General features: G+C 49.1%; 39 protein-coding genes and 1 tRNA gene (2 of these 40 only partly in view). 19 read left to right on the forward strand and 21 right to left on the reverse strand.

The features are described from left to right. The 5 genes from ABD852_RS10705 to ABD852_RS10725 form a co-directional block, all read right to left on the reverse strand. On the reverse strand, positions 1-1,507 hold the 5' portion of the coding sequence (locus ABD852_RS10705; protein ID WP_345028530.1) for a RagB/SusD family nutrient uptake outer membrane protein. 122 nt of this gene lie to the left of the window's left edge; only the first 1,507 of its 1,629 coding nucleotides appear in the window; the start codon lies at positions 1,505-1,507; its stop codon lies off the left edge, out of view. Between the two features lie 19 nt (positions 1,508-1,526). After that, positions 1,527-5,054, reverse strand: coding sequence for a TonB-dependent receptor (locus ABD852_RS10710; RefSeq protein WP_345028531.1), 3,528 nt, complete (start codon positions 5,052-5,054; stop codon positions 1,527-1,529). Between the two features lie 164 nt (positions 5,055-5,218). Next, complete coding sequence (locus ABD852_RS10715) at positions 5,219-6,460, reverse strand: FecR family protein (protein WP_345028532.1); 1,242 nt, start codon at positions 6,458-6,460, stop codon at positions 5,219-5,221. A gap of 94 nt (positions 6,461-6,554) precedes the next feature. Next, positions 6,555-7,136: a sigma-70 family RNA polymerase sigma factor gene (locus tag ABD852_RS10720; protein WP_345028533.1), complete on the reverse strand. Its 582-nt coding sequence runs from the start codon at positions 7,134-7,136 to the stop codon at positions 6,555-6,557. 113 nt (positions 7,137-7,249) lie between these two features. Then, a complete protein-coding gene (locus ABD852_RS10725; protein ID WP_345028535.1) occupies positions 7,250-8,242 on the reverse strand; it encodes a GlxA family transcriptional regulator in 993 nt (330 codons plus the stop codon). A 143-nt stretch (positions 8,243-8,385) separates the two neighbouring features. Between ABD852_RS10725 and ABD852_RS10730 the strand changes: the two genes are divergently transcribed. Both ABD852_RS10730 and ABD852_RS10735 read left to right on the forward strand, forming a co-directional pair. Then, a complete protein-coding gene (locus ABD852_RS10730; protein WP_345028537.1) occupies positions 8,386-9,327 on the forward strand; it encodes an SRPBCC domain-containing protein in 942 nt (313 codons plus the stop codon). Positions 9,328-9,451: 124 nt separating this feature from the next. Beyond that, on the forward strand, positions 9,452-11,644 hold the full coding sequence (locus tag ABD852_RS10735) for a heavy metal translocating P-type ATPase (RefSeq protein WP_345028538.1): 2,193 nt from the start codon (positions 9,452-9,454) through the stop codon (positions 11,642-11,644). Positions 11,645-11,709: 65 nt separating this feature from the next. Here ABD852_RS10735 and ABD852_RS10740 read toward each other — a convergent pair whose 3' ends face one another. The 3 genes from ABD852_RS10740 to ABD852_RS10750 form a co-directional block, all read right to left on the reverse strand. Continuing rightward, positions 11,710-11,862, reverse strand: a complete 153-nt coding sequence (locus ABD852_RS10740) for a hypothetical protein (protein WP_345028539.1) — start codon at positions 11,860-11,862, stop codon at positions 11,710-11,712. Between the two features lie 369 nt (positions 11,863-12,231). Continuing rightward, complete coding sequence (locus ABD852_RS10745) at positions 12,232-17,163, reverse strand: BspA family leucine-rich repeat surface protein (RefSeq protein WP_345028540.1); 4,932 nt, start codon at positions 17,161-17,163, stop codon at positions 12,232-12,234. Between the two features lie 177 nt (positions 17,164-17,340). After that, on the reverse strand, positions 17,341-17,520 hold the full coding sequence (locus ABD852_RS10750) for a hypothetical protein (protein WP_345028542.1): 180 nt from the start codon (positions 17,518-17,520) through the stop codon (positions 17,341-17,343). Positions 17,521-18,427: 907 nt separating this feature from the next. Here ABD852_RS10750 and ABD852_RS10755 point away from each other — a divergent pair. Further along, complete coding sequence (locus tag ABD852_RS10755; protein WP_345028543.1) at positions 18,428-18,724, forward strand: hypothetical protein; 297 nt, start codon at positions 18,428-18,430, stop codon at positions 18,722-18,724. A gap of 62 nt (positions 18,725-18,786) precedes the next feature. Here ABD852_RS10755 and ABD852_RS10760 read toward each other — a convergent pair whose 3' ends face one another. Further along, positions 18,787-19,923: a winged helix-turn-helix domain-containing protein gene (locus ABD852_RS10760; protein ID WP_345028547.1), complete on the reverse strand. Its 1,137-nt coding sequence runs from the start codon at positions 19,921-19,923 to the stop codon at positions 18,787-18,789. Between the two features lie 132 nt (positions 19,924-20,055). Between ABD852_RS10760 and ABD852_RS10765 the strand changes: the two genes are divergently transcribed. Then, positions 20,056-21,048: a sialidase family protein gene (locus tag ABD852_RS10765; protein WP_345028549.1), complete on the forward strand. Its 993-nt coding sequence runs from the start codon at positions 20,056-20,058 to the stop codon at positions 21,046-21,048. 333 nt (positions 21,049-21,381) lie between these two features. Here the strand turns inward: ABD852_RS10765 and ABD852_RS10770 are convergent, their stop codons facing one another. From ABD852_RS10770 to ABD852_RS10790, 5 genes are all read right to left on the reverse strand, one after another. Then, the gene (locus tag ABD852_RS10770; protein ID WP_345028553.1) at positions 21,382-22,959 is read right to left on the reverse strand and encodes a CehA/McbA family metallohydrolase; all 1,578 of its coding nucleotides are present in this window, start codon (positions 22,957-22,959) and stop codon (positions 21,382-21,384) included. Positions 22,960-23,006: 47 nt separating this feature from the next. Beyond that, on the reverse strand, positions 23,007-24,641 hold the full coding sequence (locus ABD852_RS10775; RefSeq protein WP_345028555.1) for a RagB/SusD family nutrient uptake outer membrane protein: 1,635 nt from the start codon (positions 24,639-24,641) through the stop codon (positions 23,007-23,009). A gap of 7 nt (positions 24,642-24,648) precedes the next feature. Beyond that, positions 24,649-28,014, reverse strand: a complete 3,366-nt coding sequence (locus ABD852_RS10780) for a SusC/RagA family TonB-linked outer membrane protein (RefSeq protein WP_345028556.1) — start codon at positions 28,012-28,014, stop codon at positions 24,649-24,651. A 218-nt stretch (positions 28,015-28,232) separates the two neighbouring features. After that, positions 28,233-29,249, reverse strand: coding sequence for a FecR family protein (locus ABD852_RS10785; RefSeq protein ID WP_345028561.1), 1,017 nt, complete (start codon positions 29,247-29,249; stop codon positions 28,233-28,235). Between the two features lie 182 nt (positions 29,250-29,431). Then, positions 29,432-30,028, reverse strand: a complete 597-nt coding sequence (locus ABD852_RS10790; protein ID WP_345028565.1) for an RNA polymerase sigma factor — start codon at positions 30,026-30,028, stop codon at positions 29,432-29,434. A 454-nt stretch (positions 30,029-30,482) separates the two neighbouring features. Between ABD852_RS10790 and ABD852_RS10795 the strand changes: the two genes are divergently transcribed. After that, a complete protein-coding gene (locus ABD852_RS10795; RefSeq protein WP_345028570.1) occupies positions 30,483-31,472 on the forward strand; it encodes a hypothetical protein in 990 nt (329 codons plus the stop codon). A gap of 76 nt (positions 31,473-31,548) precedes the next feature. Here ABD852_RS10795 and ABD852_RS10800 read toward each other — a convergent pair. Then, a tRNA-Leu gene (locus ABD852_RS10800) sits at positions 31,549-31,635 on the reverse strand. Between the two features lie 115 nt (positions 31,636-31,750). On the opposite strand from ABD852_RS10800, the gene ABD852_RS10805 reads away from it, so the two are divergent. Then, positions 31,751-33,166, forward strand: coding sequence for a CCA tRNA nucleotidyltransferase (locus ABD852_RS10805; protein WP_345028574.1), 1,416 nt, complete (start codon positions 31,751-31,753; stop codon positions 33,164-33,166). On the opposite strand, the gene coaE is transcribed toward ABD852_RS10805, so the two are convergent. The 6 genes from coaE to nusB all read right to left on the reverse strand — a co-directional run bounded on the left by coaE (position 33,163) and on the right by nusB (position 36,829). Further along, positions 33,163-33,777, reverse strand: a complete 615-nt coding sequence (gene coaE / locus ABD852_RS10810; protein WP_345028579.1) for a dephospho-CoA kinase — start codon at positions 33,775-33,777, stop codon at positions 33,163-33,165. The two genes, ABD852_RS10805 and coaE, sit on opposite strands and share 4 nt — an antisense overlap. 6 nt (positions 33,778-33,783) lie before the next feature. Then, positions 33,784-34,452 (reverse strand): YbbR-like domain-containing protein, encoded by a 669-nt coding sequence (locus ABD852_RS10815; protein WP_345028582.1) that lies wholly within the window; start codon positions 34,450-34,452, stop codon positions 33,784-33,786. Between the two features lie 18 nt (positions 34,453-34,470). Continuing rightward, positions 34,471-34,764, reverse strand: a complete 294-nt coding sequence (yajC, locus tag ABD852_RS10820) for a preprotein translocase subunit YajC (RefSeq protein WP_345028587.1) — start codon at positions 34,762-34,764, stop codon at positions 34,471-34,473. A gap of 52 nt (positions 34,765-34,816) precedes the next feature. Then, on the reverse strand, positions 34,817-35,254 hold the full coding sequence (locus ABD852_RS10825) for a DUF1573 domain-containing protein (protein ID WP_345028590.1): 438 nt from the start codon (positions 35,252-35,254) through the stop codon (positions 34,817-34,819). Between the two features lie 11 nt (positions 35,255-35,265). Next, positions 35,266-35,577 carry a YtxH domain-containing protein gene (locus ABD852_RS10830; RefSeq protein ID WP_345028594.1) on the reverse strand — a complete coding sequence of 104 codons (312 nt, stop codon included), beginning with the start codon at positions 35,575-35,577 and terminating at the stop codon, positions 35,266-35,268. Positions 35,578-35,662: 85 nt separating this feature from the next. Beyond that, on the reverse strand, positions 35,663-36,829 hold the full coding sequence (gene nusB, locus ABD852_RS10835; protein WP_345028596.1) for a transcription antitermination factor NusB: 1,167 nt from the start codon (positions 36,827-36,829) through the stop codon (positions 35,663-35,665). Between the two features lie 227 nt (positions 36,830-37,056). Between nusB and ABD852_RS10840 the strand changes: the two genes are divergently transcribed. The 13 genes from ABD852_RS10840 to ABD852_RS10900 form a co-directional block, all read left to right on the forward strand. Next, positions 37,057-37,623, forward strand: coding sequence for a sigma-70 family RNA polymerase sigma factor (locus ABD852_RS10840; protein ID WP_345028597.1), 567 nt, complete (start codon positions 37,057-37,059; stop codon positions 37,621-37,623). A gap of 108 nt (positions 37,624-37,731) precedes the next feature. Next, on the forward strand, positions 37,732-38,757 hold the full coding sequence (locus ABD852_RS10845; RefSeq protein ID WP_345028598.1) for a FecR family protein: 1,026 nt from the start codon (positions 37,732-37,734) through the stop codon (positions 38,755-38,757). 634 nt (positions 38,758-39,391) lie between these two features. Beyond that, entirely contained in the window at positions 39,392-42,799 is a 3,408-nt protein-coding gene (locus ABD852_RS10850; RefSeq protein ID WP_345028600.1) for a TonB-dependent receptor, read from the forward strand. Positions 42,800-42,913: 114 nt separating this feature from the next. Further along, a complete protein-coding gene (locus ABD852_RS10855; RefSeq protein ID WP_345028601.1) occupies positions 42,914-44,425 on the forward strand; it encodes a RagB/SusD family nutrient uptake outer membrane protein in 1,512 nt (503 codons plus the stop codon). A 328-nt stretch (positions 44,426-44,753) separates the two neighbouring features. Then, positions 44,754-47,423 carry a c-type cytochrome gene (locus ABD852_RS10860; RefSeq protein WP_345028602.1) on the forward strand — a complete coding sequence of 890 codons (2,670 nt, stop codon included), beginning with the start codon at positions 44,754-44,756 and terminating at the stop codon, positions 47,421-47,423. 233 nt (positions 47,424-47,656) lie between these two features. Continuing rightward, complete coding sequence (locus ABD852_RS10865) at positions 47,657-48,304, forward strand: hypothetical protein (protein WP_345028603.1); 648 nt, start codon at positions 47,657-47,659, stop codon at positions 48,302-48,304. 132 nt (positions 48,305-48,436) lie between these two features. Next, entirely contained in the window at positions 48,437-48,913 is a 477-nt protein-coding gene (locus ABD852_RS10870; protein WP_345028604.1) for a T9SS type B sorting domain-containing protein, read from the forward strand. 142 nt (positions 48,914-49,055) lie between these two features. After that, a complete protein-coding gene (locus ABD852_RS10875) occupies positions 49,056-50,759 on the forward strand; it encodes an RHS repeat-associated core domain-containing protein (RefSeq protein ID WP_345028606.1) in 1,704 nt (567 codons plus the stop codon). An 18-nt stretch (positions 50,760-50,777) separates the two neighbouring features. Then, complete coding sequence (locus ABD852_RS10880; protein ID WP_345028607.1) at positions 50,778-51,332, forward strand: hypothetical protein; 555 nt, start codon at positions 50,778-50,780, stop codon at positions 51,330-51,332. A gap of 986 nt (positions 51,333-52,318) precedes the next feature. Further along, positions 52,319-52,687, forward strand: a complete 369-nt coding sequence (locus ABD852_RS10885; protein ID WP_345028609.1) for a hypothetical protein — start codon at positions 52,319-52,321, stop codon at positions 52,685-52,687. Positions 52,688-54,491: 1,804 nt separating this feature from the next. Continuing rightward, positions 54,492-55,049 (forward strand): T9SS type B sorting domain-containing protein, encoded by a 558-nt coding sequence (locus tag ABD852_RS10890; protein ID WP_345028610.1) that lies wholly within the window; start codon positions 54,492-54,494, stop codon positions 55,047-55,049. 177 nt (positions 55,050-55,226) lie between these two features. After that, positions 55,227-55,775 (forward strand): T9SS type B sorting domain-containing protein, encoded by a 549-nt coding sequence (locus ABD852_RS10895; protein ID WP_345028611.1) that lies wholly within the window; start codon positions 55,227-55,229, stop codon positions 55,773-55,775. Between the two features lie 288 nt (positions 55,776-56,063). Then, positions 56,064-57,671, forward strand: the 5' portion of a protein-coding gene (locus ABD852_RS10900; RefSeq protein WP_345028612.1) for a Tex family protein. It continues 510 nt past the right edge of the window; only the first 1,608 of its 2,118 coding nucleotides appear in the window; its start codon is at positions 56,064-56,066; its stop codon lies off the right edge, out of view.

Below are 57,671 nucleotides of genomic sequence, written 5' to 3' on the forward strand. Positions count from 1 at the left end.
TAGTCTGCGGGTCTCGGGCGCCTGAGTAGGTCTTCACGTTTTCAAGCAGCACGCCGGCCTTCCAGCGCCGGATATCATCAAAGCGAAAGCCTTCCGCCGCCAGCTCTACCCGGCGCTCCCGCCGGATCTCATTTATCAGCGGAGAAACCGCAGCCTCCCATTTCGGCCAGGAAGGATCGGTATACCCTACCTCCGTCTTCAGCTTCGGCATCCCTACCCGGGCCCTTAGCAAATTGACCGATTCGTCGAGCACTGCCTGCGTGCAGGAATTGAGCTCTGCCAGGGCTTCCGCATAGTTAAGCAGCACCTCGCTGTAGCGAAAAACGAAAACGGGCTTCACCGACCGGCCCTGCTCCAGGTCCCGCTCTTTAGGAGAGTAAAATTTGACAATGCGATATCCCGTATTACAGCGCTGGTTGTTAAACTCCGGCACCTCCTGGTACCTGGCTTCGCCGGCAGCCGTAACCAGGATCGGGCGATCGGCCGTATAAATAGTCTGCAACATGCGGGGGTCACGGTTAATGAATTCATCCGAAAATTTTGCATCTCCCTTGTAAAGCGGGCTAACCGCGATCGGTTTCCCATCCTTACAGAGGTATGACTCCGCAAAATCCTTTGAAAAACCGGTCTGCGGCTCACTCAGAATCCTGTTGAGATTATGCATCAGCTTGTCGGTAGCGTAGGTCCTGACCATAATCGCCTCGGGATTATTTGCCAGATTTTCTGCGATAAAAAGGTTATAATAGTCTGACCCGGCATCGCCTGTAGTGTAAACCCCGAATTTCGAGGATGACATCACATCCAGGGCGGCGGCGGCAGAAGCCTGCAGCATTTTTTCGTGGTCACCCAGGTCCCTGTATTTGCGATAAGTACCCTCAAACAGGCACACCCGGGATTTCAGCGCCAATGCTGCGTACCTGGTTATTCGTCCCTCCGGCGATGTATCGGGAAGATAGCCTGCTGCCTTATCCAGGTAAAAAGCAATAGAATCTGCGACAATCTTCCGGGAGTCCCTCGGCGCCATCAGCGCCTCCGAATTGATCTGAAGCACATCGTTCAGCCAGGGAACATCGCCGAACTGCCTCAGTTTCTGATAGTAAAAAAACGCCTTGAAAAAATAGATTTCCGCAACGTAGGTATTTATTTCATCGGGATTACCTTCTACGGACCGGTATTGTTTCAAAAAATAGTTGCAGCTCCTGATCTGCGCCCAATCGGATTTGGCCCAGCCGCCTCCGCTCGACGGCACTACATACTGCCCCCAAATGAAGCCGTCCAGTGAAGAGGGGCATTGGTTGTCGCTTTGGTTATCGGCCCTCCAGAAGGTGTTGGCGTCAATCAGCGAAGGGTAAAACTGGTTGGCATAGGATTTCAAATCCGATGGCTTCTTCCAGAAATTGGCATCATTGATTTTATCCGGCGGCACGCGCTCCATAAAATCATTGTTGCACCCTGCCGCAAAAGCAAGCAGTATTATAACCGGCAATGCTGATATATACTTTTTCATCTCAATGTCTTTATAGGAATTAGAAAGTAAGATTTACACCCAGCGAATAAGACCGTGACAGCGGATACATATTGGTTGCAAAGGCTTCCGGATCGAATATCTTAAGCATACGGGTATGTTCCCACAGGTTGCTCCCCGACAGGTATACGCGCGCATGCTGCAGGAGCCCTTTCCCGGTCAGGCCGGCGGGTATTGTGTAGCCGACCGTAAGCTGCTTCAGCCTTACGTAGGCCGCGTTCTGAAGAAACCGCGACTGGGGTTCAACGATCTCGGGGGCATTGCCGATCCTGGCCCGCGGAAAATATGCCTCCTGGTTATCGGGCCGCCAGTAATCACTGTTGATCTTCTGCGGCACCGCCCATTCGCTGGTATAATGCTGCAGGAAATAGATCGAATTGGGCATTACATTCCGTTTGCCCACGCCCTGGAAAAAGACGACGATATCAAAGCCTTTCCACTCGGCCTCTCCCCGCCAACCGTAGCTGTAACGCGGGGTGCTGTTGCCGATCCGGGCCAGATCGCCGTGATCATCAAGGCTTTCTTTTCCCCGGGTAATTTTCCCGTCACCGTCCAGGTCCCTGAATTTCAGGTCGCCGGGCAGTAGTGTATGGGCAGAAATCTGTGACTGATCGAGGGCAGCCGCTTCCGCTTCATTTTTAAAGAGGCCCTCTGTCTCAAATCCCCATATCTCTCCCAGCTTTTTGCCGGGATAGTAGTCGGAGATAATCTTCTGCGGATTATCGTACCGTGTAATTTCGGCTGTATAATCGGAAAGCATTGCCTGAAGGCCGAATTTCAGACCATTTTGCAAGGTTTGTCTCCAACCCAGGGTGATCTCAAAGCCTTTTGTCTTCATGTCCGCCGCATTGGTCTGCGGTTCGGCGGTTGCCAGCACCGACGGGAGTGACCTGGACTTGGCCAGCATATTACGGGTTTCCCTGACGTAAAAATCAAGACCGCCGGTCAGTTTCTGGCCCAACAGGGCGAAGTCAAACCCGATGTTGCGCTGAACCACATTCTCCCAGGTCAGCGTAGGACTCACCAGGCCGGGCGCGTAAACCGCCATGTACTTGCTGCCTGCAAAAAGGTAGGGCACTTCGCCGGTCCCGTAGGTAGCGATATAAGGGTAATTATTGGCCACCGCCTGGTTGCCCAGACTACCGTATGAGGCCCTTATTTTAAAATCGTCAATAATGCCGCGAATCCCGGCAAAAAATTGCTCTTCCGACACGCGCCAACCGAGCGACACCGAGGGAAAGAAGGCGAACCGGTCACGTGCGGGAAATTTGGAAGAACCGTCATAACGTCCGTTAAGCTCTACCAGATACCGGTCTGCATAGCTGTAATTGATCCTGGAAAATACACCCCTGATGGCATATTCCGACGCGCCGTCGCTGGCATACTGGTCGCCGGTGGCCAGGCTCATATAGCCAATGTCATTGTTGATCAGCTTTTGACGCTCCGCCTGGAACCACCCCAACCCGCCATATTCCTGGTTAAACCCGGCCAGCGCTTTGAACGCGTGCCGGCCCAGCTCCCGTTCGTATTCTGCAAAGGCATTAAAGGCATTGTAGGCGTTGTTGGTAGATTTACGGGTAACCGCATTGATATTCCCCCAGGGTGACAGCAGGATCGCGCCGTTGTCGCGCGTATAATACTGCTTTCTGAAGTTGAGGTAATCTCCGAAATAGGCATTGTACGTATAATCAACATTGACCGTCAGCCCTTTCGCGGGAGTTAGATTCAGCGCACCTGTCAGCCACAGGTCTTTGGTTTGCTGCTTCTGGTAACCTCCGCTTTTCAGATAAGCTACCATATTGTACCCCTTGGTTTCATCAAAATTCCCGTCAGGCGCATATACCGGTATGATGGGCCATGCCGAATAAGAGGCGTAGATTTCATCGCCACCAAAGTTATTGGTACTGTTACTGGGATTCATCTTCTGACGTATTTCATTATACGCGACTTTACCCCGTATTGAAGCCCATTTGTTGACCTGGTAATTTACATTCTGTGTAATGTTGAACCGGTTGAAATTTTCGGCGCCGGGCTTGGAGATTCCTTTCTGGTTCATGAACCCGAACGACGAATAGTAAGTAACCTTTTCCGACCCTCCCGAAATACTGGCATTGTACTGGCCCATCGGGTAGCTGTCTTTCAGGAGTTCGTCCGACCAGATCGTGTTGGCATTTTCACGAAAGATACCCACCGGGTCCTGTGAATGCTGGAACAGGGTCGGAGTATTCGCCGGGTCATTAAAATAAGCCCGAACGTGCTGCATGGTCTCTTCGTCGAAATACGGGCTCCCGTTGGAGGTAATATTCCCGTCATTCATAAACTGCGTATACTCGAAGGAATTCATGGAGCGGGGCACTACTGTCGGTTTATTCAGGGTCTGATTGATGGAAAAAGAGATCGCCGGCTTCTTATTTTTTGACCCGTTTTTGGTGGTGATCAGGATTACCCCGAAAGCAGCTCTCGCCCCGTAAATGGAGGCAGATGCCGCGTCCTTCAGGACGGTGACGCTCTGCACGTCCTGCGGGTTGATCAGGTTGGGGTCCATCTGCACACCGTCTACCAGCACCAGGGGACTTCCACCATTGATCGAGGTATTACCGCGGATATTAAAAGTCACACCGCGACCGGGCGCACCGCTACCCGGGTTGATATTGAGATTGGGCACCACACCCTGAAGCCCCTGCCCCAGGTTGGGTAGCGGCCTGCTGTCCAGCACCCTGGAATCTACCTGGTCAATCGCACCCGTCTGGTTGATTTTCTTCTGCGTACCATACCCGACCACCAGTACTTCGTCAAGCGCCCTGGCATTCACCTTCATGCTGACTTCAAGTTGTGTGCGGCCGGCCAGTGCAATTTCCAGGGAATTGAATCCGACAAACGAAAAAACCAGCGTAGCCTCCGTGCTAGCTACCTCGATTGAAAAATTACCGTCCGTGTCGGTGATAGTGCCTCTCTGTGTGCCTTTCTGGACTACGTTCACGCCGATCAGCGCCTCGCCTTTTTCATCGGTCACGCGGCCTTTCACCAGTACATCTTTCTTTACTATTTCCTTTACCTCCAGCCTGATCGCAGGCACCTGGCTTTTTTCGGCCTGTGGTGGTACCGAACCCCCGGGCCGGGCCGTCGGAGACTGCACGACGGTTTCCCGAATACCCCGTTTGACCAGTATCGTCCTGTCCTGTATAACATACGACAATTCCTGGTTCCTGAACAGCTCGCTCAGTACCTCGGTAAGCGGTTTGTCTTTGACATCAAGTGTAACGGGAACTGCTTTCTCCAGCAATTCATTCTTGTAGAGAAAATTGTAGCGGGTTTGCTTTCGTATCTGCCTGAACACCTGCTCAAGCCTGGCTTCCCTGACTTTCAGGGAGACCAACTGGGAATAGGCAGCCGCACTTACCTGCATACACGCCGCCAGCAGCAGAAAACCGGTATACTTCATAATACAGACAAATCGGACCGGCAAGCGCCAATCTAAAGGGTAAATGTGTTTTCCCCGGAACGGGAAAAACATACTGGTATCTTTCATACATTTGTATGGTTTAGGTGGAAAACTGGTACTATTGATATTAGCTAGTCGTAGCATCCGATCGCCTGGACCACACGGCTGCATCGGCAAATGCAGCCGTATTTTTTTCAGGTCGGGGTAGTCAGGAGGAGTCAGGTCGTTTTTTCATCAGTAGAAATTTTAATTTACCGGTAGCCCACCGTCACTTTTCTTCCCTCCAGCCGGAACCGGAGATCACTCGTTTGTTCGAGCATGGCCACTACACCGGAGAGCGGAACTTTCCGGCTGATATAACCGGTCATGTGCTCCCGGGGCAATCCCGGTTCGAACTGTACTTCCACATCGTACCACCTGGAAATCTGCCGCATGACACTGTATACATCCGACCCGTTGAAGCTGAAGAAATCGTCTTTCCAGGCTACGGCATCTTCCAGGTCCGCGTCTCTGAACAATTTCAGTTTACCGTCGGCGGAGAGCTCCGACCGCTGGCCGGGAACCAGCTTCAGCTCATGTCCTCCGACCCTGCTTCTCACGCGGACGCTTCCCTCCAGCAGCGTAGTTTTAGCGGTCTTTTCGTCCTCGTAGCTATTTATGTTAAAGTGCGTTCCCAATACTTCGACCAGTTGGCCACCGGATAAAACCTGGAAAGGCATTCTCCGGCCGGCTTCTCCAGCAACTGTATTGACTTCCAGGTAGGCTTCTCCGGTCAGCTCAACACGTCTTTGCGGGCCTTCAAAGTGGATAGGATACCGTAGCGTCGTGGCGGCATTCAGCCAGACCCTGCTTCCGTCAGGCAGTACCACCTTGTACTTCCCGCCGACGGGAGTGGAAACGATGTGATATTCGGTTGCCTGCCCTGCTACATTCTTCTCAGATTTATCATCCAGATGGTAAACAAGCGCTCCTTCGCCCGGCTTGCTGATGGTCACATCTCCCCGGGCAGCCAGCACCCCCACCGGGACATCATCCAGGGCAATTTGCCTGCCGTCGGCCAGTGTCAGCATCGCTTTTTCTCCACCTGGCGCAATGTCCTTAAAGGTAGCGGCAACCGATGTCCCGGACACTGGCCGCCTGACCAACACCAGGTACGAACCCGCCAGGAGCAATAGCAGGATAGAAGCGGCGGCGATGCGGTAAATCAACCGGTATGAACGTACAGGAGCTGCCGGTATCACAGGATCCTCATACGCTTCAGTTGCTGCCTGGATACGTTTTAGCAAGTGCTCACTTTCACCGGCTGCAAACAAGGCTGCATCCGGATCGATATTTGCCCAATGTGCCCCGAGCAAATCGTTAACTGCTTCTTCCCTGCCTGTTTCGCTTATCAACCTGAAAAACTCCTCCTTTTCTTCGGGTGTTGCTTCCCGGGCCGACAGCAGCTGAAACAAGTAGGTCAGGCGTTGTTCAAATTCTTCATCCTTTCCCAAAGTCGAATCTTTTTAGCCTCTCGTTTGGTATAAAGACACACACGCAGCAAAAAGGAGATACTGAGCCGCGAAAAAAAACTTAAGAAGCGGGCATCTACCACCAGCGGACAATCATCAGCAGCGATACAATACGGTTCGTTTTTACAAAATCAGAAACAGCCCGGAGCGCAAGCTGCTGGTATTTTTTAACCGAAGAAAGTGTCAGTCCCAGCTTTTCGACAATTTCCGGATTTTTCATCCCCTGCTTTCTCAGCATAAAAACCTTCTGCTGTTGGGGAGGGAGCCTTTCAACTGCGCGATCCAGCAATGCCAGGTAATCCGGTTCCGGCTCGCCCGCTTCGACGGCAGCCAGCCCGCCAGTCAGTTCAAGGTACTCCATATACCTGCGCCGCTCATTGGCTGTTCTTCGGATATAATTGAGGGAACTGTTACGGGCTAGGATAAATAAATAGCCTGTAAAATTAGAGATTCCCGGGAGTGCGGCACGGTTTGTCCAGAGCGCGACAAATACATCCTGGACAATGTCCTCGGTTATTTCGGTTGAATCGACCAGGGTATTGACAAACACACCGACAGGCTGGTGGTAAGCATAGAAGAGATCGGAAAAAGCTCCCCTGTCACCCCCGGCGATCCGCTCAAGCAGCTCGGCTTCGTTATGTACCTTTCTTAAAGCCATTACACCTGTAAGTTGTGACGTCAGTTGTCCGATCCCACCTTTACACAGCGCACAATATAAACAAATCAGGCTATTTTAAATATTCCTGTCATTAACATTTTTGGGCCCGGGAGTCAATAGCCTTTACTTCCGGAAGTCCCTCTGTTATAGCGGTTGCGGTATTCCAGCGGTGAAATACCGGTAATTTTCCTGAATACCTCCCGGAATGCCTTGACGTCGGAATACCCGACGTCGAACATTACCTCATTCACCGTCTTGCGACTGGTCTCCAGTGCTTTTTTTGCGGCTTCAACTCTCACCCTCTGCGTATATTCGATAGGCGTATTCCCCGTTGCCTTGCTGAAACGCCGGTCAAAATTCCGCCGTCCGGCAAAAAAACGGGCCGACAGGTTTTCAATAGAGATCCTTTCCCGGAGATTACTTTCGATATACACCTGCGCCTGTTCCACCATGTCGTCACCATGCGACTTCTGACCCGCAAAAATGGCGAAAGGCGACTGGCTGTGGCGGTCTATTTCAATCTGGAATACCTTCGAGCAAAAAATAGCCGTCTGCCTGTCAAAGTACTTTTCAACCAGGTAGATGACCAGGTTGAGAAAAGAATATGCGCCGCCATTGGTATAGATACCTTTCTCGTCGGTAATTAATTGGTCGGCCTGCAGATCTACCTCCGGAAACATCCGCCGGAAGCGTTCAGCAAAAGCCCAGTGCGTCGAACACTTCCGTCCGTTCAGCAAGCCGGAAGCGGCCAGCAGAAACGCGCCCGTGCATATACTCGCCACTTCGGCGCCTGCCTTGTACTGCTTTACTATCCAGTCTATCAGCACCTGGTTCTTTTCGACCGCTTCCTGGTAATGGTGGCTGAGCGATGGGATGATAATAAGATCCGTAACGGCAATCGCCTGGACCGACACCTGGGGCTTCACGGTAAACAGGCCGCCATGAAAATCCACTTCGGTTGAAATACCCGCCAGCTCTATACGGTACAACTCCTGTTTTCCTCGTTCTCTCCAATACTCGGCTGCCCTGGTCAAAATCTTGTAAGCTCCCACAATACTGCTCAGGTTATTTTGGCCGTCCGGTACCAGGATCGTCATCCGTTTCATGGATCTCTTTTTTGAGCAAAGTTAAAGCAACGGTATGTCCTGATCAACCCATTAGAATGTCTATTTTACACCCGGTGGCCGTGCAACACCAACGTGATTCAAACCGTTATTAATCAAACAGTCAAGCAGATAAAACAAACGTTATGAAAAACCTGCCCGGAAAAATATCAAAAGTGGGAGATGACTATCAAGTCGTCTTCGAGCGTGTTTTCCATCATCCTGCTGAAAAGGTATGGAACGCCATCACCGACCCTGGTGAATTGAAATACTGGTTTACGGATATTGATCAGGACCTCCGTCCGGGGGGAACCCTGGTTTTCCGATTCAGAGATGCTGACCGGTCAGAATCTTACGGTAGTATTGTAAGCATTGATCCCCTTCACCAACTGGAGTGGACCTGGGAGGGAGAACCGGCTGAATGGGCGCTGGAACAGCAAGGCGAGGCTACAAAATTGAAATTCACTTACAGCAAAATGCTGGTAGAGCAGGCGCTGGGTACTGCTGCGGGTTTTCATACGCTGCTGAACCGACTGGAAGACCGGCTGAACGGAAGCAGCACGACCTATCCTTTCGGCACGGAAGAAAATGACCCGGAACAGCAGAGGCTACGAATTCAATATGCGGCTGCTATTTTCGAAAGCTACCCGGAAATTGTCAGGCACCCGCCTGTAGTCGTACAAGCCACTTTATACGCTGGGGTCGAGGAGGTTTGGCAGGCGCTCACCGACAAAAACCGGATGAAGGAATGGTATTTCGATGTGGACGATTTTCGTGCGGAAGAAGGTTTCCGGTTTACTTTTCCCGGGCAAGGCCATAAGGGTGCGAAGTTTGTGCACCAGTGTACTGTTACGGAGGTTATCCCTTACCAAAAGCTGCAGTACAGCTGGCAGTACGAAAACACCCCCGGCTATTCACTGGTAACGTTCGGTTTTCACGGCTCAGGCCACACTACGACAGTAAAACTTACGCATCACGGGATTGAAAGCTTTCCCCAAAACAGTGATGATTTTGCCTGGAAGAGTTTCGAGGGCGGATGGAATGAAATCATCAGAAAAATGCTGCCGAAGTTCCTTGCCAAAAAATAGCCGGATTTCGCCCCGGTTGCGCGTGACCGGTCCCGGGGCTAAGGTATGACAAAACTTTGCAATACAAAAACGAATGTAATAGCCTTATTTGCCTCGCTTTTACCAACGTGACTAAACCTTTGTTATGGAAAAATTCACCTGCCCCATGCACCCGCAGGTACTGAAAGACCAACCGGGAAAGTGCCCGCTATGCGGAATGGACCTCGTTCCGCTGATGAAAGATGCCGGCGGGGAGCACCATCAGCATGCGCAAAACCAGGCCAAAGTGCATCAACATGAACCGGCGCGGCACGACACCCATCGACATGACCGGCACGGGAGTGCCGGGCTTTCCGATCGTCCGCAGGAACCTTCGGCCCACCAGCATGACAAACATGCAGGCCACCATACCCATGACTTTCTGAAGCGGTTCTGGATCAGCCTGGTGATCACATTGCCTATTCTGGCGCTCTCTCACATGATACAGGAGTGGGCCGGGTTTAATTTAAGTTTTCACGGAGACCAATATGTCCTTTTTGCCCTTGGCACCCTGATTTACCTGTATGGCGGAATGCCTTTCCTGAAGGGAATGACAGGGGAAATTAAAGCGAATGCCATAGGTATGATGACCCTGGTAGCGGTCGCCATTTCGGTCGCTTACTTTTATTCGGTTGCGGTGGTCTTCGGCTTACCCGGCATGGATTTCTTTTGGGAGCTGGCCACCCTGATTGTCATTATGCTGCTGGGTCACTGGCTGGAAATGCGGTCCCAGATGGCGGCGTCGAAAGCGCTTCAGTCGCTGGTGGCGTTATTGCCGAACGAGGTGACGGTAGAAAAAAATGGTGAGGCAACCAGGATTCAACTGTCGGAACTGGCCAATCATGATATCGTAATTATCAAACCCGGCGATAAAATCCCTGCAGACGGCGAAGTCATTGAAGGGCTTTCCTATGTCAACGAAAGTATGTTGACTGGAGAGAGCGTACCTGTAAAAAAAGAGCTGAAATCCAAGGTGATAGCGGGTTCCATCAATGGCGACGGGGCATTAAAAATCGACGCAACAGGCGTTGGCAAAGACAGTTACCTCAACAAGGTAATCAACCTGGTCCAGGATGCGCAGGCCGCTAAATCCAACACCCAGAACCTCGCTGATAAGGTCGCGAAATGGCTGACCTTCGTCGCACTCGGCGTAGGCGCGGGAACGTTTATCTATTGGCTGTCGACAGGCTCCGACCTGGCGTTCGCGCTGGAAAGAATGGTCACAGTTATGGTAACCGCCTGCCCCCATGCTTTGGGTGTGGCCATTCCGCTGGTAGTGGCTATTTCCACCACCCTGTCGGCGACAAACGGGCTTCTTATCCGCAACAGGACGGCTTTTGAAACGACACGAAAGCTGACGACCGTAATTTTTGACAAAACCGGCACCCTGACCGAAGGCTCACATGCCGTTAAGCGGATAATCGTATCGGATGAAAATTATACCGAAGACGAGCTCATTCAATATGCCGCCGCGGTACAGCAGAATTCTGAACACCACATTGCAAAAGGCACGATCAGGCTGCTAAAGGAAAGAAAGCTACCGTTGCTGAAGTCGGAAGATTTCCGGTACATGCAGGGAATAGGAGTAAAAGGGACGGTTAACCAGAAGGAAGTCGTTGCGGCCGGTCCGAACTATTTTGTTGAAAACAAGCTGGAAAAACCCGTGGTCCCGTCTGAAATTGACCAGGATGCCGAGACGGTCAGCTACGTATGGATTGACGGTAAAGTGGCCGGTATACTCACGTTTGCCGACAGCATCAGGGAAGGCTCCCTGGAAGCAGTTCAGGCACTAAACGGGATGGGGATCAAGTCATTCCTGTTGACGGGCGACAATGAAAAAATTGCCGCGTCGGTTTCAAAAAGCCTCGGCATGGCTGGTTTCCTGGCAAACGTCCTGCCACATAACAAACAGGAAAAAGTTAGGGAGTACCAGGAGAAAGGTGAAATTGTGGCCATGACCGGCGATGGCGTCAATGATGCGCCGGCGCTTGCCCAGGCCGACGTCGGGATTGCTGTAGGCTCCGGAACCGACGTTGCAGCAGAAACGGCCGATATCATCCTGGTAAACAGTGATCCCAGGGACGTTGTAAAGCTGATCGATTTCGGACGACGCACCTACCGGAAAATGATACAAAATCTGGGTTGGGCGGTCGGTTACAACATAGTGGCTATCCCGCTGGCCGCCGGCATCTTCTACCCGAAATTTGTCTTAAGCCCGGCGGCGGGCGCAGTTCTGATGAGCGTCAGTACCATTGTTGTCGCGCTGAATGCGACCCTGTTGAAGCTGGACAAAAAGTAGCTGCTGCCGGTCAATTCCGATCGAATACCAGGTCCGCGCTGATGCGGAAGATTCCTCCGGCTACGCTACCATTGACAACAACAGGTTTGAAGCCGCTCCAACCGGAAGGTCATCCCGACCGAAGCGGAGGGATCTCCCGCTCCCGATACCCAATCCCTTTCAGAGAACTTTTTTATAGCAACAGAAGATCCTTCGGCTACACTGCGTTCCGCTACCATTGACAATAGTCAGGGTGGTCGGTCCTACCGGACGGGTCATTCCGAGCGCAGCCGAGGAATCTCCCACTCCCAGCACTCAACTTATTCCGCCAGGCTTCTAACAATAGGAGATCCTTCGACTCCGCTGTGCTGCGCTCAGGATGACCGTCCGGGCGGTAGCCTCCGGCTACCATTGACTTCCATTGACATCATTTATTTGTCATTTCTATTCCAAGGTGTTTTGGCAAAAAACTTCTTTCTCGGTATGACGAGGCCGCGAATGCACGAATAGACTATATTAATTCGTGAATTCGCGGCTTTATTATGGTCGTCCGGCGCCGTCATCCCGACTGTAGCGCAGCGGAATGGAGGGATCTCCTGACGGCCGCGTTATTTTCTGACAACTTTCAATGAGGTTCCATCGGCTAGCCTGACAAAATACACCCCGGTTGACAAGGCGCCGGTGTCCACGTACTGTTTATCCGAGGAGAAAGTCCAGGTTTTCACCACCGTTCCGTGTACATTGACCAGGTTGGCCGTAGTGCCGCGGATGCCGGCGCTTTCCACCCAGAAGCCATTATCTGCCGGCATCGGGTAAACTCTCACCATCGCATTGGCCGAAACCCCTACCCGGATAACCGGGCTATAACCACGGGTTCCGTCTAACTCCAATATGCGAAGCCGGTAGTAGGCAACCCCTTTCGGGCTGGCGGCAGCCGCGTGACTGAAACGGTACGACGCTTCCTCCGTATCCGTAGCTTTAACGGTCCCGATTTTTGAGAAACCGGATCCGTTGGCACTATACTCGATCTCATAAGCCGCTATGCCGTGCTGTTCCACAACTTTCCAGTTGAGCAAAACTGATTTTTCTTCTTTAAGAGACCCCGTAAATGACACCAGCCTGACAGGCAACGGACTGGCAACAGACCCGGCAAAAAAGCCACTGAAACCGGTTACGTTAAAAGAAACTTCCCAACGCTCGTTCACGGCATCCCAATTGATGTCGTCCTCGTGCGGGACAATCGTCACCGGCTCACCGTTATAGTCGCCGGGTTTAATACCGGCCGCGCCTTCGTACTGGAAGATCCTCAAATTCCGCTTTTTAGCCCCGTCTGTCGGGTTGGCCGGAAGCGGCCCGTCAGGTAATTGAGCGCTGAAATTATCGAATTCTTCCTGCGTAAAATAAAGGGTAATCCTGGCCGATCCGCTCGTCTGGGCGTTAATCACATAGTGCCGCTGCACATAAGGCGATCCATTGTGGTAGGCCACCTGCGGGTCAATTGTCACCCGGGCGGTTACGCTTCCGCTAACGGGATTGGTTCCGTGCGGCGCCACGCTGGCAATCAGCCTGCAGGCTTCGTCATTGCCCAGGAAATCGGTAGCCCCGTTGACTGTTTTGGTGCTTTCATCGCTATTTAATGCCAGCCGGCCAACGGGAAGCTCATCCTGGTACTCCAGTGCCCCCATGTCTACTAACGCATGCACGGTGCGGGGACTACCGGCGGCGTCTTCGACAAAGCCGGCCGGAAGTTTTGCATTGTCACCTTTGTTGATTGCCGGGCTACAGATTTGCAAACTGTAGCCGCCGTTAGCGGGATCAACAAAAAGCGGGTCCGTATCTATATTTCCGCCGTCGTCTACCCCGCGGCTTCCGTCCCAGGCTGCGCTCCCGCCCCAATTGGCGATCAGGCTGCGGGAAATTACCGGCAGGTCCCCTATAGTCAAGAGCGAAGCCGCCGGGTCGCTGACGCTGCCGTTCAATTCATTGCCCCAGATAATCAGGTTTGACAGGGTAGCAGGCGTTTGGACATTTGCAAGCGCGCCAGCAATCGTAGCTGCCTTGTTTCCGGTTACCGTACAATTAATCATGGTGACCGACTGACTCAAACCATTCGACATAGCGGCGCCTACCATTGCCGTATTTTCTGAAAGCACACAACCGACCAGCGAAATAGAAGGACAGTTTTCACTGGAAATGGCCCCGCCCTGTGTTGCGCTATTTTTGCTCAATTTTGCGTTCCGCATTTCGACAACTGAAGAGTTGTTGCGTATAGCGCCACCGCGTTCCCCTGTATTTTCCATAAAAATGGTGCCTGTCACCGAACTCGTACTCCCTCCTGTGTTGAAAATAGCACCTCCGTCGGTTTCTGCTGAATTCCGTAAAAAAATACCTCCGGTTAGCGAAAGCGTAGCACTGTTTGCTATTCCCCCGCCATAATCAGCCTTGTTTTCTAAAAATTCACAATCTTCCAGTATGGGTGCTCCCTGCAAATTCCTTATTCCTCCGCCATAAGGGGCAGAGTTCCCGTAAAACCTGCCTCGGATGACCGTTGGACCGCCCAAGTAGTTATACATAGCTCCGCCATGTGCCGAGGCCACATTACCGGAAAATACACATTCAGTCAATACGGTAGCAGATCCCTCACCATTTGTCATCCCGGCTCCAAACTTTGCAGAATTCCCAAGGAAAACACAGCGGATAAGCAACGAATTCGAAGCCGCACTGGACACTCCTGCGCCCCCCTCCCCATAATTCCTGAAAAACAGACAGTCGGTCAGCGAGGGAGAAGAAGTCAAAATCAGCATTCCCCCACCGCCTGCCGGAAAAATCGACTGCTCATTATACGGATCGGCCTCTTCCACTCCATCCGCAGATCCTCCCGTAATGGTGAAGCCGTCGATGCTTCCGGAGCCAAGCTCGCCAATAGCGAGCAGCACATGCTTTGCGTTTTCCGCGTGCCCCTCGAAATTCACAGCATGGTCGTTCATCCCCAGGTCTCCACTCAACACCGTTCCCTCCCCCGGGTTTTCGGCATCGGGCAATATTCGTGTGTCGTCGAGGGCGACTATACCATTGCCCGGGTCAAATCCACCATACAGTTTTACGTCGGGCACCAGAACAAATGTATTGAAACGACCGGCATCACTGCTATAGTCCGATGCAGCAGCGCCATAGGCAGGCAGGTAAGTACCTTTGGCCACGTATATTTTCAAAGGGTTAGTGCCATCCCAACCGGGTGTACCTTCGGTGTGCTGCGTTCGTGCCCACTTAAGCGCGTCGGCCAGCTGCGGAACGGCATTGGCCCAGGAGTCTCCGGACCCGGTGTAACCCTGAGCGGCCGTATTGACGTTGATATCGACATAAAGGATATTCTGGCCATCAGGAGTAAGTACTGCTTCCCCTTTGATTTCGTAGGCGCCAATATCAATAACTCCGCCACCGGCAAATCCGCTAACCCTCGGATTATTGCCGAGGTCTGTATCGCCCTCTAAATCTCCGCCTGCCGCCGTATACTTGTCATTGCTGCCTGCATCCATCGCCGGACTTCCAGGTTGCAGGCTGTAATCACCATTAGCAGGGTCGCGAAACAGCGGATCCGCGCCGCCCGAGTTAGCAATCAGGTTATTGGAAAGCGTGTTGCTTCCGGAGGCGTTGAAAAAAGACGCAGTCCAACTGGTGGTGCTTCCTTCCGCTTCATTGTCCCAGATCAGCGTATTGGACATGGTCAGGAAACCGTTCCAACCGTAAGCAATACCGCCACCCCGACCAGCGCTGCGGTTACGGGAAAAAGTTGAATTGGCAATCTTAATCGAAGAATTCTGACCAAACAGGCCGCCACCCTGGCCCGCTTCATTGCCGGTAAAAAGGGAATTCCTGATTACGGTTCCCCACGAACCGGTCATAAAGATACCGCCGCCGTCCGCCGTTGCGTAATTATTAAGAACCATAATATTCAAAAGTGTAGGTCCGCCGTTGTAAAAGTGCATCCCGCCCCCGCGGCTGTTGTCGCCTGTTCCATCGGCATTGCCGCCGGTTACGGTAAAGCCGTCCAGCTTCGCAGTAGCATTGACGCCGGCGCCATTTACAACATGATAGGCATTTCCTGCTTTCGTACCGTCCCGGTCAATGTCTCCGCTGAGAATGGTGGGGTTTGCCTTGAAATTGCGTTGGCTGAGCTGCGTTTCCGACGGGTCACCCGAAAAGCCCCCATATAACTCCACATAATTTTTCAAACGGAAGGATGCTGTCCGGTCTGCGCCCGGCAGGTAGGTACCATTGGCTACCCAGATCTGAAGCCTGCCCTGAACACCGCCATTCCAGCTGGCGGCAGCCCAGGTCAACGCGTCGCGAAGCTCCGGGATGGCATTGGCCCACGAATCACCCACACCGGTATAGCCGGATGCGGAAGTATTCACATTTACGTCTACGTAGAGAATGTTGTTTGCGCCGGGCGTAATTTCTACGGGACAACGGGCAACATCCCCATTGATGGTCCAGCTGTGGTTGCTGATCAGCGACTGGCGCGCGGTGGCACCTTCACAATAGAGCATGCCTTTGGCACCCAGCGTAATACCCACAGGCACGTTAGGCTGCGCAGCCCAGCCGATCAGGGTGGCGTCGTAGTTTTCCCGGGAAATACCAGAGTCGTCGAGCATCGACTCCATATTGGTCCCGGTCGAAATTTTCCAATTACCGAGCGACTGGTTGAAGCCGGTGGCCTCAAAGAAAAGGTGTCGCATATCAAGAACTGACGAGACATTCCACGCGGAGAGATCGGCATTAAAGCTGGAAGCGCCGTTGAACATATAAATCATTGACTGTACACCTGATACATTCCAATCTCCGATATCCTGGTTAAAGGCACCGGCGCCGAGAAACATCGATCCCATGTCGGTAACATTTGACACGTCCCAGTTGCGGATATTCCCGTTAAAACTCTCTGCCATCTCGAACATTGCCCACATCCGCGTCACATTCGACACGTCCCAGTTGCTCAAATCACCGTTGAACAAACCGGCATTGCGGAACATGCCGCTGAGATCGGTCACATTGCTCAGATTGGGGGCGTCAGTAGCCTGGTATACGACGTTAGCTGCATTCATGAATGCATTTTCCATGGTATTCCACTGAATAGCCCCCCAACGGTTAATTGCAACCAGTTTTCGGTTATCACCGCCTGTCGCAGCAAAGTGGTTACGCGGAAAAGCCCCGGCGATCTCCACCCGGTAGGTGCCGGCGTGTGGGAAGGTCAGGGTGCGCGGCCCCGTAATACCGGCCAGTGTACCGTGATTGGAGGCGCTGCCCACTTCTTCCCAATACAAATCGAAGTTATAAGTTTCGTCGGGGTGAATGGGCAGGATCAGCTGCGTGCTGCCGGAACCGCCGGGATTATCAGTTTTCCAGGTAGTGATGTAGTTACCCGAATGACCGGGCGTGATACCCTGTGCCAGTGACGCAAAAGACGCCAGGCCGAGTACAAATAGCAGAACGGCACCTAACTGTTTGGCGCGTGTTGACAATAGCGGTAGAAATTTTTCCATAGCGCTACAAAGGGAAGAATTTTGAGAGGATTGCGGTATCCCTCTTTTGGGGGGCACTAAAAATCCCTAAAAGGAGCGCCGGACGACGTACCTCCGGTTCGTCGTCCGGCGCGGCGGGTAACCGACCGCTTCAAATCGTATATCCCTTTATCCGGTCGAACCCCACCTATGACACTTTTACCTTTCCGCTCCGGCTCCGGCCTTGACCGGAGTCCGGCTATTGATTAACTCTTTGTGCCGTACACTATCTTTGTGCTTCTTGCGGGCGATTTCGAGTGCATCTTCCAGTATGGAAATCTTATTTTGAATTTCGGTGATATGACGTATCAGGGTCTTTTCCATTGTCGATTGAGGCATTGTAGTAAGGGTTTAAGATAATATGATAGTGTTATAGTAATGTAAAGTCAATTTCGGTTTTCCACCAACACCAATCCGACAGGATCTATTGTCCAGATGACATTAGACGGTTTTAAGCGAATAACCCGCCACAATAGTATGGGAGACGTACGGGCCCCTAAAGCGTAAATCATAAACTCCTGGTGGTATTTTGAGAAGTTTTATAGGACCGTTGGTATCACCTGTCCCGCCTGCTTCAAATCGCCTCCAAAATTCTGGTGTTTTCCCATAGTATAGTTTCATGTGAATTGGAATAAAGCTCAAAATCTACGGAAGGTCAGCACAAATAAGTCAGAACTCCCCTCTACATTGTGTGAATTTCCTTCTTAGAAAGATGAGTACAATCAAAGCAGAATAGTTGCAACATTCAAATAAATAATTAAAATTAACGAACAATTTCACAGTTCACGCAAATCGTCGCGTCGCTAACGCGCGCCACTGGTTGGTAGTGAGGCTTTCGTGAGGGCTCCATTATCTCCCGAGTTGCAAGAGCTGAATGACGTGACTAAAAATGACGGTTGCTCCGGCCGTAAATACCATCCGGTTTCTTTTGAAATTTACAATGTGGCCCGGGAGCCCCGCATCGCCTACGCCCATACGAGAAACAAGGGATGAATACGTTGACTTTCAATCAGTTTTTAGCGACAAGCTCGTTTCGTTGCCGCGCCTAACGGTTGATTCTCCGGGAAAACGAATTGAAGATTTCACAGAAAAATTATATTTTCTCAAACAGACTACACGCTCTGCTTTGACAATATAACACCCGTGCCTACTTTTGCCCGGCCACGGTTTTTGAACCAGTCCTTTTGTACGGGCTATGTGATACAGGATCGTCACTTACCACTACGTCAGACTCATTGGCACTTCCATGCTTACGGGCCTGTTCTGCGCCGTCCTGGCTGCTTCGTTAAAACACCTGACGGAACATTTTGAACACCTTTTGTTCGGGCACACGCAGTCCATAAACCCCTTATTGTTCATTGTTATGCCGTCAGTCGGGATCACAATGATCTATTTCCTGAGGAAGTACCTGTTTCAAAACCGCAAAAACAAGGGCATTACCGAAATCTACAAAACGCTTGATCAGCGAAAAGACCATTTACCGCTGTTCAAAATCCCCTCTCACTACGTCAACGGCTTCCTGACAGTGCTCGACTTTTGCTAACCAAATTGCCCCCCTCGTGTTACACTGAATACTCAAAACATCATCAATAATCAGCCGCCTGCTTAAAATCCACCGGACATTTCCAGCTTATACCCCTTCCCATGAACATTCGTTATTCTTAGCTCAGGATCATGGCTTAATTTCTTTCGAAGTTTTGACACAAACATGTCCAGGCTGCGGCCGGTGAAGACCCCCTCATTGATCCAGACTTCCTGCATCAGCGTTTCGCGGGGAATCAATTCACCGAAATTTCTGTGGAGCAATTCCAGAACCTTGCATTCTTTGGCTGTAAGACTAACTACCTCACTCTCCAGAAGCAAGTGCTGTCCTTTCACGTTGAACAAAAATTTTCCGAGCGCAGCCAACTCCGGACCAGACTCTTTCTTTGTAACCTGATTTTGATTCCCCCCGGACAACGGTTTTAAAAATTTTCCGAATCGACTGACTGCCAGGACCATACCCAGCAACACTATAATAAAGGCATAAGTTACTTTGCTGAATGAAAAGTCAAAGTATGTCGTTTTTGATTCTTCACTTATTAGATTGACTTCCTCGGGATCCACTTTGGCTGATTTGAGTTCACCAGTATGCCGACCGATGCCACTGCCGATGGTTGGCGCTTTTGATCCCGTATTCTTTTGATCGACGTCCCGGGTATCCGCTTTAACTGACTCAGCTGGCTGATCGGTGTCAGCTTTCTGCCGATTTAGGTTCTCATAAAGATCCGGAAAGGCAAATTCAATTGTGTAACATCCTGGAGGCTGACTTCTGCCGTTACAAGCCAGAATATCCGGCGAGGTATTATTTACCTGGAAACCATAGACAATGCTCTTCTTTCTGCAATCGTGTACAGTAACCGTGTAACCGGAAGGAAACTGTTTTTTGGGAAGTAAACGCTGTGACAGCGCGATAAGTGAGTCATGGTTAAAAACGAATTCATTTTCAAACCTGAGTAGAAACGTGCCTTCATTAATCTCGGTAACGGGCAATACGCGTGAGGTTGAATCACCTGCCTGCAGCAGCAGCCGATGGCCGGTTTTACGGATCAACAGGTTCACTTGCTTTGCCCGTAAGTCGCGATTGAAATATTCTGTAAAAGAAGAGCTGATGAAAAAGGCTCCAAGCAGCACTATGGCAATTCCGGAACGCACCACCAGCAGAGCAGCGAAAGAGCCGTCAAAAGCAGAATTTACGCGCATTTACATTTCTTTTTACAATTGACAAACAAGATTTTACAGTTGATTTACGAGAGCGGCTAAACTGGTCTCTACATTTGGACATGTGAAGTTAAAAACAATTTTATTCTATTATTTCACCCAACCATTTTAGTCATGAAAATCCATAACCTTGCTTTTTTGCTCCTTTTTCTGTTTCCGTTTTCCTTTAGTCAGCCTTGGGAATTCCCACAATCAACCCCAGCCCCGGATAACAATAAGGCGGTTGCGTCAAACATCATCTTTAAGTCCGTAGATGGCGGAGATACCTGGCAGGATATTAGCGAAGGACTGCCTGAAAACTTGACGGGAGACGATATCCCGAGAGATGGTTCCCTTGCAAATGACAATGGGATTTATCTGCATGCCGGAAATGAGATGTATTACAGCAAACCGAATTCCATTGCTCCTTTCTGGGAAAAAGAGATTTCCCCGGCCAACCGTAGCAGCATTGTCCCTGGCAGGACCGGAATGCTTGCATTCAATTATGACGGCTGGTTTGTTCAAAAAATAAACGGAACGGGTTTATGGCTACCGATCTATACTGATTTTCCGGGGAAGAGCATTCGCACCATTTTTGAAACCGGGGACGACGTTTTTATCGGCTGCGACAGGGGTCTTTTCAAATTTGATGACAGAGAAAAAAGCTGGAAGCGAGTCTATGACGGAGGTCGGGTAATGAAATTGGTAGAATCAGACGGCGTGCTGCTGGCGACCAGTCAGAGAGGTATTATCCGGTCGGTAGACGATGGTGAAAATTGGGTCGATGTGATCAATGAGGGTGGAGTGGGCATCGCTATCGAACGCATCAAAGATGGATTTGCCGCTATTACTTACAGTACCAAGACGGAGACAAGCAGAGTACGGACATCCTATGACGGGGGTAAAACCTGGCAGCCTATCGATGTTGGCCTTCCGCCAAGCCTCGACATCGCTTCAATTGCAGAGGTTGGCAAATACCTGCTTTGTGGCCATGCCGCTGGTATTTACAGATCTTCAGACAAGGGAAAAACATGGCAGCTTTTATTTCCTGCAATAAGGGATAAAGTCTTCAACTTATCTGTTTCACGCAACGTGGTTTATGCCATCCCGAGAAGTGGCGGATGTTAAGAAATCTTTGATGCGTTGCTTACCGCTGGTGTGGACAAAGGACAAGGCGTTGTGATCATGATTAATGCGAATAACTCGCATATGATGGGCAGGATTGTTGATTTTATAGCTGACTACCACCACTGGGACGGATTTCCTGTAAAGACCAAACCAACCGCAGCAGATGCGGACTCAAAAACTTTAAGGGCTTTTGTTTAACCACGGAGAACGCGGGATGCACAGAGACCTTGCCGGTTCAAACTGTTCAATAAGTCCGGCGGGCAAGAAAAAACGCTCCTCAGCTTTCGCCGGGGAGCGTTTGAAAAAGAAGAAAAGACCTATCAGGTCTCACCTTCAGGCGTTTTTGATCCAGATGGGGCTTGACCACGCGATATGTCCTTCTGCCATAGAAACCCTGATATAGTACCATGTTGGCGATGTAACGGGCTCTTCCTGAAAATCCCAATTAGCCGATGGCGCATTCGGTTCGCTGGACCTGACGACATTGCCCTCCCTGAGTAGATCAATCCGCTGGACAAGCAGATTGCCCGCCAATTCCACGTGAACGGAAAGTGGCCCACCGGCAGTGATTTCGGAACCCATCAGGTGGCCGTTGATGGTGAATTTAAGAAGTGTCCGGTTGTTGGTAGTGCCAAATACGTGACGATTCCAGAGGGCGTTAAAGACGGATGCTCTCGTCAGCTCTTCTGCCCAGACGCCCATCAGGCCAGGTCCCCGCAAATATTTATAGTCTTCCGGTTTGGTTTGGAGCTGATGAAGCGCGTCTCCGGGGCGCCCGTCGTGATCGTCTCCGGTACCGATCATACCCAGGCGAAAGCCTCTTTTCAGGCCGTCAACAGCATGACTGCCCACCACTTCCTTATCCTTTGACCGGTTTTTGAAGCGCGGACCGAGTCCGAATACCATTTCATTGATGCCGCCGATAGAGTATACCTCCACCAGGCGTTCTACTTCAGGATCGTGCCCGTTGTCCCAATTGGTGGTGTGCCCGAAACTCGCCGTGTGGTTGGCGACGATCAGGGCGCCGGCACTTCTGGCGATCGCGTAAATTTTCTGAAGCGTATCCTGCGCAGGGTCATTGCACCGAAGGATCGGACCGTCGTCGCCGGGATAGATGAAATTTCTGTGCCCGTATTGAGGGCTTGTCCATTCTCCGCCCACAAACGTCACAAAACGCCCGGCCTCATTGTAGTCGTTCGTTACCTCCTTAAAGTAACTCCACTGGCCTTTTGTAATCGCTTCGGTGTGGTCTGTGAGGGCGAAAATATCCAGGAAAGATTCGTTTCTGGCAAAGTCGTACACCTCTTCCGGCAACCGGATACCGTCGCCGAAAATACTATGACAGTGAATATTCCCCCAAAACAAGCGCTTGTCCGGCTTCCGGGGCGCTACGTAAATCGCGTTGCTGGTGCCGGTAATACCGCTCACGGGATCGGTTACACGAATGTACTTTACTCCCGGGCTGCTGAACCGGAAGCCCTCCAGCCGTCTTACAGGCCGCCGGCCCCCACTCCCGGATATTTCCCCCGCTTTAAACGAATATTTTTCCAGTCCTTCGTAACCTTCATCCCCTGAAATGGTGACGTCATTGTCCCATTCAGGCAGGACGTTTTCCATGTACCTGATGCCACGGGAAGAATGGTTGAACGGACCGTTTACAGCAATTCCTTTTCGTTGCCAGATCGGGTTCCATTCGGCAAAGAAGGGCTCTGTCAAGAGCCTTATTCCCAGCCAGAAAGGTTCATTCACGCCGACGACGGAAGGGGCGTTGACCCGGATTTCTGTCAGTACTTTCGGTGTTTTTTCTTCAGTTTTCTCAGTTTGACCGCCGGCTGGGCGCATAAGCGGACCAGTCAGCGTTGTGCCGCCGGTCAGGAAAGAAAACCTTTCCAGGAATTTACGTCTTTTCATAAAAAGGATACCGGCTCCTGTTTTCAGGCAGAAGCCGGGTTTTGGGGTTAGTAATTAGGATTCTGAACCAGATTCCGGTTCTTATCAATGGCCGATTGAGGAATAGGAAGCACGTAGTTTTTTTCAGCGTGAAAAGCCCGCTGCCCGCCCGCTACCGGGACAACCGTAGCGATGGTTCCGCCTGGCCCATTTTCTATTTTCATTCCCAGCAAATTCCGGTTCAGTAGTTTCTCGGCTTCTTTCCATCGCATAAGATCCGGCAATCGTTTCAGTTCAAAGGCCAATTCCACGCGTCTTTCCTGGCGGATGGCCTTGCGCATGTCGTCTTTTGACAGCCCGGATTTTAGCGCAGGCAAATCCACTCTGGCCCTGACCGTATTGATGGCTTCGTAGACAGAGTCATCCGGGCCGTCTGCTTCGTTACGGGCTTCGGCGTAGTTGAGGAGTACTTCGGCATAGCGGAAGATTTTTTGCGTGGCGCTGTTTAACCGTTGGTCACCGTGGATCGCGTACTTGGGGTTCATCCCTTTTACCAGGTCGTAGCCGGTCGGAGAGCCTTTGTCAAACTCCAGCAGGCTTCCCGATCCAACGCGGTAGATCATCGGCTTTCCTAGCCATTGCGCACCATCGAAAGAGACCGTGGCATAGAACCTTTTTTCCCTGTTCTGGTAGGGCTTGTTGGGGTCATATCCTGAGTCGGGGTGATCGGTCGGAAGTCCGTTGGCCATGAAAAACTCACTGACAAGATTGTGTGTCGGGCGTATCGCTCCCCACGATTTGGATTCTCCCCCTACATTGAACGGCCCCTGCAGGCCTTCCCTGCTGCCCCCGATCGTCGTACCACCGAGATATTGTATGCTGAAAATCTCTTCCTCGTTATGATTATTCTCTTCATAAAACATCGTAACAAAATCCGGGAACAGTCGGTAGACACCCAGGTCAATCACACGTTTGCTGGTCTCGGCTGCTTTTCTCCATTTTGCCGGATCATTGTCCGGGTTTCTCAACGGACTTGCCTCAAACAACTCGCACCAACCCTTCAGCGTGAGGGCCGCCCCCTGGGAAACCCTGCCGGAAGCAGGTTTCAGCGGCAGATTTTCCGCAATAGCGCCCAGTTCATTGGTAACAAAGGCAAAGACCTCTTCGGCGGTATTTCTGCTGTGGAAGATCGCATCGCCGTCCGCACCCTGATTCAGCACCTCTGTCAGGATGGGCACGCCGCCATAGTTTATCCACAAGGTATGATAAAAATAGGCTCTCAGGAAACGGGCTTCCGCTGTTCTCACCAGCTTCCAGTCGGCAGGAAGGGCGGAAGCAGCGACCTTCTCCAGGAACAAATTACACTTCCTGATGCTGGCATAGTTGCTTGTCCAATAATTGGGTGCATTGCTCGGGTTGTAATTAGAAAGCGCATAGGTGGTCCGGCTGTATAAATTCACCTGCCCGCCGAAACCGTCGTCCGAGAAATTGTCACCCGGATCGGAATTGATATATTCCCGGGGAAGACCGGCGTAGATGCCGTTCAAAAAAGCGTCGGCATTGGTGGTGGTAGACCAGACTACCGAGTCTGTGATCCTGTCGGTAGGAGACAGCTCCAGGTATTGGTCGCAGGCCGTAAACAGGGCGCAGAACAAAAAGCAAACGAGCGCTTTCCTGACTGATATTTCGACTATTTTCTTCATCGTTGTTTTAGAAAGTGATGTTTAACCCTAAAGAAGTTACCCGTTGCTGGGGATACATACGCCCCTGGACATTGGATACTTCCGGGTCGAAGCGTTTAATTTTACTCCAGGTCACCACGTTTTGACCCGATACATAGAGCCGTACATGCTGAAGCCCGGCCTGTTTTACCAGATTGGCGGGAAGGTTGTAGGAAATCAGCATGTTTTTGAGCCGCAAATAGGCGGCGTTTTCCATCCAGAAAGAGGATCGCTGGGTATTATTCGGGGTTGGCGCCGACGTGACGCGCGGATTTCTTGCGTTTTGATGCTCCGGTGTCCAGTAGTCGAGATTCTCCGTGAAGGCGCCCATACCGTTGAAAAACAGCCAGGCTCCGTCGCCTTCGAGATAGAAGTTCCTGTTTCCTGCACCCTGGAAGAGCAAATCAACACTGAAGTTCTTATACTTCACAGACGGCGAGATACCGTAGATGATCTGCGGGATCGGCGATTCTCCAATCACCGTTTCGTCGTTAATGTCAATTTTTCCGTCGTTGTTCAAATCCGCGTAACGGATATCACCCGGGCGAACTTTACCCCACGGCTGAACAGCGATTCCCTCTTTCAGATTTCCCGCTTCGTCGAAGTCTTCCGCTTTGAAAAAGCCCAGTGATTCCAAACCAAATTGTGTTCCCAGTTGCCGTCCGGTGCGCCGCCTGTTCGGGTTATTGAAGGTAGCAGGTGTTTCAAACGTCTGAATCAGCTTGTTTTTGGCAAAGGTGAAATTTGTACCGAGCGATACCTGGAGATCAGGCGAAATGCGGTAATTTGATGCGATCGCGAATTCGAACCCCCTGTTGCTCATAATCCCGGCGTTGACCTGGCTGAGGCCTATTCCGTACTCGTCCGGGACGATTACATCCGGCTGCGTCAGCATATTGGAACGCTTCTCGAAGAAATAATCGATTTCAAGATTGAGCAACCCTTTCCAGGCCGACAGTTCAACCCCTACGTCGGTCTTTTTCGCTCTTTCCCAGGTAATGTTACGATTCGGTTCTGCTCTTTCGGTGATCGCCTGCACAGCACTGCCGCCCATGACATAGGCCGGACTGGACACGCCATAGAGGGTCAGGTACTGGTAGTCGCTGCCTGCAAGTGCCCCTACTTCTCCATATGAAGCCCTTAGCTTAAGGTTGTCGATCACCCGGTGGTTTTTAAGAAAATTTTCCTCTGAAATTCTCCATCCTGCTGAAAATGCAGGGAAGAATCCATATCGCTGGTTGGCTGGAAAATAGTAGCTTCCGTCGTAGCGTCCGCTTGCTTCCACCATGTATTTGTCGGCATAGTCATAGCTTACCCGGTAAACAACCCCTATCTGGCGCCCCAGGCTGGAAGAACCGCTGTTGGAGAGATCCGCCTGACTGGAGCTTCCCATGTTCAGTTCAGGGATGTCCAGGTCGTAGTTTCTCCTGACGGCGCCGAAATTGCGAACGCTGTTTTCTTTGCTTTCGAACACTCCGATAACCGAAACAGCGTTTTTGCCGAAAGATTTTGCATAGTTGAACCCGCCCTGGAAAGTTAGTTGGTTCCGGTTCAGAGAGGCCTCGGTCAGAGAGGATTTGGCCTGTCCGAACACACCGTCTTTGATCACATGGGGTGTTTGCGTTGTGTCAATAGTGGCCAGCTGGACCGGCATCAGCCACGTTTTGTTATAACCGTAAGTGGGATCGAACGCAACCGTTCCTCTTAAATTCAGACCGGGTATAAAGGGGACTTTCTGCTCGAGGGAAAGCTGCGAGAACAAGGAGGTGGTATTTTCCCGGGCATAACCTTTGTTGTAGATGCTTCCCATGATAAATTTCCCGTACATCCCGTTGCTAAAAACCAGGGGCCCTCCCCTGGCAGGGTGAGAATACCCGATCAGCTCGAAAATCCTGCTCGTTCCGATGGGAGGGTACCAGTCTTTCTGCAGGCGTCCGTTTAAATTAAACGAGAGTTTTGTGATGCTGGTTACGTCGGCGTCAATGTTAAGCGCAAGATTGTACTTGTTTTCGCCGGTAGTATGCCAAAGACCGGCCTGGTGCTGGTAGCCAAAAGCGGCATAGTACCTGGCGCGTTCGGTACCCCCGTTTACTTCGACATTGTGGTTGGTCAGGAGGGCATTTTTCTTGGTCAACGCTTTCCAGACATCGTCAACCGGAAAGACATCCGGCCTGGTGCCATCCCTGAATTTTTGCAGCGCCTGTTCCGTGTAAGGAATCGGGAGCCCGTCGTTTTGTGCAGCGAGATTTTTCAAGAGCGCAAATTCGTAGGGGCTGACATGCTTCTGATAGGCGGTTGGATTCTGAAAGCCCACATAGCCATTGTACGTCAGCGTCGGCGCGCCCGGCTTGCCCCGTTTTGTCGTGACCAGGACCACACCGTTTGCACCGGCTACCCCGTAGGGAGCAACAGCTGCGGCGTCTTTCAATACGGTGAGGCTCTCGATCGTATTCGGATCGAGCTTCTGAAAATCGCGGGGGATCCCGTCTACAATAAGCAGGGGCTGGTTGTTCCCCGTAGAGGAAATGCCCCTGACATAAATACTGGATTCGTCGCGTCCCGGTTCGCCTGAATTCTGTCTGACAATAACTCCTGCCAATCTGCCGCCGAGATTGTTGCTGAGATTGGTCGTAGGCACTTTTGAAATCTCTTCGCCCTTCATACTCGATACGGCCGCCGTAAGCGACGTTTTCTTCTGGGTTCCGTAGCCTACCACGACAATTTCTTCAAACGATTTCTGGTCCACTTTCATCGAAATAGAGACAAACGTTTCGCGCTTTACCGTAAACTCCTGTGTTTCATAGCCGACGAAACTCAGTACCAGCACCGCTCCTTCTCCGGCATCCAGCTGAAAATGGCCGTTTTCATTGGTGATCGTCCCCTGTTGGGTACCTTTGAGCATGATGCTTACGCCGGGTAACCCGTCGCCTTTTTCATCGACTACCTTGCCGTTGATGCTTGGCGGAACCACTTCCTTTGCCTGGTCAATCTCAGCTGAACCGGACGAAGGTGTCTTTTTATTCCGGTCCGCGTTTTTAACGTATACAACGATCGATCGCTTGTTGATTTGCCTGTAGCCGAGATCGGTATTGGCGAAGATAAGGTCTAGGGTCGTCTTGACATCCCGCCTTTTTCCGGGCAGACTCTCTACTATATACGTATCAACTTCGTTCATCGGTAAAACGAAAGACATGCCGGTTTTCTGTTCAATTTTCCGGAGTACAGCCTTCATGCTTTCCTTTTGCGCGCTGATTGTCACACTGATTTGATGAAGCTCCTGGCTATTGCCCGTACTGGCTGTCAGCAACTGGATCGTTCCGAAAAGCAGGATAAAATAGGAGAACGTGATCCGCATAATTGACCGGATTAGGGCGTGTCTCCTTCGTTGCGGCAACGGTTCAAAGGGGCACGCAATCTTGGTTAAAGATAATTGCATAACTTTACATGTTTTTGATAATTGATCTACTAGTTGGTTGTTAAGAACATGTGGCCATTCGGCTCCTAACCCGGATGGCCGCTCTCTTCACTCGAATTAATTTTTCGTCATAGGCGAAGTATTTGTTTTAAATCGATTTAGTTACATCCTATTCCACCTGAAATGGAGATGGCATCGCCCGTTCTGGTATAGCGGGCTTGTCTGACCTGGCAGATCATTTCCAGGATCTCGTCAAGACTTTCATTGTCAAGAAACCAGGCGCTGACGCGGCAGTTTTCGATTGCCGGGTTATCGATCCGGATATCGGCTCCGAAATGTGTCTTGAGAAGTCCCACTACCTGTTTAAGAGAAATGTTATCAAACACCAGGCTTTCCGATTTCCAGGCAATTTCCTCCGTAAGTTTTATTTCAGTCTTTTCAAATCCGTGGTGGATCGTATTGACTACCAGCTTCTCGGAAGGGTGTACCAGACTCAACGTTTGCTTCCGGTCGGCAACCTTCACAAGGCCTCTTTCGACGGTGACCATGACCTGCTTATCGCGTGCATTGATGTTAAAAGCGGTGCCCAATACACGGGTCGTAATGTCGCCCGTATGAACGACAAAGGGCTTTTCAGCGTTGTGAGCAATATCAAAAAAAGCTTCCCCGCTTAGGGTAACTTCCCGGGTGCTATCTCCGAAAGAGGCGTAGTAGGTCAGCTCGCTGTCGTCGTTGAGCAGCACCGAACTCCCATCAGGTAACCGGATAAAATCTTTCCGGGTAAAATGGATCACCTCTCCGCCTGTCTCGTTTGTTGCGGCGATTTGCCCGGGGTTTTGCGAAGGCGACAGCGCCCACCAGCCTATTCCCAGGCCCAGCGCTATCATCGCCGCAATCCGGAAAAAAAGCCCGAATGAACTTGCCGGCGTTTGGTGATCTTCTTCTGATTGTTGTCGTTTCGCAAGGATCTTTTCGTACAGCCTTTCGCCGTCTACCGGTACTTCTTCGTCTTTGGCAGAATGGGAACGTTCCTCCATAAACCTCGCCAGCTCATCGCGAAACCGGTCCCGGTACTTGCCGGATTGGATCAGGGCCTTGAATTCTTCTTCTTCCAACGGCGTGGCCTGTTGGGTCCTGTGTCGTTCAAGAAGGTAAATAAATCGCGTGTCGTTCATACAAAGCAGGCCGGAGCCTGATATTACGGTTTGGGGAACCTCAGCGTTTCCCGGCTTGCATTTATACAGAGTGGTCTGGCGGTGAGATAGGACTACCGGGAAATGATTTTTTTTCCGAAAGGAGAAAAGAAACTAAAATCAGTACTGTAAACGGGCCTGCCTGATGTGTGCGGAGAGCAACTTTATCCTTTCTGGGCGATCCTGGAGGCCATCAGAAGTAGTATACCAAGATGGTTGATGAAATTCTGACGAAGAAACTGCAAAGCCCTCACCATGTGATTTTTCACAGTTCTTTGGGAAAGATTCAATTCTCGCGCAATGGCTTCATGCGACATCCCTTCTTTTCTTGACATTTTGAAAACCAGCTTTTGCTGTGAAGGAAGCTTGTCGACAAGGACTTCAATCATGTCTTCATACTGATGCGCGCGAACGGCGAAATCGGTATTGTCGACTGCGTATTCAAGGTTTTCCGAATAGACCTTCCGGCTTTTTGTTTCGGTAGCCCATTTTCGGAGCATGGCGTACACCTGGTGGTAGGTCATGGTGGCCAGGTAGGCTTCCAGGCTCTGGATATGCTGTAACCGTTCGCGCCTGTTCCACAGGGTAAAGAAGACTTCCTGGACAACATCCTGCGCAAGGTCGGGAGAATGAATGTACCGCACTGCCGCCAGGTACACGACTTTCCAGTGCCTGTCGTACACTTCCCTGAAAGCCTTTTCATCGGCTGCAGCAAGCCTTTGTAAAGTGTCGTCAGAATCTACTTTTTCACACTTTTCCATACGCATTTTGCATGTGGCCCGGGTAATAGGCTCGAAAAAAGACTAAAAACTTTGTGGCAAAAATAGTAAAACACGACTCCGTTTAAAGTTATTTTTTCGTTAAGGCCGGAGCAGAACATCTTAGATAAAAAAGTTAGCCGTTTTTTTCGAGGAAAAACGATTTCCCCGGAAGGGGCCAGGCCTCCGGCAGAAATGATCCGCGAAACAGTCGGGTGTTGGGATTGAACAATACCAGTTAAAGCCGGATATGCGGAACATCTACTGATCGCCGTAGCGGTGTGATAAGACTCGCCGGCCGCTGGGTTGCGAAGTGTGGCGAAAGCAGGGTTATCCTTCACCGTCCTTTGTCCAATAGAAAACATACTAACCGCGTCGGGATACTCCCGCCAATTTTGGTTGTCATTGATGTTTAGGATACATTTGAACATAAACTCACACTCATAGCTATACAGACTTGAAAAAAGTAGACGTATGCGTTAATTATTATGGCAAACCCTATCAAACTGCCGTCACACTACTTACCCTATGGAAACATTCCTCCCGGCACATCAACAAAATATTCCTGGTCATCGAGAAAATCCAGCCTTATTACCAGTACCACGTCATTCCTTTATTGAAATATTACTTAAGGAACCTGCCGGTAACCTATGTTTATCCCCGGTATTTCTATTATGCGGGAAACCCCGACGAATCGTGGCTGACAGACCCTGAAAAGCGCTATGGACTCAAATACCAGTATGCCCTGGAACACTCCGACCAGCAATATCTCTTTATGACTCACAATGACTGTCTTTATGAAGAAGATCTTTTGGGCAACATGCTGCAAAAAGCAACGGAAAAGAATGTTGCAGGAATAGGGCTGGTCGGCCAGTGCTGGAACTGTCCGGCTTTCAAAGCCCAATTGTGCGACAGCACCAGATTTGAAAATTTTATACCTTCCAGGGATCAGCTTAAAGAATTGGTTGACAAGTACAATCCTCCGCGTGCAGAAATTCACTACAAACTTATCGGGGAAGGACTTATACACCCGCTTCCCGAGTGCAGGCTCAATGAATATGCATGCCTGATAAATGTCCCTCTGTATCAACAAAATGTAGTACCGAAGGGAGATGTTTTGCCATTTGGCGGGAGCTGGCACGGCACAGACTGGGGAGCAATATGGTTCCACTCGATGGTAAACAAAGGTTACAGGTTTATTAACTTCCCATTTGAACCGCTAATGAAACACGCGCCCTTTTCAGCGAATGGAAGTGGCCACCGTGCTGATAGCGAGAATGATCTGTACAACAGCACTGAAGACGATGCCAAGGCATATTTAACAGCCCACCACCTCATACCGGCTCAAGTGCCAGGCCTCCTTCTCGCTGAAATGCGAGCCATTCGGGTAAAATATCTAATTAAAAAAGCATTGATCAAGCTGAAAGTGAAAATTGGGTGGGATTAAAGATCTACCATATTAACTATAGCTTGCTTCACAAAAAAAACCGGAACTTCCGATGAAAATTCATCAAAGTTCCGGCTGGTACCGAAGATGGGACTCGAACCCATACAGGACTGCTCCCACACGCCCCTGAAACGTGCGTGTCTACCAATTCCACCACTTCGGCTTGCGGGTGCAAATATAAGAGGCGGTTTTAATAATCACAATCACCGCGCTTTTTTTTGTAAATAAAAATTTAACGAAAGAAAGGGTTTAGGCCGGGAGAACGCTATTTTTGCCCCATGAATTTAGCGGAACAATTAAAGCCGGATGCAGTCTTTCAGGCCATTACGCAAGCTGCAGACGCGCTGAAGGTAGATACCTTTGTGGTGGGCGGACACGTCAGAGATCTCATCCTGAAGCGCCCCTCCAAAGATATTGACGTGGTTTGCGTCGGGAGCGGGATTCAACTGGCCGAAAAAGTAGCGTCCCTTCTGGGGCCTGCACTGCGCGTCCACGTGTTCCCCAACTTCGGGACCGCTCAAATCAAATACGAGGACCTGGAGATCGAATTTGTAGGCGCCAGGAAAGAATCGTACCGGGCCGAATCACGTAAGCCCATTGTAGAGGAAGGCACGCTCCAGGACGACCAGAACCGCCGTGATTTCACCATCAACGCCATGGGAATCCGGCTCAACCAGGCGGGCTATGGCGATCTCGTTGACCCGTTCGACGGCCTGGGCGATCTCAGAAGAAAGCTGATCCGGACACCATTGCGCCCGGACCTCACTTTCTCCGACGATCCGCTCAGGATGATGCGGGCCGCCAGGTTTGCCACTCAGCTGGGTTTCGATATCGAACCGGAAGCCTTTGACGGAATGTCTGCCATGAGCGACCGCATCCGGATTATTTCCCAGGAAAGAATCACCGAAGAGCTCAACAAGATTATACTCGCAAAGGAGCCTTCCTATGGCTTCAAACTGCTGTACCAATGCGGCCTCCTTCAGCTTATTTTCCCTGAGCTGGTTGCCCTGCAGGGCGTCGAAACTATGGACGGGAAAGGGCACAAAGACAATTTTTATCATACCCTGCAGGTATTGGACAATGTAGCGGTCCGTTCGGATGACCTCTGGCTGAGATGGGCCGCCATTCTGCATGATATCGCCAAGCCCGCCACCAAACGGTTTGACAAAAAAGCGGGCTGGACCTTTCACGGCCACGAAGAAAAAGGCGCCAGGATGGTCCCGCAGCTTTTCAGGAAGCTCAAACTGCCGTTGAACGAGAAAATGCGGTTTGTGCAAAACCTGGTCAGGCTTCACTTACGTCCTATTGCACTTTCCAAAGAGATAATAACCGACGCGGCCATGCGCCGGCTACTCGTAGAATCAGGCCCGGACTTTGAAGGACTGATGATCCTTTGCCGCGCAGATATCACCTCCAAAAACCCGGATAAGGTGAAACGCTACCTCCGGAATTTTGATGTACTGGAACAAAAGCTGGAAGAGCTGGAAGCGCGGGATAAACTGCGCGAGTTTCAACCCGTTATTACCGGGGAGATTATTATGACGACGTTCGGGCTGAAACCCTCGAGAGAAGTCGGTATTATTAAGGAAGCGATACGCGAAGCGATCCTGGAAGGAATTGTGCCCAACGAAATGGCGCCGGCCTTTGCCTTTATGATCGAAGAAGGGCGCAAAATGGGGCTCAGCCAGGCCTAGAAACCGCCGGTTTCGATACCGGCCCCAACCAGTCGCTCATGAATCTGAAGTACCTGCGGAATTAACATCGCCTTTTCATCGTTCCGAACCACGAAATCGGCAATTTCCAACAGCTGCGAATCTGAAGCCTGGTTTGCAAGTATTGCGTCAAACTGCGCTTCGGTCCGGTGTATATCCCGGGACAGCACCCGCTTTTTCCGGAGCTCGACCGGAGAAAGGACGGCCACGACAAAATCAATCCCGGTTCCGGGGCCGGCCTTCCCCATGATAGCCGCTTCCTTAATTACATAAGGCGCGTCCTGACGGGCTTCCACCCACTTCAGGGTATCTAGCCTTACCCGCGGGTGCACAATCGAATTGAGCTCCGTAAGCAACCCCTTGTCCGGGAATACTTTCGAAGAGACAAAACCGGTATCATAGCTTCCGTCGTGCCGGTAGGCTCCGGCGCCAAGCAATGCTACAATTTCCTTCCTGATTTCGGGATCATGTTCGGTGAGCCAGCGGGCACGGGCATCGGCTTCATAAACCGGTATGCCGAGTGTCATAAACAACCGGCAAACCGTACTTTTTCCCGACCCTATTCCGCCCGTAACGCCTACGACTTTACCCATAGAAACTTAAATCTGCGAGACCTCGAAACTGACATACACCGACTCATGGCTCAGCTTTAAAGCCGGAGCCCGCGGAAGATCGAGGCGTAAATCCGATTCGTAGTTGGTACGGATCCCAGTCTCGGGAATACGCACCACAACCGAATCCGGAAACTGCTTCACCAGCGTGGCAGGCCCCTCTACCGATAAAAGCGAGGGCGACATGTTGATGTAGCTGGTAATGGAATACCCCGGAGCCAGTACAATCCCGGCGCTGTCGATTTTGAGCGGCACCACTTTGTAGGTCTTCACGTCAAATTTAAGACGATCTTCCCATTCATTTCCGGCAAACTGCACGTTAAGGCCTTCGAAACGCTCGGCTATACGCTCCTTTAATTGAATAGAATCGATACGCGTTGCTTTCAGGGGATTGCTCACCGAATAGTAAACCGGCGTATCCGAAAACGATTTAAGATAGCGGCTCAGAAGCCCCCACCCTTTTCCCGATACGTTAATCGCAACGACCTCGGGCAGCTCCCCCTGGGGAAAATACAACGAGTCGTCGTAAGCAAATTTGACCGGGTAATTAATTTTAATCGTATGAACGCCCGTATTGATGGCATCCATCAACCAAATAAAGGCAGCCGTGACCAGGCATACTACAAATACTTTTACCTGATTGCTTTTACCATCCACAGCACTATAGTAAAGACCTTAAATTTTACGGGAAATTGCCGACTTCTCAAAAGTAAGCTTCACGCCTTTGTCGATCGTCAACGTAATGGTGCCTTCTTCAACGCTATGCACTTTCCCGTGCAAACCGCCGATGGTGACCACACTGTCCCCTTCTTTCAGGTTTTCAATCATAACTTTCTGATCCTTCGCCTTCTTTTGCTGGGGGCGGATCATGAAGAAGTAAAATACGGCGATAATACCGACCATCATGACAATCTGCATGATGCCTCCGGACGCGCCCGGAGCGGCTTGTAGTAGAACAGCGTTCAACATTGTAAATGGGTTTAAATAATATTTTCCCGAAACGGGTGATAATCAATTGCGGTTACTTTCCTTCCACTACCCCTTTGATGTGCAGCTCGGTCACCGATGGTTCCGTGTTGGCTGTAATCGTTACGGTCTTGTTCTGCTGGCCCGGTTTGCCGGTAGTATTGAAACGCACCATAATATTGGATTCTGCGCCTGGAGCTATCGGTTCTTTCGGCCATTCCGGCGTAGTACAACCGCAGGACGCCGTAATATTGCTGATAATCAAAGGGCTTTCGCCGGTATTCTGGAACGCAAAAGATTTTTCAACGATGTCCCCTTCCTTTGCTTTACCAAAGTCATAGGTGGTCTCCTCCTTCAGGGTAAGCACGGGGTGTTTTCCGGCAGTTGCAGCAGCAGTTTCTGTTGCCTCTCCTCCGGACTTGTCGGCCTGGTTACAGGCAAACATCGAGGCGGCCATGGCGAGCGCCAAAAATGAACGAGTTATCAATCGCATTACGGAGAGAATTATGCCTGTTCGGCTGTTTGACTTTTTATTTGTTCCATCAGACGATCTACGTCTTCCAGTAGTTTTTCGGCTTTTTCCCGGGCCTCATTCACCACCTTTTCCCCCTGTGAGCGGGCGGAATTGCCGGGATAATCTTTCCCGTCCAAAAGGTCGGCAATCAATTTCTGAAGCTCATCCCGGTATTTTGCCAACCGGAAAGTCAGCTTGTCGCGGGTAGCTTCACCTTTATCCGGTGCATAAATGATACCTACGGCTACACCGGTTAATACGCCTGTTAAAAAGGCAATGAAGGATCTATTTGAACTACTCATAAACTTATCCAATTAGTGCTTTGCTCTATCAATTAAACTCCCGAACGTGGGATTCTATTGCGCTGGAAAAACTAAAACAACCAGACTACCTGTTGTCAATCAATCCTTTACCGCTCTTCCGGATCACTTTTTCTTTCAAAAGCTTTTCTGAAAGCTTGTCGAGCAACCCGTTTACGAACTTACCACTTTGCAGGGTGCTGTACCGTTTTGCGGTCTCAATAAATTCATTTATCGTCACTTTTATCGGGATTCCGGGGAAATGGATCATTTCGGCAAGCGCGGCTTTGATGACCAGCATGTCCACTTTGGCAAGCCGTTCGTTGTCCCAGTTCTGGAGAAACTCTTTCAGGTATTCCTCGAACTTTTCGTCATTTTCCAGGGTACGCGAGACCAGCTCCTCAACAAAATACTTGTCTTCTTCCCAGTCATCTGTCAATTCGGCCAACGTAATCTTGCCCTCTTCAGTGACCGACTTCAGCGTTTTGATGCAGATGCTTCTTACCAGCTCCGCATGGTCCTCCCAATAAAGGTCACGCGCCTCCATGAAGTCAACAAACAACTGATTTTTGAAAATCAGGCTTCTGAAAACAAACTGCACCAGTTCCTGCTCTTCGGTCAGGGAATGATCTGATTTTTCACAGTAGGTGCGGTAGGACGCATCCGGGCGCAGCATTTCACGATAGGTTCTGTGGAGAATCTCCATATCGTTCCCCCAGCTGACACCTTTGCGGATCACTTCATCGGAAAAGGGTTTGCTGGCTTGCAGCGCCTGGACAATCAGGTTCGTATCCAGGCCGCCCCGTAACGGGATAGGGTCGTCAACATTGTGATAAGTCCTGCCTCTTTCAAGCTTGGCCAGGTGGGCCAGATCGAGGAGAAACTGCAGCGAAAACAATACGCTGGTATATATGTTTTCAGTTTCGGAAAGTACCCTTCTTACTACGTTTCTACGGTCCAGCTTGTTGGCGTTCTGGTAGCCTACGTAGGCCTTCTTCGCCAAAACCTCCACCTCGAAAGGCACCTCGTCGGTCGTATTGACCGATCCGGTTTCTACCATTTCATCAAACGAAACCGTGGCCAGCTGCCGGAAACCTTCCAGCTGCTGCAGGTTCTGGGGCTCCATAGAGTTCAGATCCGGCTTGTAAGCCTCGGCGATTTCATCATAAGCCAACAGCCGGTTCGATTCCTCTGCAACAGAGATTGCGTACAACGCCTGGACAACTTTCGATCGCAGTAACCTTCTATTCAACATCCGATTTCAAGAAACAATAACACAAAGAACTTTTTTGCCCGGCGAAGGGCGCCTAAAGAAGACACAAAAGTAGTGGATTAAGTCGAAATATTGTCAGTCAATTCCCTAATTTAATAATAGGGCGCCCCCTGGTCGTGTCAGCATAGGGCAGGATGGCATTCTTTGCGCGTCCTGCAAAATTAGCTTATTCGAGTGCATTATATGACATTACACCGTCGGTATTACTTATGACATACTTTCATGCCGAGCCGTTGACCAGTACGGCTCCCGGGGCTGTTGATGAAGAACCCAGACGGACTGACCGGGAATTGTTCGTTGAGGTCTATGAAAAATATTGGAACAAGCTCTATGAAATTGCCTATCGGCGCCTGCCGGATAAAGAATCGGCAGAAGAAGTCGTCCAGGAAATCTTTACCGACCTCTGGGAGAAAAGAGACATACGCAATATCCGCAATGTAGAAAATTACCTGACGAGAGCCATCAAGTTTGCTGTCATCGACCATATAAGGCGGCTTTCGGCCCGGAAACGGTTTCTAGATTACCACAAAACGTTCCTCGAAATCCAGACGGTCGACCAATCCGTGCTCGATTACCAGGAGCTTCCGGAGATCCTGCAGGACAGTATGGGCGGGCTTTCCGATACCACCCGGAAGATATTCTGGTTCAACCACATCATGGACTGGAAAAAAGACAGGATAGCCGACTACTTCCAGTTATCGGAGAAAGCGATTGAGTACCACCTGACAAAATCATTAAAAACTGTTAAAATTTACCTGAAGAATATTTCCTTCTGAAGCTAAGACTTAACTTGCTTCCAATTTGATCATCTGCCCGACTAACCCGTCCGTAACCAGAGGCCAAGCCCCCAAAAAGCAGATGTAATGTTCAGCCCACATTCCAAGATGAGTCCTTCCGATTTTTCTGATCTTTTAGAACGTTATCGAAACGGTGTGGCCACACCGGACGAGATAAAGAAAATTGATGAATGGTTTGAGCGAATCGAGCGGCGGACACTGCCGTCATCCGGGCCGGAATTGCATCAAAGGAAGTCGGAAATGCTTGCTGAAATCCTGGCAAATGATGAGTCTGGTCCTTCTGCAGGCAGGAGTATAGTAAGGACACTGGCCATTGCCGCTTCTGCGGCTGCTTCCCTCCTGCTCTGCCTCTTTATTTTTTATCCCAAAGCCCGGAAACAGCACGTCGTCACCTTGGGAGCCCCTACGACAGCACCCGCCCCGGCAACGCCCCGTCAGCTTCACTTCGAAAACCTGTCGCGGACCAATAAGCTCGCCCTGCTGCCCGACGGCTCTTCAGCACTGCTTTATCCCGGCAGCAGCTTGTCCTGCGACAAAGATTTCGGAAAAGAGAATCGCAGGACCAGTCTCTCCGGGAAAGTTTTTTTTGAGATTTCCCACAACGCCGAACTTCCCTTCACAGTGTGGTGCAACGACTTCGTCACCCGGGTACTGGGGACCAGTTTCTGGGTCGCTTCGTCGCACGATTCGAAATCGGTGAAGGTGACCGTTCAAACCGGTAAAGTATCTGTTTTCAAAAAGTCATCCTTTAACCGCAACAACAGGCAGGCCGATCAGATTACGCTGCATCCGAATCAGAGCGCTCTTTTCTCGCACAACAGCTTTGCTCAAAAAATAACTTCCCACCCTGTGCTGGAGGAACAAGTGGCGTTTCAGGCCTCCGAACACACCTTTCACTTCGTCAAAGAACCCGTCGGCAACGTATTGCAGGCTATCGCCGGTCAATACGGCCTGGCAGTCAAACTCCCTGAAAAGCCTGAAAAATGCACCTTCACCGGTGATCTGAACGACCTTTCTCTCCGGGAAAAACTGGATATCGTCGGTTTCTCTACCGGCACCTCTTTCAAAATCACCGATTCCGCCCTGCTTATCGAACGGATGGAATGTGAATAAATTTTTCTCCAAAAAATCCATTTTTATATTCTTTCTGACAATTCTTTTTTGGAAAAGAATAACCTCCGCTGCCACTTTATTCAGCAAAGCCCTGCACTCCGCTTCAACTTTTGGCCAACGAGATTATCAAAATAATCCAATTACAACCCAAGCGAGTCAAAGTTTTTTACATCTTCCCTTTAGGATTTATCGGTCCGGTTCCGACTTAAGCATTGAACGAGGTATTAAAAAGGCCGTCTCGTCAGAGCGGAGCATAGTGAGCCGTGTCAGTCGGAGCGGAACGTAGTGGAGCCGAGGAATCTCCCGACAAGCAGTTTCCGAAAGGAGATCTCTCCATTCCGCTGCGCTTCAGTCGAGATGACGTTCCGGTTGAATGTTTCCGGCCTTTTTGATCCCGCATTATCATTGAACCTAGACTCATCCTACATGAAGAAACTAACTACACCCCGCTAGGCGCGCCTTCCAAATCCAAACAAAAAGGCCTGCGGTACTTCCAATACCACAGGCCGGAAACCCCGAACAGATCCTTAGCCAGACTTCCGGGGGACTTTGTCCGATTTCCCAACCAAACAAATCTTACAAATCTATGTACAAGTGTAGATCTAAACAATTGCGTGGGCAATTGCTCTATCTTATGCAGCTAACTTTTTGCCAGCTCATCCTTCTTGCCTTTTTCGGCAACCTAGCAGCCGGCGGGATTTTGCCCGGCCAAAGCCTGCTCGACAAAAAAGTAACTCTCAATTTGAAAAATGTAGGACTTGGGGAAGTACTGTCCGAGCTGGAAAAGAACACCAGCGTAAAATTCATTTACAGCCAGGAGCAAATAAAGGCATCCAGGAAGGTTTCTTTCTCCTCTCGGAACGAAAACCTGCGCACTGCCCTGACCAGGCTGCTGGTTCCGCTCGAAATTGAATACAATGTCATGGCAAGCCGCATTGTACTGAAATCGGCGCGGGAAAAGGAGAGCGAAACAAAATTGCTGAACGATGCCAGTGTCGACAAAACGATTAAGGGAAAGGTAACCGATGAAAAGGGCGATCCCATGATCGGCGTCAACGTACTGGCAAAAGGAACCAGCGCTGGTACGTCAACCGACGTCAACGGGGAATTCAGCCTGAACGTGCCGGACCAGGCAACCACATTGGTCATTTCCTTCATTGGTTACATGGCCCAGGAAGTGTCTATCGACTCAAGAACCCGGGTTGACATTACCATGAAGGAAGACAACCAGTCGCTGTCGGAAGTTGTAGTGGTAGGTTACGGCAGCCAGTTAAAAAGAGAGGTTACGGGGTCGGTTCAGACCGTAAAAGCAGAAGATATCAAGGACCTTCCGGTAGCACAGGTCACCCAGAAGCTGCAGGGCCGCCTGGCCGGGGTGCAGATTAACCAGGCTACCGGTAAACCGGGCCAGGGTATGTCGGTGCGCATCCGGGGGCAGGTGTCGGTTTCTGCAGGCAGCGACCCCCTGTACGTTATTGACGGCTTCCCGATCACCGGGACCATAGGGAACATCAACCCCGACGAAATTGAAGATATTTCCATCCTGAAAGACGCCGCCTCTACCTCGCTTTACGGATCCCGGGCGGCCAACGGTGTGGTACTGATCACCACCAAAACCGCCAAACCGGGTAAAACCAACGTAACCTTCAGCGCTTACTACGGCACACAGAAAGTTCCCATGAAAGGGCGCCTTGAAATGATGAACGCCGAAGAATTTGCGCTGTTTAAAAAGCAATCTTTTGAGGACGCCGGTGACCCCGTTCCGGAAATTTTCTCTGACCCTGCCAAGTACCGCAGCAAAAACAACGACTGGTACGATGCCGTACTGAGAAGGGCGCCTATTCAAAGCTATAACCTGACCGTCGCCTCACACAAGGAAAAAATGAGCTCCACACTGGTGGCCGGAATTTTTAACCAGCAGGGCGTGGTCATTAACAACGAGTACAAAAGGTACACCCTCAGGCTGAACAACAAATACGACCTTACCGACAAGTTGTCAATCGGCTTCAATATTGCGCCGCAGTATGTCTTTGACAACACGCCGCGTACCGATGGTGACCGCGGCACAGGCATACTCTTCAATGCGCTGCACACCTGGCCCATTATGCCTATACGCGACGCGAATGGCGATCTGACACTTTATAATACGCTTCCCGGCGCTACCGGCAATATTTACAATTACCCCAACTGGGTCAGGGCAGCCAAAGAGCTGACGAACGAAACCCGCGACATCAACCTGCTCGGGAATGCCTACGTTCAATTCGAGCCCATCAAAGGTTTGAAACTGCGCTCTTCGCTGAACGTCGAATACCTCAACCGGAAATGGTTCTTCTTCAACCCGTCGACCGCCACCAGCGCCATGAACGTGCCGGTACCGACGACTGCCGTCAGCACCCGCCAAAGCCTGGAAAACATGGGCTGGCTGAATGAAAACCTGGCCACCTACAACAAGAGCATCGGCGATCACAATTTCGAAATACTAGCCGGCTTTACCATGCAGCGCTTCAGACAGGAATTTGCACGTATCCAGGGCGATACCTACGCCGATGACCGACTGCCGACCATACAGGGAGCACTGAACATCGCACGCGGCGGTACGTTGAACGGCATCAACGAGTGGACGCTGGCTTCCTACATTTCCCGCCTGACTTACAATTATAAAGGCAAATACCTTTTCACGGCAGCCGTAAGGGCCGACGGGTCATCCAGGTTCGGAATTAGCAACCAATGGGGTACCTTCCCTTCAGCGTCAGTAGGCTGGGTACTTTCGGATGAAGCCTTTATGGAATCGGTCCGCCCGGTTTCTTTTGCCAAATTCAGGGCCAGCTATGGCGTAATCGGCAACAACAACCTCGGTAACTATACGCAGCGCGCACTCATCAACAGCACGGTGAACGTTGCATTTGGTGACCGGGTTCATACCGGAGCGGCTGTTACCTCCATTGCCAACCCCCACCTGGGATGGGAAACCACACACCAGTTTGACGCAGGTCTTGATCTCGGCCTGTTCAATGACCGGATCCAGTTTATCTACGATTTCTACACCAAGCGTACCACCAATTTGCTGTACAACGTACAGTTGCCGCAGGAGTCCGGGTTTTCGTTCTTCCCGGACAACATTGGCGAAATCAAGTTCTGGGGGCATGAGTTCTCGATCACCAGCAAGAACTTTGTAGGCGCTTTCAAGTGGAACACCAACTTTAACATTTCTTTTAACCGGAATAAGGTAACCAAGCTCGCTGATGGGATCGACCGGGTTTACGGATCTTTCCACATCACCAAAGTCGGCGAACCTTTCGGCCAGTTTTACGGACTGGTAAAAGACGGCTACTACCGCGATGAAGCCGAACTCAAAAATTCAGCTGTTGTTCCGGGGCGTTCGGTTGTCGGCGGAATTAAATACCGTGACCTCAATAACGACGGTGTCATCACCAATGGCGGCGATAAAGATGACCGGACGATTATTGGTAACCCATTCCCTGATTTTACCTACGGAATCACCAACTCGATCAAATACAAAAACTTCGATTTCGAAATTACGGGATCCGGCTCACAGGGCAACGAACTCTGGATGCGCCACCTGTACAGCACCGCCAACCTCGACGGGGTATTCAACATGGTCAGAAAGGCAAACGACCGCTACCGCGCGCAGCGCAACCCTGACGGGACTTACACCACCATTACCCCGGGCGCCGGCCTGTTCGGCCAGACGGCCCGCCGCGACGGCAACCTGACTGGATTGGAGCGGGACTGGAACAGCAGCCATTTTATTTTTGATGCTTCTTTCTTTACCATCAAAAACATAACGCTGGGATACACCTTTAACGCCAACAAGGCCAAGGCCAGGTACTTTACTTCCGCCAGACTTTACGGTTCTATCCAACAGGCGTATGTTTTCACCAAGTACTGGGGCGGCAATAACCCCGAAACCAGTGGCAACGGCGGTGGAGACAACGACGGCGGCAACCTCAGCCAGGGGGTTGACTTTTCCAACTACCCGGTGCCAAGAACCTTTACCATCGGTGTAAACCTGAATTTTTAACGTGACCCGGATTTCAAACATAGCTGTGAGCAGTGAGGTTTTAGCCGCAAGCGGCAACCGTTTCAGAATCAACCGACCGACCTCACAGCTCATCGCTCAAACCTCATTACGAAAATGAAAAAATACATCATAGCAGCTGGCCTCCTTACTTTCGTGGCTTCCGGGTGTCAGGAAAAGTTCCTGAATGTATTGCCGGAAACTCAACTGAGTACGGCGATCTTTTTCAAAACAGAAACAGACTTTATCCAGGCGGTCAACGCGTCCTACGCACCACTCAGGACCATCTTTAACGACAGGTCCTGGAAATTAGCCGAAATGCACTCGGACAATACCCATTATGCACGGAATCGCCTGTTCGGTGCGGTAGACAATACGCAAAACCTGGCCGACTTTTGCATCCCGGTTTCCAACGGCCTTACTACCAACGATAACGTATTGCAGCAATACCGGCAGGACTACCTGATCATTGCGCGCACCAACGAGATTCTTTCCCGGATTGACGGTGTCAATTTCGAAGAAAAGTCGAAGGCCAATCTTAAAGGCCAGGCGCTTTTCCTCAGGGCATTTGCTTACTATGAGCTGGTGCGCTACTTTGGCAAGGCCCCTTTGCACCTCGAACCGGTCACCAGCCGGGAAGGGGCGGCCAAACCTCTGTCACCGGCCGCAGACCTGTTCGCACAGATTGAAAAAGACCTGAAAGAAGCCATACCCCTGCTCCCGTCAAAATCGGACCAGCAAGCCGGCAGGGTCACTTCCGGCGCCGCCAATATGCTGCTTGCCGATGCCTATATGTTCCAGAAGAAGTGGAACCTGGCGGAAGCGGCGCTGCAGGCCATCGTCACGAGCGGAAAATATTCCCTCATGCCTGAATATGACCGGGCTTTCACCGAAACAAGCGCTAACAAGAACAACGCCGAGTCTGTTTTTGAAGTGCAGTACCTGGAAGGATCGGCGGGCCTGAACGGCAACCAGATCTACCAGTTTATTCCGGCACCGATTTCCGCACAGGAGCTTGTCGCAATTACCGGCACGTCCAACCCGCAAAGTATCTCAGGGGAAAACAACAACATTCCTACCCCCGATATGATTGAGGCCTATGAAAAAGGCGATTTAAGAAAAGATGTCTCCGTCGGATACGTAACACTGAGCGGAAGCCTCCGCGAGGATAAGGTTTTCCCTTACATCAAAAAATATGCCAGGAAACACGCCGTACATGGTAATACCGGCCAAAACTGGCCGGTATACCGGTACGCGGAAGTTCTGTTGTTCCTGGCTGAGGCATTAAACGAGCAGGGCAAAGGTGCAGAAGCACTCCCTCACCTGAACCTGGTCCGCAAACGGGCAGGCCTCGCCAACATCACGGCAACGGCGACTTCCGATCTTAGAGAAATTATTTTCAAAGAAAGGCGCACCGAGCTGGCTTTCGAAAACAAAAGATGGTTTGATCTCGTCCGTACCGGGCGTGTGAAAGAATTTATTGTTCCCTATGGTCAGCGCGTAAAAGCTAACCCGGTAAAATATTACTACCCGGATGCATCCACTGTTCCACCGTCAAATGCATTCACGGTATTGGACGACTATTATCCGCTTCCGGCCGTTGAGGCCGACCTGAGCCCCCATTTTTAAGCCGGGGGCCGGTGATCTGAAGAATGTCCAAAAGGGTGTTTCAATAGATTAGCCACGAATTCACGAATGATAAGCTTTATTCGTGAATTCGTGGCCTGTTTTGGTAAACTGGTCAGCATAGGGCAGGATAGAATGTCTTTCTCTTTGTTGCTAGTTGCATGGTAAAAATAATTATTCCACTAAATCCTATTCTTTTTTCCACCTGTTATAAACACCCATAACCGGTTTTAAAGAACGGCTGTATGCGTTCTCTCGCGGTCATACCTCTTATCGAACAGTATATTGCTTTTCTACAACTCTTTATGAAAGCTAAACATTCTTTTCTTCTATGTTAACCAAGCCTTACAAACGCTACCTTGGTTGGGGCGCTTTTGCACTGGTCGGGCTTTGTCTCCTGCAAAGCTGCGGATCGCCAGAAAAACCGGCCGAAACCGACCCTAAAACCGAAAAACTGAAATTACAACCGGGTTTTGTCGCTGAGCACCTTTACAGTCCTTCCGATCATGAAGAAGGATCATGGGTGGCGATGGCATTTGACGACAAAGGGAGGTTGATTACTTCTGACCAATACGGAGGCCTTTTCAGGACTACCATTCCCGAAATCGGGTCCAAAGACTCTGTCAAGGTTGAAAAGCTGAGTATATCGTGGGACAAGGACAGCCTCGTCATGGGGTATGCCAACGGGCTTTTATATGCTTTTAACAGCCTTTACGTGGTTATCAATAACCATCCTAATCCCAATTTCAGGACGAATAGCGGGGTGTACCGCCTTTTCGATACCAATGGTGACGACCAATTCGACAAGATCACCACTATCCGGGAGTTTAACGGAAGCGGGGAACACGGTCCGCATAGCATCATCCCGTCTCCCGACGGAAAATCGCTGTTTATCATTGCCGGGAACCACACCGATCTGCCCGAGGTAAACGAGTATACGCTTCCCAGGAACTGGGGAGACGATAACCTTTTCCCTATGATCAAAGACCCGAGAGGGCATGCAAACGACCGCCACGCACCGGGCGGTTGGATCGTTAATATCGACCCTGAAGGTAAAAACTGGAAGCTCGTAAGCGCCGGGTACCGGAACCCGTTCGATCTTGCCTTCAACGAAGCCGGCGACCTGTTTGTATACGACGCCGACATGGAGTGGGATTTCGGGCAACCCTGGTACAGGCCTACGCGTATTAACCATGCAACCTCGGGCAGTGAGTTCGGCTGGCGTACCGGTGATCAGAAGTGGGCTTCGGCCTACCCGGATAACCTCCCGGCCATAATCAATATCGGGCACGGCTCCCCGACTAACCTTATCTACGCAAACAAAGCCCGTTTCCCTGAAAAATACCGGAATACGCTGCTGGCCTTCGACTGGAGCTTCGGGATCGTTCACGCGCTGAAACTGAAGCCGGAAGGCGCCAGCTATTCCGCCGAAAGGGAAGAATTTCTTTCAGGTGTGCCTCTTCCGCTTACAGACGGGGTAATAGGCCCCGACGGCGCGCTTTACTTTATGACGGGGGGCCGCAGGCTGGCTTCGGACGTTTACAGGGTATATCATAAAGATTACAAGTCAATTCAACCGGATGCGAATGTAGTGCCGTTTGAACGTACGGCCGAAGGGAAACTGCGCGTTTCCCTGGAGCAATTCCACGGCAGGAAAGACCCGGGAGCTGTCGCCGCTGCCTGGCCTCAGCTTGGCCATGCCGATCGCTATGTACGTTATGCAGCAAGGATAGCGGTCGAGAACCAACCCGTCGGCGAATGGAGAGGAAAGGTCAGCGAAGAACCGAACGCACCTGCTGCTATCAACGCGCTGCTGGCGCTTGCCCGCCAGGGGGACAAATCTGACCTCAAACTTATTGTCGACAAGGCGCTTTCTATCGATTTCGAGCCACTTTCCCTGGAACAGAAAATAGCTTTCCTTCGCACGCTGGAAGTAGCTCTTTATCGTCATGGTATGCCCGCTGCTGCTGAAAAAACCAAGCTAACCGCCTTCCTTGACAGCAAGTACCCTTCGGGTTCTACCAATCAAAATAAATTGCTGGTCAAAATCCTCGTCAACCTACAGTCGCCTACCGTCATTGAAAAAACACTGGCCCTCATGGGCAAAGATGAGACGCCCGACGAAATGGAGCTGGATGCCAGCTACGCTACCTCTTCTTCAGAACTGGTATTGCGTAACCCGCAATACGGCCTGGATATCGCAGGAATGCTTGCAGAAATGCCATCTCCACAGCATACTTATTATGCCATGGCCCTCAGCCAGCAAAAAGCGGGCTGGACGGAAGAAAGCCGCAGCAAATACTTCTCCTGGTACCGGGAGGCTTTCAACTACAAGGGAGGGCGCAGCTATGTCGGCTTCCTGGATCGGGCCAGGAAAATAGCCCTATCCAATGTACCTAAAGCCGAGCTTGCCAAATATGACAAGCTTTCGGGCGGTGACAAGCTTTCGCAAAGCGGGAATGACCTCGTCGGGCAATATGACATCAAAGGGCCGGGCCGCAGGTGGACGCTGGAGCAGGCCGATTCTGTTATCACCGATGCCAGCTTAAAAGGTCGTGATTTCGAAACGGGTAAGCTGATTTATTCCGCGGTACTTTGCTCCAAGTGTCATACCATTGCCGGTGAGGGTGAAAATGCAGGGCCGGATCTTAGCCAGCTCGCTACAAGGTTTTCTTCAAAAGATATCCTGGAGGCCATTATCGACCCGAACAAAGCAATTTCTGATCAATATGCCGCAACCGTTTTCTCGCTGAAAAACGGCGGATCGGTTGTCGGGAGACTGGCTAACGAAGATGCTACGCATTATTATGTCGCTCAGAATCCGTTTACTCCGGACGAACAGGAGAAAGTAGCCAAGAAGGATGTCGTATCCACCTCCTTCTCGACCGTCTCGGTGATGCTCCCGGGATTGATCAACGGCTTAAATCCCGATGAACTCAAAGACCTCATGGCTTTCCTCAAAGCCGGCGGGAATAAAAACAACGAGATTTATAAGAAGTAGCTTTAGTTCGTTCTTATAAATCTACAGCTGCGCTACAGGGTATACAATTAGAGTTTCTCTACTGTATACTTTGTGGCGCAGTTGTTTTTTCCTACCCTGTTACTAACAAAATTGCCGGCAAAAACTTCAAAACCGGATGATTCGGTTACGCAGGGGACTATAATTCATATTCCTTCTTGGAAAGGTAAATTTGAGTGCAGTCTGATTGCTTCTTATTTCAAAACAAAGCACTTATGAAATGGTTAGTTTCGATCCTTGTTTTATTTCTTATCGGGGGGGGAGGTTCATGTCATCCGAGCCGTAGATCTATCGAAGCATTTAAGTTGAAGGAATATTGCCATAAAAATCGACCGCTGAGAGTCAACGATAAGATTCGCAGCGATGGCTATTATTCTTATCGGATCCAATACCTGGAATATGCAACGGGTAGACCAATACCTGAAAGTTTTTGTATATTTTATAGCGATGGGATGGCGATATTTGATTATCATCTTGATTATTTCAAAGAAGCAAAAGATCGTTTTTTGGGCTTTTATAATCGTGGTACTCAGTGGGGAAGCTATACCGTTGAGGGCGATACAATAAGAATGCTTGTTGTAGAATCACCTGGCAACACTTCCTGGCTTTCTGATGAATACACTTTTAAAATAGAGAACAAAGAATCTATTAGATTGGTATCCGTAAGCAGTCCAGACTATGCTGAAAATGGTGCTCTAAATTACTTAACAAACGGCACGCATATTTCAGAAGCAGGAAGATTCTATCCTTCGGATACCCTCCCCGATCCGGATAAAAGCTGGTTAAAACACCGCAAGTGGTACTGGTGTGATAAGGACCAATACAAAACCTGGAAAAAAGAGTACAAAAAGCGAGAAAAATAAATTGGGGTCGAAGCGCGATCAGTTAGTTTATATTGTCAATTACATCTTACACTAATATGAAACCACTATTTCTACTTTCCATTTTGCTGGTTATCTGCCCAGACCGGCTCATCGCAAAACGACCCTCAAGCAATGTCGGAAGAATATGCATCCTGTTGTGGGGCTAAACCCGTAGAGTTTGATTACGAAGGGAAGAAAATCTACGTTCCCAACGCTTTTACGCCTTACAAAGACGGTGTTAACGATTATTTTTGTCCGTACATAAACGGTACGGTAGCCGCTGTATGGGAATTTAGTATCCTGAGCGCTGAGGGAGATACTTTGCTATTCCAGAAAGTATATTTCGACGGAAAGTCAAAAATCGAGGATTATGGATGGGCTGGAAAACACCCTGACGGAAGCTTGTATAAAGGTAAGTTTAAATATAAGATGCGGGTAAACGACGAAAAGGCCAACAAGCACATCGTGGAAGGCGAGGACTGCGCCATTCTCTGCGGCCCGGACGCCAAGATCTTCGCCGGGAAAGAAGGTTGTTTTTTCCCGTCGCAGGCTGGTCAGGGCGGGAATGTCAACAAAGGGCAGCCAAATAAGGAAAAGAATTGCTTTTAAAGATAGGATGAAGGGCCTGAAACTGATTTAGGACTATCCAAAGGGGAATCTCTCCTCCCGCCAGGATGTAAGAAAAAACAAAACAGAAACCTTTACCTACGACAACCTTCAAAGGCTAACGGGAGCCAGTGTTTCCGGTGGGGTGTCCATCAGTGCCAGTTATCATGCCAATGGTAATTTCAATACCAAAACCGATGCAGGCACTTACAGCTATCATTCCGGCAAAATACACGCAGTAGCCGGCGTAACCAATCCGGCACCCTCACCGATACCACTGCTCACACAGGATATCACGTATACCGCTTTCATGCAGCCGGCAACCGTCGCCGAAAACAATTTCCTGCTCACCTACTCCTACGGCGCGGACTATAACCGATCTAAAGCCGAATTAAAACAGGGGGCCAACACAATGAATACCCGCTATTATTTCGAGGCCGGTTATGAAAAAGACATTACGGGAGGCACCACCAGGTACATTCAATACATCTCCTCGCCCATCGGACTGGTAGCCATTATCGAAAGCCAGGGGAGCAGCCATACCGTTCACTATACCTACACCGATCACCTGGGATCAATATTGACTGTTACCAATGGCAGCGGAACTTTAGAAGCCGAACAATCATTTGATGCTTGGGGACGCAGACGTGACGTAAACTCATGGGCGCTTTTGGCCCCCACTGCTACGATAACTTTACCAACATGGCTATATCGCGGTTATACGGGTCACGAACATCTTGATCGGTTCGGGCTCATTAACATGAACGGCCGTATGTATGATCCGGTTTTGGGAAGGATGTTGAGTCCTGATAACTATATACAAGAATTAACATCCACTCAAAGTTATAATCGTTATAGCTACGCTTTTAATAATCCGCTGGCTTACACAGATCCGAGTGGTCATCTTGTTTTTTGGGACAATGTTATTTTGGGAGCATTTACCGGAGCTTATAATCTTTTATCTAACTTAGGCAATATAAAATCTTTTGAGCAGGGACTTGGATTCTTTGGCGTAGGATTTGCTTCAGGTTTTGTAGCAGGGTATGGACAAATTGCACTTTCCGGCGCGATACTAAGCGGGGGAAACGCAGCTCTTGGCGGCGCGAGCTTCGATCAAATCGTAACAAATGCGAGCTTAGGAGCCGTTACTTCAATTGCCGGTTCTACTCTCGCAACCGCTATTGCGCCAATGGTGTCTCCTATCATTCCTCAGGTAGCAAGCCCGTTGGTGAGGAGTGCAGCAACTAACATGATTACCGGAGCTGCGGTAGGAGGAACTTTGGGCGGTATTGGAAGTGCTATTAGTGGCAGGAACTTTTGGGGCGGAGTGGGCTCCGGTGCTGCTACCGGGGCTGCAGGGGGGCTTGGCGTAGGGTTAGCAAAGGGTTTTGTGGATGCCAGAAGATGGGGAGTTAGTCCATGGACAGGAAAAACCTTAACCCAATACGCAACTACAGAATTCCCAAATATAAATACAGGTGACTTTGGGGGTGGAAATAGATATAGTATAGAATTGCCATCATATCGGAATAGCGCCGCTAAGACGGGAACACAAGGTGGATTGAATTTATTTAAGTTTGGAAAACCTACTACAACCACAGCAGAAGGATGGAAAACAGGTGATAGAATGCTTAAAATGTATGACCAAGGTTCTCCCAAACTTAATTGGAAACAAAATTCTGGTTTTTTACGGCGAGAAATGCATTCGGGCAATCCAATATTTGACTCTTACAGATACCCTAATGGTCAGCAAATTCCTACAGGTGGATTTTTAAATGCAGAAAGAAAATTATTAGAAAGTAGGGGTTGGATTTATAATCCTTCAACAGGAGCATATCATCTCCCATAATACTTAAACAGAATTTCTATGAGTTTTAATAACCTTGTAACATCTATCGTTGAACCCATTCTAGTCTTGTTCGGGTTTAAATTAAAACAAGATATAAATGGGATACTTGAATACGACCATAATTATCTAACAATAACTATCTCCTATGATTACAATTCTTCTTATGAGGGAGATGTAACAGTGTTATTTAAAGAAAGCGGTTTATTTTATGGATACGCCGACTTGAAACAATACTTCTATGATAATAAATCTAATTTTTCTGCTACTCAAATAATAAATGAGAACTCAATGATAAAATGGTTAGAGGGAGTGGATAAATTTTTTAAAGATAATTTGAATAATATTATTCAAAATCATAAGGTAATTCAAACTGAATTAGAAAGGATAAGGCAGCATCAAATTGATAATTATGAGAGCGAAAGAAATAAAAGATTACTGAATGAAGGTGTAAAAAAATATTGGATGGTGAAAGATTATTCCGGATTGGTGAATTTCTTGAAAAATAAAGGAAAACTTGTAGGGAGTGTTAAGAAAAAGTATGAGTTCGCATTGAAGATGATTAAAGAAAAATAATTTTTCAAAATGCCGCTAAGGGGGTAGATAAAGTAAAATACATTGGACGTTTAGAGGGTTTAAAAGGTATTCCAAGAAGTCAAACTTTGCTAAATGACTTGCCAAACTTAGAAAGTCCAAAGGCGAATTACTACCAAAATATGTCGGTGCTAAGAAAAACACTTAGAGATGGATACACCATTAAAGACGCTTCTTGGCTTAGACCAAATTCACAATTAGCATCAACGTTATTAAATCCAAACAGAACTGTAGGGCAAACTTTCTTAGGTGCGGAAAGAAACTTATTAAATAATAAAGGGTTATGGCCATAAAAAATAAATTAACAGACGATTTTTTGAAAGCACTTAATGAAATAGAAGAAGTGCTTCTTACTTTACTTTTCAAAAGACATTCTTTTTTGAAAAGAGGTTAACTTGTTATAACACAAGAGTAGAATTTTCATTTGGGCCATCTGATTGGGATATTGAAATGATAATTTACACTTCAAAAGGCAAATTTACTTTTAAAAATTTATTGAGTATTTCGGAAATTAATAGATGGGTTAATGATAATAGATATAAACAAGAGAATGGGCGTAATGTAAAAAATGAATTATTGTGGTATGTTGAGTTATTGACGGTGTCTTTGCCGTATGTGGAGTAATGAATAAGCAGAAGTAAGAGAGCCGCTAACGGGGTAAAAAGTACTCCAAGTTTTATTGTAAGTGAAGGAGGTACAGTATTTCCTGTACCTAAAGGAGCAACTGGACCAATTCCAGCAACAAGCGGTAAAGGCTTCCAGTTTATAGAAGGGGTTGGAGGTAATGGACTTAGCCCTAAAGCTACTGGATTTAGATTTATGGATCCAGTCACAACTGGTAAATATCAATATCCAGGCGGTTATGGCTCTTATTTTAACAAAGCAGGACAGACTATTAATCCCTTCACAGGTCAAACAATTTTTCCTTCAAATCCGTGGTGGCATATACCAGCTAAATAATACTAGTTATGAGTGAACAGAATTTAAACAAGCCAATATTGAAAGTTTTAGAAACGCTTGAATTGGTAGGAATAACTTTTATCAGAGACTATATTCAGTTTTTGTTTGATGGTCCAGTGTTAAATACTTACACTTTGCCGCTAATAAAAAATCAAAACAAAATTATCACTTCAGCAGATTTCGGCTATTATGATACTTTGTGTTCTCTAATAAACCAGAAAATTCTCTCTGCTTATGAGGATGAAAATGAAGAAAAAATTGCCATTAAATTTGAAAGTGATATCGAGTTCTTTGTTTCTTTGAAATCAGAAGATAGAAATTGTGTAGAAGCTGTAATGCTTCAGCTTGAAACAGATGGTGAATGGAATGTTTGGTAAGCTCTCATAGTTGGCGATAAGGGGGGGCAAACGATTTTGGAGAAGGAATGAAGCGTGTTAGCATGGAAGCTGCTAAACGTGAGAGGGTGGATTTATAATCCTTCAACGGGAGCATATCATCCATAACATTAAACAGATCTCTTTATGAACTTTAATGAACTTGCAAAATCAATAGTTGAACCTATATTGCTCCTTTTCGGATTCACAATTAAACAGAATATATAAGGAATTGTCGAATATAACCATAGTCATTTCAAAATAACATTGTCATACGATTATAGATCTTCTTATGAGGTAGATGTGACATTGTTATTTAAGGAAAGTGGTTTATTTTATGGATGCAATGAATTGAAAGAGTATTTCTATAATAGAAATCTAATCTTTCTGGTACTCAAATAAAAGGCGAGGGCATTTTGGTAAAATGGTTGGACGGTATAAATACATTCCTAAAAAAGAATTTGAACCCTATCATTGACAATTATAAAGAGGTTTAGATTGGGTTATAAAAGATAAAACAACGTCAAATTAATAGTTATGAAAGCGAAAGAAATGGTAGATTATTGAGCGAAGGTGTAGAAAAATATTGGACTGTTTAAGATTATTCTGAATTGGTGAAATTCTTGAGTAATTATAATGGACACTTTGAGGGAGCTATTAAAAAAAAGTATGAATACGCATTGAAAATGAGTAGAGAATAATAGTTTTTTAGGAATGGCGATAAGGCGGTACAATCAACAGCTTTAGTAACTAAATATCCCGCAAATGCCGCAATAGCAGGTACAACAGAAAACATTTTTATGTAGGTTCAAGTTATTGACAGATACGGTGCATTAGGAAGTAAGTGGTTTCTCCTCCAGGTACTTCTTATGGTGTGAGGTCAATTTCGTCAGAATTATTCCCTATACTCAATTTAAAGTTTTAAAGCCTTTTGAAGCTAAAAAGTCATATCATCACCGGGAATATTTGGTAGCCAATCTGGATTTGGTATTCAATTACAATAGCTAGATGATGCTGCTATTTTAATCAAAATAGGACGGTTTTCAGAATATGAAGAAGACTTTAAACTGCGGGCATGATTTGTTACCATAGAAGAATTAAAGTAGAACATAATCGAAACAAAAGAGAAATCAAAAGAGTAGAGTCCCGATTTTTGAGATGAAATTACTTATCAAAATATTGCAGTTTATTTCAGTTGCTCTTATTACTAATCTAGCATTAGAGAGTGCAGCATTTAAATTAAGAGAATATTGTCACAATAACCGAGACATGAACCTATCAGAAAAGCTTCGAAGTGACGGCTATTATTCTTATCGTTTCAGATCGATCCCTTGTATAAAACATACAATACCTGAGAGGTATTGTATGTTTTATAACGATGGAACAGCAATTTTTAACTACCATTTAAAATATTTTAGGGATACAAGAGAAGGCGTTTTTTGACTTTTATAACCGGGGAGCTAGGTGGGGAATTTATACGATAGAAGGCGATACAACAAAAATGCTTGTCGTTGGACCTCCGGGCAATACCCTCTGGTTTTCTAATGAATATATTTTTAAGATTGAAAACCGAGAGTCTACTAGGCTACTGTATGTAAAAAATCCCGATTATCCAGAAAAGGGAAATTCTTTTAAACTATTTGACAAGCTCTACATATATATCAGAAGCTGGTTAAAACACCGCAAGTGGTACTGGTGTGATGCGGACGAATACAAAACATAAAAAAAAGAGTATAAAAAGAGGAAAAAGTAACTTCAGGTCGAAGCGATCAGTTAGTTTATATTGTCAATTACATCTTATACGAACATGAAACCATTATTTCTACTCCCTATTTTGCTGGTTATCTGCTCTGCCCAAACCTGCTCGTCGCAGAACGACCCTCAACCAGTGTCGGAAGAATACGCTTCCTGTTGCGGAGCCCAACCCGTAGAATTTGACTATGAAGGGAAGAAAATTTACGTTCCCAACGCTTTTACGCCTAACAAAGACGGTGTTAACGATTATTTTGGCCCATACATAAATGGTACGGTAGCCGCAGTATGGGGATTTGGTATACTGAGCGCTGAGGGGGATACTTTGTTATACCAGAAAGTGTATTTCGACGGAAAGTCAAAAATCGAAGATTATGGATGGGACGGAAGGCGCCCGGACGGAAGTCTGTATAAAGGGAGGTTCAAATATAAGATGAGGGTGGACGACAAAAAGGCTAACAAGCACATTGTTGAAGGCGAGGGTTGCGCCATTCTTTGCGGACCGGACGCCAAGATTTTTGCAGGGAAAGAAGGTTGTTTTTTTCCGTCGCAGGCTGGTCAGGGTGGGAATGTCAACAAAGGGCAGGCAAATAAGGAAAAGAATTGCTTTTAAAGATAGCATTGTGTTGGCGATGGGGTTTTGGAGCTAAGTATGAATTCTGTATTTTGTCTAAAATAAGGTAAAAGCAAATTCAATTCATAAATGCAACTTTAGAGTTAAAGAAACGGAGATGCAGATAAAAAAGGTAATCGCTGTAAAGTAAGATCGCAAACCGTCCAAATAATGTTCATGAAAAGAATTGCGTTTTACTCTGTTCTGATTTTGTCATTGAACTCATGCCTCCCTCAGGATCAACCAAATCCTGTTGAAGATTTGTTTAGAGACTGTTGTGGAACCGAGGCTGTTGAGTTCACACATCAAGGTGCTCGAATTTACGTGCCTAACGTATTTACACCGAACCGTGATAAGGTGAACGATTTCTTTTATCCTTTTACTAGTGAAGAAGATGTAGAAATTCAGGGATTTACAATAATTAGCGCGAAGGGAGACACAGTTTTGTTTCAAAGGGATTTTATGAACTATAAGGATATCGAAAACTTTGGATGGAATGGAAAACGACCCGATGGCACAATTTATGTTGGCCTTTTTAAATATGGGATGAGAGCCATTAGTAAAGGTGTTTTAAGATACGTAGAGGGTGTTGCCTGTGCTGTCCCGTGTGGTCCTGCAAGCAAATCCGTCCAATCCAATAACAATTGCTTTTTCCCCTCTCAAGCTGGGAAAGCAGGAAGTCTAGATCGCAGTAAGCCCAATGAAGAAAAAAGCTGTTTTGAGTAAGCAAATACTCTTCTTCGGGTTTACGTAAAAATCATCCCACAGGCCCCTTCAAAGTTTTCTATGAAACTATCCATGATAAAGACGGTACCTTGATTACAGCAGGACTCAACCCATTGAGCTTCGGGATTTCAGCAAATGTCTCTAAGACCCAGGATAATGTAACAACCAGCATTGGAGGAGGTCTGGTCACCTCGCAGTCGAAACCGCAACCAAAAAAGCCCTCCCAGCGCGCACAACTCACGCCTCACCCCTATATTTGCGCCTGTAAGTCAACAATTCCTTTGTTTCATGAATTTCGTCTGGATCGCTCAAAAAACTTCTGTCTCTGAAAATCAGGTACGTAATGTGGTTAAACTCCTGGAAGAAGGCGCCACCGTCCCTTTTATCGCGCGGTACCGGAAGGAAGCCACCAACGGGCTTGATGAGGTAGGTATCAATGCCGTAAAAGAAGCGTACGAGAAACAGCTTGAGGTAGATAAGCGGCGCGAGGCCATCCTGAAAAGCATAGATGAGCAGGGAAAGCTTACTGCTGCGCTGAAAACGCAAATAGAAAATACCTTTGTGCTGACCGAGCTGGAGGACCTCTACCTCCCCTACAAGCCCAAGCGAAAAACCAAAGCTTCGGTAGCTATTGAAAACGGCCTTCAGCCGCTAGCCGAACTGATTTTCTCCGGAAATGAACAAAACCCGGAACGGAAGGCAATGGCCTTCCTGAATGACCGGGTAACCGATACCGAAGCAGCTCTGCAGGGCGCCCGCGATATCATGGCCGAATGGATCAGCGAGAACGTGGAAGCCCGGAACAAAGTGAGGCATGCATTTGAAAGAAGCGCCATAATCTCGTCCAAAGTAAAAAAGAAAAAAGAAGAAGAAGCCGCCAAGTACAAAGACTATTTCGACTTCTCCGAACCATTGAACCGTATTCCCTCCCACCGGCTGCTTGCCATCCGCAGGGGCGAAGAAGAAGGCTTTCTGAGCGTGGACATTTCCCCGGATGAAGAACGCGCGCTGGAATCCCTCGACCGGATGTTCCTCAGGGGCAGCAATGCTTCCAGAGACCAGGTGGAAAAAGCAATTACGGACAGCTTTAAGCGCCTGTTGAAACCCTCTATCGAGACGGAATTTTCCAACCTCTCGAAAGAAAAAGCGGATGAATATGCCATTAAGGTATTTACCGAAAACCTGCGCCAGCTGTTGATCGCGCCGCCGCTCGGACAGAAAAAAGTGCTTGCCATTGACCCGGGATTCCGAACCGGCTGCAAGACGGTGGTGCTCGACGCGCAGGGAAACCTGGTGCATGACATGGTGATCTATCCCTTCGACAAGCCGGATGTTTCAAGAGCCGCTATCAGGTCTGCCATCGACCGCTTCCAGGTAGAATCAATCGCAATCGGGAACGGAACCGCCGGAAGGGAAACCGAGGATTTTATACGAGGTGTGCTCAAAACCGACTTCCCCAACGGCAATGTCAGCGTCTTTCTCGTTAGCGAACAGGGCGCCTCTATCTATTCCGCCTCCGAAGTAGCCCGGGAAGAGTTCCCGGACAAGGATATTACCGTCCGGGGAGCCGTATCCATCGGTCGTCGCCTGATGGACCCGCTCGCGGAACTGGTCAAGATTGACCCGAAGTCAATCGGGGTTGGTCAATACCAGCATGATGTCAACCAAACCTACCTGAAATCAGCGCTCGACACCACAGTATCCTCCTGCGTGAACCTGGTAGGTGTCAACCTCAATACCGCCAGCAAACACCTGCTGCGCTACATCTCGGGGCTCGGTCCGGCACTTGCCCAGAACATTGTGGAGTACCGGGCTAAAAACGGTGATTTCAAGTCGCGTAGCCAACTCTTAAAAGTGCCGCGCCTGGGCGCCAAAGCCTTTGAACAGGCCGCCGGC

This window comes from Ravibacter arvi, assembly GCF_039540405.1.
GTDB classification, from domain to species: Bacteria; Bacteroidota; Bacteroidia; order Cytophagales; family Spirosomataceae; genus Ravibacter; species Ravibacter arvi.

Excerpts from the sequence above, each read along its gene's own strand:
- ABD852_RS10745 (WP_345028540.1), bottom strand. The coding sequence starts at position 17,163 with ATGGAAAAATTTCTACCGCTATTGTCAACACGCGCCAAACAGTTAGGT.
- ABD852_RS10735 (WP_345028538.1), top strand. The coding sequence starts at position 9,452 with ATGGAAAAATTCACCTGCCCCATGCACCCGCAGGTACTGAAAGACCAA.
- ABD852_RS10860 (WP_345028602.1), top strand. The coding sequence starts at position 44,754 with ATGTTAACCAAGCCTTACAAACGCTACCTTGGTTGGGGCGCTTTTGCA.
- ABD852_RS10760 (WP_345028547.1), bottom strand. The coding sequence starts at position 19,923 with ATGCGCGTAAATTCTGCTTTTGACGGCTCTTTCGCTGCTCTGCTGGTG.
- ABD852_RS10730 (WP_345028537.1), top strand. The coding sequence starts at position 8,386 with ATGAAAAACCTGCCCGGAAAAATATCAAAAGTGGGAGATGACTATCAA.
- coaE (WP_345028579.1), bottom strand. The coding sequence starts at position 33,777 with ATGGGTAAAGTCGTAGGCGTTACGGGCGGAATAGGGTCGGGAAAAAGT.
- ABD852_RS10855 (WP_345028601.1), top strand. The coding sequence starts at position 42,914 with ATGAAAAAATACATCATAGCAGCTGGCCTCCTTACTTTCGTGGCTTCC.
- ABD852_RS10865 (WP_345028603.1), top strand. The coding sequence starts at position 47,657 with ATGAAATGGTTAGTTTCGATCCTTGTTTTATTTCTTATCGGGGGGGGA.
- ABD852_RS10720 (WP_345028533.1), bottom strand. The coding sequence starts at position 7,136 with ATGGCTTTAAGAAAGGTACATAACGAAGCCGAGCTGCTTGAGCGGATC.
- yajC (WP_345028587.1), bottom strand. The coding sequence starts at position 34,764 with ATGTTGAACGCTGTTCTACTACAAGCCGCTCCGGGCGCGTCCGGAGGC.
- ABD852_RS10740 (WP_345028539.1), bottom strand. The coding sequence starts at position 11,862 with ATGGTAGCGGAACGCAGTGTAGCCGAAGGATCTTCTGTTGCTATAAAA.
- ABD852_RS10845 (WP_345028598.1), top strand. The coding sequence starts at position 37,732 with ATGAGTCCTTCCGATTTTTCTGATCTTTTAGAACGTTATCGAAACGGT.
- ABD852_RS10885 (WP_345028609.1), top strand. The coding sequence starts at position 52,319 with ATGAGTGAACAGAATTTAAACAAGCCAATATTGAAAGTTTTAGAAACG.
- ABD852_RS10790 (WP_345028565.1), bottom strand. The coding sequence starts at position 30,028 with ATGGAAAAGTGTGAAAAAGTAGATTCTGACGACACTTTACAAAGGCTT.
- ABD852_RS10870 (WP_345028604.1), top strand. The coding sequence starts at position 48,437 with ATGTCGGAAGAATATGCATCCTGTTGTGGGGCTAAACCCGTAGAGTTT.
- ABD852_RS10850 (WP_345028600.1), top strand. The coding sequence starts at position 39,392 with ATGCAGCTAACTTTTTGCCAGCTCATCCTTCTTGCCTTTTTCGGCAAC.
- ABD852_RS10785 (WP_345028561.1), bottom strand. The coding sequence starts at position 29,249 with ATGAACGACACGCGATTTATTTACCTTCTTGAACGACACAGGACCCAA.
- ABD852_RS10710 (WP_345028531.1), bottom strand. The coding sequence starts at position 5,054 with ATGAAAGATACCAGTATGTTTTTCCCGTTCCGGGGAAAACACATTTAC.
- ABD852_RS10725 (WP_345028535.1), bottom strand. The coding sequence starts at position 8,242 with ATGAAACGGATGACGATCCTGGTACCGGACGGCCAAAATAACCTGAGC.
- ABD852_RS10780 (WP_345028556.1), bottom strand. The coding sequence starts at position 28,014 with ATGCGGATCACGTTCTCCTATTTTATCCTGCTTTTCGGAACGATCCAG.
- ABD852_RS10895 (WP_345028611.1), top strand. The coding sequence starts at position 55,227 with ATGAAAAGAATTGCGTTTTACTCTGTTCTGATTTTGTCATTGAACTCA.
- nusB (WP_345028596.1), bottom strand. The coding sequence starts at position 36,829 with ATGTTGAATAGAAGGTTACTGCGATCGAAAGTTGTCCAGGCGTTGTAC.
- ABD852_RS10750 (WP_345028542.1), bottom strand. The coding sequence starts at position 17,520 with ATGCCTCAATCGACAATGGAAAAGACCCTGATACGTCATATCACCGAA.
- ABD852_RS10880 (WP_345028607.1), top strand. The coding sequence starts at position 50,778 with ATGAGTTTTAATAACCTTGTAACATCTATCGTTGAACCCATTCTAGTC.
- ABD852_RS10830 (WP_345028594.1), bottom strand. The coding sequence starts at position 35,577 with ATGAGTAGTTCAAATAGATCCTTCATTGCCTTTTTAACAGGCGTATTA.
- ABD852_RS10770 (WP_345028553.1), bottom strand. The coding sequence starts at position 22,959 with ATGAAAAGACGTAAATTCCTGGAAAGGTTTTCTTTCCTGACCGGCGGC.
- ABD852_RS10890 (WP_345028610.1), top strand. The coding sequence starts at position 54,492 with ATGAAACCATTATTTCTACTCCCTATTTTGCTGGTTATCTGCTCTGCC.
- ABD852_RS10825 (WP_345028590.1), bottom strand. The coding sequence starts at position 35,254 with ATGCGATTGATAACTCGTTCATTTTTGGCGCTCGCCATGGCCGCCTCG.
- ABD852_RS10765 (WP_345028549.1), top strand. The coding sequence starts at position 20,056 with ATGAAAATCCATAACCTTGCTTTTTTGCTCCTTTTTCTGTTTCCGTTT.
- ABD852_RS10805 (WP_345028574.1), top strand. The coding sequence starts at position 31,751 with ATGAATTTAGCGGAACAATTAAAGCCGGATGCAGTCTTTCAGGCCATT.
- ABD852_RS10755 (WP_345028543.1), top strand. The coding sequence starts at position 18,428 with ATGCTTACGGGCCTGTTCTGCGCCGTCCTGGCTGCTTCGTTAAAACAC.
- ABD852_RS10840 (WP_345028597.1), top strand. The coding sequence starts at position 37,057 with ATGACATACTTTCATGCCGAGCCGTTGACCAGTACGGCTCCCGGGGCT.
- ABD852_RS10775 (WP_345028555.1), bottom strand. The coding sequence starts at position 24,641 with ATGAAGAAAATAGTCGAAATATCAGTCAGGAAAGCGCTCGTTTGCTTT.